56 protein-coding genes and 2 riboswitches (2 of these 58 only partly in view) are annotated in these 56,905 nt (G+C 64.3%); of the genes, 29 read left to right on the top strand and 27 right to left on the bottom strand.

Going from position 1 to position 56,905, the window contains the following annotated elements; translation table 11 throughout:
• From F7P65_RS00835 to F7P65_RS00780, 12 genes are all read right to left on the bottom strand, one after another.
• Positions 1-191 carry the start of a heavy metal translocating P-type ATPase gene (locus tag F7P65_RS00835; protein ID WP_004212886.1) on the bottom strand. The gene continues 2,311 nt to the left of window position 1, outside the view, so only the first 191 of its 2,502 coding nucleotides appear in the window; the start codon lies at positions 189-191; its stop codon lies off the left edge, out of view.
• Positions 188-796 (bottom strand): cation efflux transmembrane domain-containing protein, encoded by a 609-nt coding sequence (locus F7P65_RS00830; protein ID WP_004212885.1) that lies wholly within the window; start codon positions 794-796, stop codon positions 188-190. The genes F7P65_RS00835 and F7P65_RS00830 overlap by 4 nt, the downstream gene beginning before the upstream one ends.
• Complete coding sequence (locus F7P65_RS00825) at positions 793-1,479, bottom strand: ZIP family metal transporter (RefSeq protein WP_004212882.1); 687 nt, start codon at positions 1,477-1,479, stop codon at positions 793-795. The genes F7P65_RS00830 and F7P65_RS00825 overlap by 4 nt, the downstream gene beginning before the upstream one ends.
• A gap of 3 nt (positions 1,480-1,482) precedes the next feature.
• Positions 1,483-1,896 carry a hypothetical protein gene (locus F7P65_RS00820; RefSeq protein WP_017183574.1) on the bottom strand — a complete coding sequence of 138 codons (414 nt, stop codon included), beginning with the start codon at positions 1,894-1,896 and terminating at the stop codon, positions 1,483-1,485.
• Between the two features lie 47 nt (positions 1,897-1,943).
• Positions 1,944-2,321: a hypothetical protein gene (locus F7P65_RS00815; RefSeq protein WP_021238674.1), complete on the bottom strand. Its 378-nt coding sequence runs from the start codon at positions 2,319-2,321 to the stop codon at positions 1,944-1,946.
• Positions 2,318-2,806 carry an SRPBCC domain-containing protein gene (locus tag F7P65_RS00810; protein WP_004212879.1) on the bottom strand — a complete coding sequence of 163 codons (489 nt, stop codon included), beginning with the start codon at positions 2,804-2,806 and terminating at the stop codon, positions 2,318-2,320. The genes F7P65_RS00815 and F7P65_RS00810 overlap by 4 nt, the downstream gene beginning before the upstream one ends.
• Before the next feature lie 53 nt (positions 2,807-2,859).
• Positions 2,860-6,105, bottom strand: a complete 3,246-nt coding sequence (locus F7P65_RS00805) for an efflux RND transporter permease subunit (RefSeq protein ID WP_004212878.1) — start codon at positions 6,103-6,105, stop codon at positions 2,860-2,862.
• A gap of 3 nt (positions 6,106-6,108) precedes the next feature.
• Complete coding sequence (locus F7P65_RS00800; RefSeq protein ID WP_004212877.1) at positions 6,109-7,287, bottom strand: efflux RND transporter periplasmic adaptor subunit; 1,179 nt, start codon at positions 7,285-7,287, stop codon at positions 6,109-6,111.
• The gene (locus F7P65_RS00795) at positions 7,287-8,564 is read right to left on the bottom strand and encodes a TolC family protein (protein ID WP_013039111.1); all 1,278 of its coding nucleotides are present in this window, start codon (positions 8,562-8,564) and stop codon (positions 7,287-7,289) included. Before F7P65_RS00795 ends, F7P65_RS00800 begins: the two co-directional genes overlap by 1 nt.
• 60 nt (positions 8,565-8,624) lie before the next feature.
• Entirely contained in the window at positions 8,625-8,921 is a 297-nt protein-coding gene (locus F7P65_RS00790; protein ID WP_007406840.1) for a hypothetical protein, read from the bottom strand.
• A gap of 73 nt (positions 8,922-8,994) precedes the next feature.
• Positions 8,995-10,962 carry a cytochrome c/FTR1 family iron permease gene (locus F7P65_RS00785; protein ID WP_004212871.1) on the bottom strand — a complete coding sequence of 656 codons (1,968 nt, stop codon included), beginning with the start codon at positions 10,960-10,962 and terminating at the stop codon, positions 8,995-8,997.
• Complete coding sequence (locus tag F7P65_RS00780; RefSeq protein WP_004212870.1) at positions 10,962-11,588, bottom strand: cation efflux transmembrane domain-containing protein; 627 nt, start codon at positions 11,586-11,588, stop codon at positions 10,962-10,964. The genes F7P65_RS00785 and F7P65_RS00780 overlap by 1 nt, the downstream gene beginning before the upstream one ends.
• Before the next feature lie 78 nt (positions 11,589-11,666).
• Between F7P65_RS00780 and F7P65_RS00775 the strand changes: the two genes are divergently transcribed.
• Positions 11,667-12,083: a MerR family transcriptional regulator gene (locus F7P65_RS00775; RefSeq protein ID WP_004212867.1), complete on the top strand. Its 417-nt coding sequence runs from the start codon at positions 11,667-11,669 to the stop codon at positions 12,081-12,083.
• Here F7P65_RS00775 and F7P65_RS00770 read toward each other — a convergent pair.
• Positions 12,077-13,279 (bottom strand): aspartyl protease family protein, encoded by a 1,203-nt coding sequence (locus F7P65_RS00770; protein WP_150289979.1) that lies wholly within the window; start codon positions 13,277-13,279, stop codon positions 12,077-12,079. The two genes, F7P65_RS00775 and F7P65_RS00770, sit on opposite strands and share 7 nt — an antisense overlap.
• Positions 13,280-13,568: 289 nt before the next feature.
• Positions 13,569-14,141, bottom strand: a complete 573-nt coding sequence (locus F7P65_RS00765) for a recombinase family protein (RefSeq protein ID WP_009824027.1) — start codon at positions 14,139-14,141, stop codon at positions 13,569-13,571.
• A gap of 191 nt (positions 14,142-14,332) precedes the next feature.
• Here F7P65_RS00765 and F7P65_RS00760 point away from each other — a divergent pair, with 191 nt between their 5' ends.
• Both F7P65_RS00760 and F7P65_RS00755 read left to right on the top strand, forming a co-directional pair.
• On the top strand, positions 14,333-15,733 hold the full coding sequence (locus F7P65_RS00760) for a Mu transposase C-terminal domain-containing protein (RefSeq protein ID WP_150289955.1): 1,401 nt from the start codon (positions 14,333-14,335) through the stop codon (positions 15,731-15,733).
• Positions 15,660-16,538, top strand: a complete 879-nt coding sequence (locus F7P65_RS00755) for an AAA family ATPase (RefSeq protein ID WP_009824028.1) — start codon at positions 15,660-15,662, stop codon at positions 16,536-16,538. Before F7P65_RS00760 ends, F7P65_RS00755 begins: the two co-directional genes overlap by 74 nt.
• Before the next feature lie 314 nt (positions 16,539-16,852).
• On the opposite strand, the gene F7P65_RS00750 is transcribed toward F7P65_RS00755, so the two are convergent.
• From F7P65_RS00750 to F7P65_RS00720, 7 genes are all read right to left on the bottom strand, one after another.
• Positions 16,853-18,091 carry a site-specific integrase gene (locus F7P65_RS00750; RefSeq protein ID WP_013039113.1) on the bottom strand — a complete coding sequence of 413 codons (1,239 nt, stop codon included), beginning with the start codon at positions 18,089-18,091 and terminating at the stop codon, positions 16,853-16,855.
• A gap of 428 nt (positions 18,092-18,519) precedes the next feature.
• Entirely contained in the window at positions 18,520-19,236 is a 717-nt protein-coding gene (locus F7P65_RS00745; protein ID WP_062788366.1) for a hypothetical protein, read from the bottom strand.
• Between the two features lies 1 nt (position 19,237).
• Positions 19,238-22,111 carry an HsdM family class I SAM-dependent methyltransferase gene (locus tag F7P65_RS00740; protein WP_205451870.1) on the bottom strand — a complete coding sequence of 958 codons (2,874 nt, stop codon included), beginning with the start codon at positions 22,109-22,111 and terminating at the stop codon, positions 19,238-19,240.
• A gap of 49 nt (positions 22,112-22,160) precedes the next feature.
• On the bottom strand, positions 22,161-22,349 hold the full coding sequence (locus F7P65_RS00735; RefSeq protein ID WP_062788381.1) for a hypothetical protein: 189 nt from the start codon (positions 22,347-22,349) through the stop codon (positions 22,161-22,163).
• Between the two features lie 263 nt (positions 22,350-22,612).
• On the bottom strand, positions 22,613-22,762 hold the full coding sequence (locus tag F7P65_RS00730) for a hypothetical protein (RefSeq protein WP_162854508.1): 150 nt from the start codon (positions 22,760-22,762) through the stop codon (positions 22,613-22,615).
• A gap of 200 nt (positions 22,763-22,962) precedes the next feature.
• Positions 22,963-24,321 (bottom strand): sensor histidine kinase, encoded by a 1,359-nt coding sequence (locus F7P65_RS00725; protein ID WP_150289954.1) that lies wholly within the window; start codon positions 24,319-24,321, stop codon positions 22,963-22,965.
• On the bottom strand, positions 24,318-24,998 hold the full coding sequence (locus tag F7P65_RS00720; RefSeq protein ID WP_150289953.1) for a winged helix-turn-helix domain-containing protein: 681 nt from the start codon (positions 24,996-24,998) through the stop codon (positions 24,318-24,320). The genes F7P65_RS00725 and F7P65_RS00720 overlap by 4 nt, the downstream gene beginning before the upstream one ends.
• Positions 24,999-25,143: 145 nt before the next feature.
• Between F7P65_RS00720 and F7P65_RS00715 the strand changes: the two genes are divergently transcribed.
• The 10 genes from F7P65_RS00715 (at position 25,144) to F7P65_RS00670 (ending at position 37,850) form a co-directional block, all read left to right on the top strand.
• Positions 25,144-25,443: a PepSY domain-containing protein gene (locus F7P65_RS00715; protein ID WP_150289952.1), complete on the top strand. Its 300-nt coding sequence runs from the start codon at positions 25,144-25,146 to the stop codon at positions 25,441-25,443.
• Positions 25,444-25,688: 245 nt separating this feature from the next.
• Positions 25,689-26,888: a TolC family protein gene (locus F7P65_RS00710; RefSeq protein WP_338053869.1), complete on the top strand. Its 1,200-nt coding sequence runs from the start codon at positions 25,689-25,691 to the stop codon at positions 26,886-26,888.
• Entirely contained in the window at positions 26,885-27,916 is a 1,032-nt protein-coding gene (locus tag F7P65_RS00705; protein WP_150289950.1) for an efflux RND transporter periplasmic adaptor subunit, read from the top strand. Before F7P65_RS00710 ends, F7P65_RS00705 begins: the two co-directional genes overlap by 4 nt.
• Positions 27,913-30,990 (top strand): efflux RND transporter permease subunit, encoded by a 3,078-nt coding sequence (locus tag F7P65_RS00700; RefSeq protein WP_150289949.1) that lies wholly within the window; start codon positions 27,913-27,915, stop codon positions 30,988-30,990. Before F7P65_RS00705 ends, F7P65_RS00700 begins: the two co-directional genes overlap by 4 nt.
• 184 nt (positions 30,991-31,174) lie before the next feature.
• Positions 31,175-32,074 (top strand): YncE family protein, encoded by a 900-nt coding sequence (locus tag F7P65_RS00695; protein WP_162854507.1) that lies wholly within the window; start codon positions 31,175-31,177, stop codon positions 32,072-32,074.
• Positions 32,075-32,105: 31 nt separating this feature from the next.
• Positions 32,106-32,834 (top strand): phosphatase PAP2 family protein, encoded by a 729-nt coding sequence (locus F7P65_RS00690; RefSeq protein WP_150289947.1) that lies wholly within the window; start codon positions 32,106-32,108, stop codon positions 32,832-32,834.
• A 95-nt stretch (positions 32,835-32,929) separates the two neighbouring features.
• A riboswitch (Fluoride riboswitch) is annotated at positions 32,930-33,006 on the top strand.
• Positions 33,007-33,029: 23 nt separating this feature from the next.
• Positions 33,030-34,862, top strand: a complete 1,833-nt coding sequence (locus F7P65_RS00685; RefSeq protein WP_150289946.1) for a voltage-gated chloride channel family protein — start codon at positions 33,030-33,032, stop codon at positions 34,860-34,862.
• Between the two features lie 11 nt (positions 34,863-34,873).
• Positions 34,874-35,308: an EamA family transporter gene (locus F7P65_RS00680; protein WP_150289945.1), complete on the top strand. Its 435-nt coding sequence runs from the start codon at positions 34,874-34,876 to the stop codon at positions 35,306-35,308.
• 53 nt (positions 35,309-35,361) lie between these two features.
• Complete coding sequence (locus tag F7P65_RS00675) at positions 35,362-35,997, top strand: phosphatase PAP2 family protein (RefSeq protein WP_240334144.1); 636 nt, start codon at positions 35,362-35,364, stop codon at positions 35,995-35,997.
• Positions 35,994-37,850, top strand: coding sequence for an alkaline phosphatase family protein (locus F7P65_RS00670; RefSeq protein WP_205451867.1), 1,857 nt, complete (start codon positions 35,994-35,996; stop codon positions 37,848-37,850). Before F7P65_RS00675 ends, F7P65_RS00670 begins: the two co-directional genes overlap by 4 nt.
• Positions 37,851-38,299: 449 nt before the next feature.
• On the opposite strand, the gene F7P65_RS00665 is transcribed toward F7P65_RS00670, so the two are convergent.
• Together F7P65_RS00665 and F7P65_RS00660 are read right to left on the bottom strand one after the other, a co-directional pair.
• Entirely contained in the window at positions 38,300-38,740 is a 441-nt protein-coding gene (locus F7P65_RS00665; protein ID WP_476749600.1) for an ArsR/SmtB family transcription factor, read from the bottom strand.
• Positions 38,710-39,327 carry a peroxiredoxin gene (locus F7P65_RS00660; protein ID WP_150289944.1) on the bottom strand — a complete coding sequence of 206 codons (618 nt, stop codon included), beginning with the start codon at positions 39,325-39,327 and terminating at the stop codon, positions 38,710-38,712. The genes F7P65_RS00665 and F7P65_RS00660 overlap by 31 nt, the downstream gene beginning before the upstream one ends.
• Before the next feature lie 84 nt (positions 39,328-39,411).
• Here F7P65_RS00660 and F7P65_RS00655 point away from each other — a divergent pair, with 84 nt between their 5' ends.
• The 8 genes from F7P65_RS00655 to F7P65_RS00620 are packed head-to-tail and all read left to right on the top strand — an operon-like array spanning position 39,412 to position 45,821.
• The gene (locus F7P65_RS00655) at positions 39,412-40,332 is read left to right on the top strand and encodes an MBL fold metallo-hydrolase (protein WP_150289943.1); all 921 of its coding nucleotides are present in this window, start codon (positions 39,412-39,414) and stop codon (positions 40,330-40,332) included.
• Positions 40,329-40,769 (top strand): YeeE/YedE family protein, encoded by a 441-nt coding sequence (locus F7P65_RS00650; protein ID WP_150289942.1) that lies wholly within the window; start codon positions 40,329-40,331, stop codon positions 40,767-40,769. Before F7P65_RS00655 ends, F7P65_RS00650 begins: the two co-directional genes overlap by 4 nt.
• Complete coding sequence (locus F7P65_RS00645; protein ID WP_476749599.1) at positions 40,766-41,227, top strand: DUF6691 family protein; 462 nt, start codon at positions 40,766-40,768, stop codon at positions 41,225-41,227. Before F7P65_RS00650 ends, F7P65_RS00645 begins: the two co-directional genes overlap by 4 nt.
• The gene (locus tag F7P65_RS00640; RefSeq protein ID WP_150289941.1) at positions 41,205-42,866 is read left to right on the top strand and encodes a bifunctional protein tyrosine phosphatase family protein/NAD(P)/FAD-dependent oxidoreductase; all 1,662 of its coding nucleotides are present in this window, start codon (positions 41,205-41,207) and stop codon (positions 42,864-42,866) included. Before F7P65_RS00645 ends, F7P65_RS00640 begins: the two co-directional genes overlap by 23 nt.
• Positions 42,863-43,648, top strand: coding sequence for a sulfite exporter TauE/SafE family protein (locus F7P65_RS00635; RefSeq protein ID WP_150289940.1), 786 nt, complete (start codon positions 42,863-42,865; stop codon positions 43,646-43,648). Before F7P65_RS00640 ends, F7P65_RS00635 begins: the two co-directional genes overlap by 4 nt.
• Positions 43,648-44,457 carry a TlpA disulfide reductase family protein gene (locus F7P65_RS00630; protein ID WP_150289973.1) on the top strand — a complete coding sequence of 270 codons (810 nt, stop codon included), beginning with the start codon at positions 43,648-43,650 and terminating at the stop codon, positions 44,455-44,457. The genes F7P65_RS00635 and F7P65_RS00630 overlap by 1 nt, the downstream gene beginning before the upstream one ends.
• Positions 44,454-45,086: a DsbA family protein gene (locus F7P65_RS00625; RefSeq protein ID WP_150289939.1), complete on the top strand. Its 633-nt coding sequence runs from the start codon at positions 44,454-44,456 to the stop codon at positions 45,084-45,086. Before F7P65_RS00630 ends, F7P65_RS00625 begins: the two co-directional genes overlap by 4 nt.
• Before the next feature lie 3 nt (positions 45,087-45,089).
• Positions 45,090-45,821, top strand: a complete 732-nt coding sequence (locus F7P65_RS00620; RefSeq protein ID WP_150289938.1) for a DsbA family protein — start codon at positions 45,090-45,092, stop codon at positions 45,819-45,821.
• Here the strand turns inward: F7P65_RS00620 and F7P65_RS00615 are convergent.
• Positions 45,773-47,548, bottom strand: a complete 1,776-nt coding sequence (locus tag F7P65_RS00615) for a chloride channel protein (RefSeq protein WP_150289937.1) — start codon at positions 47,546-47,548, stop codon at positions 45,773-45,775. The genes F7P65_RS00620 and F7P65_RS00615 overlap by 49 nt on opposite strands.
• Before the next feature lie 204 nt (positions 47,549-47,752).
• On the bottom strand, positions 47,753-48,139 hold the full coding sequence (locus tag F7P65_RS00610) for a MerR family transcriptional regulator (RefSeq protein WP_205451864.1): 387 nt from the start codon (positions 48,137-48,139) through the stop codon (positions 47,753-47,755).
• A 74-nt stretch (positions 48,140-48,213) separates the two neighbouring features.
• On the opposite strand from F7P65_RS00610, the gene F7P65_RS00605 reads away from it, so the two are divergent.
• Complete coding sequence (locus F7P65_RS00605; protein WP_150289935.1) at positions 48,214-48,978, top strand: glutaredoxin family protein; 765 nt, start codon at positions 48,214-48,216, stop codon at positions 48,976-48,978.
• Positions 48,979-48,984: 6 nt separating this feature from the next.
• Here F7P65_RS00605 and copD read toward each other — a convergent pair whose 3' ends face one another.
• Together copD and copC are read right to left on the bottom strand one after the other, a co-directional pair.
• Positions 48,985-49,890: a copper homeostasis membrane protein CopD gene (copD, locus tag F7P65_RS00600; RefSeq protein WP_150289934.1), complete on the bottom strand. Its 906-nt coding sequence runs from the start codon at positions 49,888-49,890 to the stop codon at positions 48,985-48,987.
• Positions 49,890-50,273, bottom strand: coding sequence for a copper homeostasis periplasmic binding protein CopC (copC, locus tag F7P65_RS00595; protein ID WP_150289933.1), 384 nt, complete (start codon positions 50,271-50,273; stop codon positions 49,890-49,892). Before copC ends, copD begins: the two co-directional genes overlap by 1 nt.
• A 128-nt stretch (positions 50,274-50,401) precedes the next feature.
• Here copC and F7P65_RS00590 point away from each other — a divergent pair, with 128 nt between their 5' ends.
• The 7 genes from F7P65_RS00590 to F7P65_RS00560 form a co-directional block, all read left to right on the top strand.
• The gene (locus F7P65_RS00590) at positions 50,402-50,683 is read left to right on the top strand and encodes a hypothetical protein (protein ID WP_205451861.1); all 282 of its coding nucleotides are present in this window, start codon (positions 50,402-50,404) and stop codon (positions 50,681-50,683) included.
• A complete protein-coding gene (locus tag F7P65_RS00585; protein ID WP_150289931.1) occupies positions 50,680-51,120 on the top strand; it encodes a Spy/CpxP family protein refolding chaperone in 441 nt (146 codons plus the stop codon). The genes F7P65_RS00590 and F7P65_RS00585 overlap by 4 nt, the downstream gene beginning before the upstream one ends.
• Complete coding sequence (locus F7P65_RS00580) at positions 51,117-51,680, top strand: RNA polymerase sigma factor (protein WP_205451858.1); 564 nt, start codon at positions 51,117-51,119, stop codon at positions 51,678-51,680. The genes F7P65_RS00585 and F7P65_RS00580 overlap by 4 nt, the downstream gene beginning before the upstream one ends.
• Positions 51,681-51,731: 51 nt before the next feature.
• On the top strand, positions 51,732-53,615 hold the full coding sequence (locus F7P65_RS00575; protein WP_150289930.1) for a copper resistance system multicopper oxidase: 1,884 nt from the start codon (positions 51,732-51,734) through the stop codon (positions 53,613-53,615).
• Positions 53,612-54,721: a copper resistance protein B gene (locus F7P65_RS00570; protein ID WP_420853279.1), complete on the top strand. Its 1,110-nt coding sequence runs from the start codon at positions 53,612-53,614 to the stop codon at positions 54,719-54,721. Before F7P65_RS00575 ends, F7P65_RS00570 begins: the two co-directional genes overlap by 4 nt.
• 107 nt (positions 54,722-54,828) lie before the next feature.
• Positions 54,829-55,440 (top strand): DUF305 domain-containing protein, encoded by a 612-nt coding sequence (locus F7P65_RS00565; RefSeq protein WP_150289929.1) that lies wholly within the window; start codon positions 54,829-54,831, stop codon positions 55,438-55,440.
• Between the two features lie 8 nt (positions 55,441-55,448).
• Positions 55,449-55,521, top strand: a riboswitch (Fluoride riboswitch).
• A gap of 23 nt (positions 55,522-55,544) precedes the next feature.
• On the top strand, positions 55,545-56,905 hold the 5' portion of the coding sequence (locus F7P65_RS00560; protein ID WP_240334142.1) for a DUF190 domain-containing protein. It continues 469 nt past the right edge of the window; the window shows 1,361 of its 1,830 coding nt (coding positions 1-1,361); its start codon is at positions 55,545-55,547; the stop codon falls past the right edge of the window.

The raw sequence follows: 56,905 nt of genomic DNA, 5'->3' as shown, positions 1-56,905 counted from the left end.
AGCGGCAGCTTGGCGGCATCGAAATGGATGCACAGCGCCGCTGGCGTGTTGCCGTCGAGACAGATCACATGCGCCCGCTCGACACCTTCGCGCTTTGACAGGGTTGATACGAGACGGTCCAGGCAGGCATCGGCCGCGTCAGGAAGGTCCGGCAACAACACTGGAATGTCGAGTTCGAGCTTGTCGTTCATGACGACCTCCTTTCGCTTTTCTTGGTTTCGGCGCGCGCGTCGCGCAGGATTTCGACACCGCCCTTGATGGCGATGATGGCGGTGGCGAAGCCGACCAGCAGGTCCGGCCAATTGGTACCCAACCACAGCACCAGCACGCCGGCGATCAGGATGCCGCCGTTGGAAATGAAGTCGTTGAAGCTGAAGGTGGTTGCGGCCCGGAGATTGACGTCCGGATCCTTGAGGCGCTGGAGCAGCCGCAGGCAGAGGTAATTCACGACGCCGGCGATCGCGGACATGACCATCATGGTAGGTCCGATGGGCTCGCTGCCCTGCACGTAGCGCCGTCCGACATCGATCAAGATGCCGCCCGCGAAGATCAGCAGCATGACGCCCGAAGCGACCGCGGCGCGTGTCTTCCATGTCTGGCCCCGGGTGAGCGCCACAAGGCTCAGCGCATACACAGCCGTATCGGACAGGTTGTCGACGCCGTTGGCGATCAGCGCGCTCGAGTCCGCGAAGAAGCCGGAAACGAAGAAGCCCGCAGCGATCGCCGCGTTCAGCAGCAGGACGATCCACAGTGTGCGGCGCTCCTGCCCGCCATTGTTGTCGTTGCCCGGGATCATCCCATCATCTCCTCAAGTGTCAGCAGGGCCAGGAAGCCGACGAAAAACATCGAGCTGATGAGCGGGGTGTCGGGTTTCTCGTGCGCCTCGACCAGCAACTCCTCCGTGACGAGGTAGAGCAGCGCCATCAGCCCGAAGCTGAGGAAGCCGGCGATCATCACCGGCGACAGCGCGGCGACCGGCACGGCAGCGAGCGCGCCGATCGGCAGCAGCAGGGCCAATGCCGAGACGATCACGATGATGCGCAAGCGCGAGCGATAGGTTTCCGCCAGCTCGTCGGTCAGCGTCAGTCCCAGAAATAACACTTCCAGAGTGAGCGCGATCGTCAGCAGGAGACCTGCCTTCTCGCCCGCCACGAAAGCGAGGCCGAGCACCAGGCCGTCCACCAGAATGTCGATGCCGATCGCGGCGAGTAGCGCCATCGGCCCCTTGAAGCGGGCCTCAAGAGCCTTGAGCCCCAGCATGGTCGCGACGCCCGCCGCCCCGCCGATCAACGTCGCGCTGGGCGATGCCTCATGCTTGACCTGCGGCAGGATTTCGGTCGCTGCCGCCGCGAACACGACGCCGGCAGCGAGATGCTGTAGGCCCGCCACGAGGCCAGGTTTCAACTTGGTGCGGCTCGCGACAATCGCGCCGAGCACGACCGCCAGCACAGGCGCAAGCGTATAGAGCAGTGCCTGCATTTCCTAGGACTCCTCCGGGGTTCGGTGGCAGACGCGGATCTTCCCGCGTCGCGTGAACGCGATCGATCCGCCCGCCACGACAGCCCGCGAATGGTCGCCGCGAAACTCGTCACCGGTTCGCTGCGCGCGCAGGATCTCGGTCCTGCCCTTCGGCAGCCAGGTGACGGCCATTTTCAAGCCTTCATCGATGAAGTCGACATCGGCGCGTGTGCCGTCGTCGCAGTACATGATGCGCTGCGCGATTAGTTTCGACGTCAGATGCTTTTCATGCGCCGGCTCGGTAGGCTGGGTCGGCGCTGGATTACACGCCCCTATAACCGCCCCGGAGACGAGAACGACGCCGAGGCGCGCGATCGCCAGACCGGCCCGATTCAGGCCGCACAAGGTTGTCACATTTGAAATCGACGTGTCAGACATCGGTCTCTTCCGACGAAGCGCCCTGTGGCGTTCGAAGGCAGGGCAGTTCATCGCGTGCCTTCCTGCTCGCAGATCCGGGTACGGCCATCGCCTTCCACGATGGTGAGCTGCGACCCCTTGAAGGTCGCGGTGGCTGTTTCGCCGACATATTGCAGGCCCTGCGCTGGCGCGGTCAGCATCATCGGCGGTCCCCCGTTGGAGCGCCGCAAATCGATCTGCAGGCCGTTGTCCTTGTAATCGACGAACAGCGGTTCCCCGTCGGAACAGCGATATCTATGCCGCCCCATTTCCCCGGTCGTCACGGCGCTGTCGGACGAATGGATCTGCTGCTCCGTTGGCGGGGCTGGCGGCTTTCTTTCCGAGCACGCCGCGAGCCCGACAACGAGGATGACGGCGGGCAGCACCCGCTTACAGTGCATCATCATCGCGCCTTCCTCCTGTAGCGGAAGGGGACGCGCTGACGATTGATAGCCCGGGCAGGCTGACCTACCCGCCAGCGGAGATAGGTTGCGAGGCGATCGTCAGATTCGACCATCAGGGATCGCAGGCGGCGCAACATCATCGCCGCGAACGGCAGGGAGAGCGCCCCGCGCAGCGTGCAGCTATGCGTTAGCCTGGTGCCGCCATCGTCCCCCGCCAGCTCGTACCGCTCTTCGAGCGTGAACAGATAGGGGATGCCGCAGGACCAAGCGAAGGCGTGCGGTTTATCGAATCGATCAATCCGTGCTGGCGTCCGAATTGGCCGGGTGATGCCCTGGATCGCAAAGGTGCATTCTGTGTCGCCGAGCCGGGACGGATCATCGAGAAATACGAGCGGACTCCACGCCCGGCGATGATCCGGATCGGTGAGTGCCGACCAGATGCGCAGTGGCCCGCCGTGAAGCATCGAGCTGGTTATGGTGCGAGGCATATCCCCATCTCCCAGAGATGGGCGGGGCGATCGCGGATCGCCCCGCCCATCCATCAGGCCAAGTTGTTCACGAAGGTCTGACCGTGGTCGTCCCCTTCATGCTCCTCATTGTAGTGCTCGGGTTTCTCGATCACTTTCTGCCCGAACCGGGCATAGAGTGTCGGCAGCACGAACAGCGTAAGAAGCGTCGCCGAGATCAGACCGCCGATGACGACCGTCGCCAAAGGCTTTTGAACCTCTGCGCCGGCGCCTTCGCCCAGCGCCATCGGCACGAAGCCGAGGCTGGCGACTAGCGCGGTCATGATGACGGGTCGCAGACGCTGCATCGCGCCAACATGCGCGGCTTCCTCGCGGCTCATCCCTGATCGGATCAGATCTTGGATCGAGCTGACCATGACGAGGCCGTTGAGGACCGCGATGCCCGAGAGGGCGATGAAGCCCACTGCCGCCGAGATCGAGAAGTCCATGCCCCGCAGGAACAGCAACAGGACGCCGCCCACCAGCGCGAAAGGCACGCCGGTGAACACGATCGCGGCGTCGCGGACCGATCCCAACGCCCCGTAGAGGAGCAGCAGGATCAAGATGAAGCAAGCCGGAATGACCAGCTTCAGCCGTTCGCTTGCCGATTGGAGGTTCTCGAACTGGCCGCCCCATTCGAGATAGGTGCCGGCAGGCAGCCGGAGTTGGCTGCCGATCGCCGCCTGCGCATCCGCCACGACGGATCCGACGTCGCGGCCACGCACGTTGGCTTGCACCACCACGCGCCGCTTGCCGTTCTCGCGGCTGATCTGGTTCGGACCATCGACCACCTTGATCTCGGCGACGCTGGACAGCGGTACATAGCCGCCGCCTGCCACCGGCACCTGCACCTGTTGGAGCAGGCCGATGTCGGCACGCTGCGCCTCCGACAGGCGGATCACCACGGGGAAGCGACGGTCGCCCTCGAAGATCTGGCCCGATGTTCGCCCGCCGATCGTCGCAGTCACGGTGTCCTGCACATCCTGAGCCGTAACGCCCAACCGCGCCATCGCGTCGCGGTTGACGCGAATGTCGAGCATGGGAAGACCGGTCGTCTGCTCCACCTTCACGTCCGCTGCGCCTTGCGTTCTGCGCAGCACCGCCGCGATTTGCTCGGCCGTCCGGTTCATCTGGTTGAAGTCGTCCCCGAACACCTTCACCGCGATGTCGCCGCGCACGCCGGCGATCAGCTCGTTGAAGCGCATCTGGATGGGCTGGGTGATCTCGTAGGCATTTCCCGGAATCTTCGCGAGATTACCCTCGATCCGGCTGACCAGCTCCTCCTTGGGAAGCTCAGGATCCGGCCAATCCTTGCGCGGCTTCAGGATGACGAACATGTCGGTCGCGTTCGGCGGCATCGGGTCGGCCGCCAGCTCGGCGGTGCCCGTCTTGGAATAGACGAATTGCACCTCCGGCTGCTTCGACATCATCCGCTCGATCGGCACCTGCATCGCCTGGCTCTGCTGGACCGACGTTGCCGGAATGCGGAGCGACTGGATCAGCAAATCGCCTTCGTCGAGCTGCGGCAGGAACACCGAGCCGAGCGTAGTGAAAGCAAGCGCCGCCACCACAAGGCTTCCCACACCCGCACCGATCGTCAGCGTCGGGCGCTTCATGGCCCGGTCGAGACCGGGTTCGTAGCGCTTCTTCAGCCACGTGATGATGCGGCCGTCCTTCTCCTCGACCTTCTTCGACAGCCAGATCGCAATCATCGCCGGCACGAAGGTGAGAGAGAGGATGAAGGCGAAGGCGAGCGCGATGATGACGGTCAGCGCCATCGGTCCGAACGTTTTACCCTCCACGCCGGTCAGCGTGAGCAGCGGTACGTAGACGAGGATGATGATTGCCTGCCCGTACACAGAGGGACGGATCATCTCACGCGCAGCGGCTGCCACGGTCGCGAGCCGTTCCTTGACGCTGAGCAATCGGCCTTCATGATGCTGTTGCTCGGCAAGCCGGCGCAGCGCGTTTTCGACAATGATGACGGCGCCGTCGACGATCAGACCGAAGTCCAAAGCCCCAAGGCTCATCAGATTGGCCGAGACCCCAGCGCGCAGCATACCAAAGCCTGTCAGCATCATGGTGATCGGGATGACCAACGCCGCGATCAGGGCCGCACGGAAGTTGCCGAGCAGCAGGAAGAGCACGACGATGACCAGCACCGCGCCTTCGGACAGGTTTTTCGCGACCGTCTTGATCGTCGAATTGACCAGCTCGGTGCGGTTCAGCACCGGCTGAATTACGACGTCAGGAGGCAGCGAAGCGTTGATCGTCTTCAGTTTCTCAGCGACCGCGGTCGACACGATGCGGCTGTTCTCGCCGATCCGCATGATCGCCGTGCCGACGACGACTTCGGTACCGTTCTCCGATGCCGAACCCATGCGGATCGCCTGACCCGTCTTCACAGTCGCAACTTGTTCGACCGTGATCGGCACGCCGTTACGTGTCGCGATCACGGTCCTGGCCAACTCGCTGGCATTGCGAACGAGCGCATCCGAGCGAACAGCCAGACCTTCGCCATTGCGATTGACGAAGCCACCGCCGACGCTGGTGTTATTGCGCTCCAGCGCATTTCCCAGGTCCGTCAGCGTGATGCCGAGCGAGGCCAGCTTCTGCACGTCGGGCACGACGAGGAACTGCTTGGCGTAACCGCCAATCGAGTCGACACCGGCGAGGCCCGGTGTGGTCTTCAGAAGCGGCGTCACGATCCAGTCCTGCGCGGTGCGCAGGTAGGTCGCCTTGTCCTCTTCGGTCGTCAGTCGCTCGCCCTCTGGCGTGATGTAGCTGCCATCGGGCTGTTGGCCCGGTTCACCGGGCTTGTGCTTGTCGTCCTCGCGATGATCGAGACGAACGGTGTACATGTACACCTCGCCCAGGCCTGTCGCGATCGGACCCATTTCAGGGTTCACGCCGTCGGGCAGATTCTCTTGCACGCCCCGCAGACGCTCGCCCACCTGCTGGCGGGCGAAATAGATGTCCGTCGCGTCCGAAAAGACCGCCGTGATCTGCGCGAAGCCGTTGCGGCTCAACGAGCGCGTATATTCCAGGCCGGGGGTGCCGGCGAGCGCGGTTTCGATTGGAAACGACACCTGCTTCTCGACCAGCTCGGGCGAGAGGGCAGGCGCGCGGACGTTGATCTGGACCTGATTGTTGGTGATGTCCGGCACCGCGTCGATCGGTAGCCGGTAGAGGGAAAAGGCGCCGATGGCGGCGACGATGACGGTGAGGAGCAGGACTAGCCAGCGCTTCTCGACCGCCCAGGTTACGATACGGGCGATCATGGCTTAATCCTCGTGGCTCGCTTCGCCCTTGCCGATCTCGGCCTTGAGCGTGAAACTTCCGGTGGTGGCGATCTGTTCGTTGCCGGTCAGGCCCGACCGGACGATCACCGTGTCGCCCGACGCATCGCCGAGCTGGACCGGGGTCGCCTTGAAGCCGGTGGGCGTGCGCACGAACACGACCGACTTGCCCTCGAAACTCTGGACCGCCGTCGTCGGCACGCGGACCGCCCCGCTCCCGCCGCTGCCCGTGAGCTGCACGGCTGCCGTCACAGGCTCGCCGACCCGCCATTCGCCACCGCGATTGTCGAGGGTGGCGAGCGCAGGCACGAGCCGCGTCTGCGGATCAAGCGCCGGCGACACGAAGGTCACGCGGGCGGTCGCCTGACGGCCTGCCGCCTTCACCAGCACCGTATTGCCGGGACGCACCCGGCCCGCATCCTCGGGCTTGAGATTAAGCGCGATCGACACCTGGCTCAGGTTGGCGATGCGATAGAGTTCGGCATCCGCCGCGACCGTTTGTCCCAGCGTCACGGGGCGCGCAATGATCTGGCCCGAGATCGGCGCGGCAATGCCGAGCCGGTTGAGCCCGCCGCCGCCGACACCCGCCGCCGAAACCATGCTCTGCGCCTGCGTCAGGGCGATCCGCGCCTCCGTCGCCGCTGTGCGGGCGGCGATCAGATCCTGTTCAGGGGAGACTCTCTGCGCGAACAGCCGCTGTTCGCGCGCGAGGTTCGAATTAGCGAGCTGAAGCCGCGCCCGCGCCGCCTCGACCTCGCCCTTGATCTGCGCCGCCTCGCGGCTTTCGATGACCGCAATGGTCTGGCCGCGTCCGACCGATTGGCCGAGGTTACGGGTGAGCGCGACCACGCGTCCCGCAATTGCGGCCGAGACGACCTGCGTTCCCTGTGGGTCGCCCTCGATGATCGCGGGCAGCTCGATCGTCCCGGCCCCGCCGATGATCGGCCGTCCGACCTGGACGCCCGCTGTGGCGATCTGGTCGGCACCCAATGTGACGACGCCTTCACCGGCATGACCGCCTTCAGCACCGCCCTTTTCCGTGCCCGCTGCCGTCTCATTGGCAGCTGCGCCTTCGGCAGTTGCCTCGTTTCCGCCATCCTTGCCGCCGCAGGCAGCCAAGAGCAGGGCGAGCGACGCCGCGCCCGCGAGATAAAAGCTCTTCATCACTGATTCCCCCCATTGGGCGCACGAGCGGTCAGTCGCTCCACTTGCGCGCGGGCATTCTGGTAATTGGCAAGCGCGTCGATCGCGGCGACCCGCGTTTCGGCGAGCGTGCGTTCAGCATCGAGCAATTCGAGCTGGCCGAACTTGCCCTCGCGATAGCCGATCCGCGCGATGCGGGCGGCCTCCTGTGCAGCCGCCAGCGCCGGCCCCGACGCCGCACGAGCCGTCGTTGCGGCATTGGCCGCCTGCGCCTGCGCGTCCGTGATCGCCTGTTCGATGTCGAGCGCGGTCACGCGGCGCTGCGCATCCGCCTGGGTCCGCTGCGCGGTCGCCTGCGCAATCGCGGCGCGACCATTGTTGAACACCGGGATCGGGATCGACACGCTGAACACCGCCGCCATGTCGTTGGTCGCTTCCAGGCGGCGGATCGACGGCCCGACGTTCAGGTCAGGCACGCGATTGGCGCGCGCGAGCCGCACGCCGGCTTCGGCAATGGAGAAATCCGCGTTGGCTGCCGCCAGCGCGAGTGTGCCGGTCGTGTTGACCGGTGCCAACGGCCCATAGACGTTCACATCGGGAAGGCGATCGAGCAGCGTGTCATCGAGCAGGCCGTCGATCGGCCGTCCGATCCGACGCGCCAGATTGGCGCGGGCCGCCTCGGCCAAGCGAAGCTGCCGCTCCACATTGGCGTCGGCATTGATACGCGCGACATCCGCGCGCTGTTGCTCGAGTGGCGATGCCCGCCCTGCCTGCACGCGAACGCTCGCGGCCCGCAGCGCATCGCTGGCGATCCGGGCCTGATCGCGGGCTGTCATTACCCGGCGATCGGCCGCGACCGCTTCGACATAGAGCTGCGTTACCTGAAGCCGGACATCCGCCGCGATGATCGCGGCCTGGATCTCGGCCCGGGACAATTGCGCATTGGCGACCGCGACGCGGGCGCCGCGCTTGCCGCCTAGCTCGATCGGGATCGCAAAGCCGACCGTGGTTTCCGCGCTGCGGACCCCCCGATACGGCCCGGAGCCGATGACATTCTCGACTTGGCCTTGAACCACCGGATTGGGCCGCAAGCCGGCGACTGTGCGACCTGCACGGGCCGCGTCGATTCCAGCTGTCGCCGCTTCCGCAGCAGGGGCCGAACCGCCCGCTGCACTGACCGCTTGGTCAAGCGTGTAGACCGGCGCATCCTGCGCAACAGGCGCGGACGGTCCGACCTGCGCCTGCGCCATCGTGGCGCAAGACGCTGCGGCCAGCATGGCCGCGAGGATACGATTCATGAAAATAGGACTCCTGACGATGATCGACAGGGGCGCGCCAACGCACGCCCAAATCGGACGTCAGGCTTGGGGGGGCCTCAAATGGACCATGCCGGTGCGGCCGTCGAGCGACGCAGAGGCGGAGATTGTCGGCTTGGGCACTGTGAGGACGGGGGTATATTCCATCGTCGTGCGCGCAGGCGCGCCGACGTCGTGTCCGTGACAATAATTGTGATGATGCGGGACATTCTTGTCCGAGTCCGATGGCACCTGATCGATGTCACCGGCGGTATGGACCGTGAACTCAACGCCCGCGATGCTTCCCCCCGCCAGATCGGCGGCATGGGCCATGCCGGAGAAGCTGGTCAGGACCAGCATCAGGCATGTCAGGAAAGGCAAAAAGGCTCGCACTAGCTTGCCTCTATCACGGAAGGGTTTTCATGTCATTGCACTAATTCGAACCAAGGGTCACTGAGCCGGAACCCGAGCGGGATCGGTCGCGCCCGTTCCAGGCGAACCCGACCGCAATGGCGACCGCCATCAGGAGTTGCGCCAGCACCGATTGCCAAGTGGGAAACACGCCGAGCATCGACAGCCGTGGCACGTCCGCGAGCGGTGCGATGTTGATAAGGCCGGCTTCCTGGAGCGCGGCGACGCCTTTACCCGCCAGCACGACGGTCAGGACCGCCATGAGCCAGGAGCTATAGCGGAAGAACTGCGCGATCGGCAGCTTGCGACTGTAGCGAAGCATGGCCCAAGCGATCAGGCTGAGCAGTCCAATCGCCGACCCGGCCCCCGCGAGAAGCATCCCGTTGTCACCTTGCGCCGAAAGCGCGGCATAGAACAGGATCGTCTCGAAGACCTCGCGATAAACTACGACGAACGCCAGCCCGAACAGGAACCAGCCCGACCCGCCCGAGAGCGCCCGCGACATCTTCTCGCGAATATAGCGCTGCCACTGATCGGCCTGCGCCTTGCCGTGCATCCAAATCCCGACCGAGAGCAGCACGACCGCGGCGAACAGCGAGCCAAACCCTTCCGTCAGCTCCCGGCTCGCACCGCTGATCCCGATCGCATAGGTGGCGACCGCCCAGGTGATCCCGCCCGCGATGATCGCGCTGACCCAGCCGCCATGCACGTACCGCAGCGCCTCGCCGCGCTCGGCTTTACGCAGGAACGCGATCATGGCGACAACGATGAGCAGGGCTTCGAGCCCTTCACGCAGCAGGATCGTGAACGCGCCCAGGAACGTGGACGCTTCGGTGGCGGCATCAGGCGCGAGCGCCGCTTCCGCATCGTCGAAAAGGCCGCCCAGTACTGCGACCTTCTCCGCGAGATCATCGGGCGACGCGCCCCGGTCGATCGAGGCGCGGAACTCCCCCATCGCGCCCTCGATTCGACCCATCAGCGTCGCGTCGCGCGCGGTGAGTGTTGGCTCGATCGGCTCGAACCCATCGAGATAGGCCGACAGCGCCAGCTCTTTCGCCATGCGCGCATCGCCGCGCCGCGCAGCCGCCACGCTTTCGGCGAGTTTGGCGCGGGCGACCGCGAGCGAGCCGGGAGCCTGTTGTATCACCTGTTCGGGATGACGACGCAGGAACGCGAGCACTGGGTCAGCCTTGGCGTCGCCGATCGCCGCGCCGAGCGCGGCCGGGGTGAGCGCGACCAGGGTTTTCAGGTCCGGAATGCGCCGGCGAAGGGTCGGGTCGGATTTCCAAAGCCGCTCGCCTTCGCGCGCCTGCGCATCCGTGAAGGCGAAGCTCCCGGCTCGGAATGCTAACGCCCAGCGCTGATCGTTGGGCAGATCGGCGAAGCTCTGCATCGCGGTCCCGTCGATGCCTTGCGTCACCACCTGATAGAGCGCGAACACGCTGCGCTGGCGCGCGCGCTCGGCATCGGTGAAAGCAATCGGGGGCGTAGCGAGCTTGGCGGCGTCAGGGCCACGGCCGTTGCCCGTCATCCCGTGGCAGGACGCGCAGGATTGTCGGAACAGTGCATCGCTGGAGACGAGGTTCGGAGCCTTATCGGGCGCGAGCGGCACCGGGTAGGCGCGCAACAGATCGGCCGCGAGCCCGTGCGCCAATGTTGCCACCTGTTCAGTCGGTCCCTTTTCCGCGATCACCGCCTGGAGGTTGGCAGCCCGCTGGATGAGGGCTTGACGCTCCGGCTTCGCCGGCAGGCCCTGAAGCCGTGTCGAGACCGACGCGGCGAACTCCGTCATCTCGGCATATTCCGACGTGCTCTTGATCCGACCGTTGGCGACCGCGCCGCCATAATCGACGGCCATATAGTCGAGCAGCCGCCATGCGGTTTGCACGTCGCCGGGTTCGGCGATTGCCGCAGCAGGGATCAGCAGCGCCGCGAGCGCGGAGAGCAGCCGCAACGAGAGCATTGCCCGGATCAACGCGAGCAGACGCACTACCGCTCTCCCAATTCGCGCCGAGCGCCAGTGACGATTTCATAAGCGGAGTGGAGGAACAGGAGGGCGATGAGGCCGGCGACGGCGAGGTCCGGCCAGGCGCTTCCTGTCCACGCCACCAGACCGGCCGCGGCGATCACCGCCACGTTGGCGAGCGCGTCGTTGCGGCTGAACAGCCAGATCGCGCGAACATTGGCGTCCCCTTCCCGGAAACGCGCAAGCACCAAGGCGGACACGACATTGATCGCGAGCGCGACAACGCCGATTGTGCCCATCAGTTCGGCATCGGGCGCGGTTGCGTTCAGGGCGCGCCAAATCGCGAAACCGATTACGCCCACGCCAAGCGCACCGAGAAACAACCCCTGCGTCAGCGCGACCTTTGCCCTCGCCCGTGCGGACCAGGCAAGCGCGAGAAGACCGATAAGGCTGATCGACCCGTCCCCGAGAAAATCGAGGGAATCCGCTTTCAGCGCTTGGCTATCGGCGATGAACCCGCCGAACAGCTCGGCGACTCCGAAGCCGAGGTTGAGCACCACGACGGTCAGCAGCGCACGGCGATAGGCCGGATCGGTTTGCGCGCGCGCGGGCTCCCCGTGGCACCCGCAGCTTTCGGTAGAAGCATTCATGCGGCCTTCCTTACCACCTCCAGTCGCTGTAGAAGCAAGCGAAATGTGCGACACGTTCGCATAAGCAAGGATGGCATGATGAAGCCGGTGATGATTGGGCAGCTCGCCAGCGAGACCTCGACGAAGGTGACGACGATCCGCTTTTATGAGTCGATCGGGTTGCTCCGATCCGCCCCTCGCACGGCGTCGGGTCGCAGAACCTACGATGCCAGTGACATTGAGCGTTTGCACTTCATCCGCAACGGTCGCCGGCTTGGCTTCTCCGTCGACGAGATCCGTTCGTTGATGGGGCTGGCGCAGAACCCGGACCAGGATTGTGGTGCCGCCTCAGCTATCGCTGCTCAGCACCTCAAGGATGTGGAGGAGAGACTGGCGCAACTCGCGGTGTTGCGGGATGAGTTGGCAATGCTCAGCCAGAGCTGCACCAAGGCGCGCATGGCCGATTGTCGGATCATGAAGGCGATCGGCAAAGGCCACCCTCAAGCCGATCAATAATAATCGGCCAGCCTGAGCTCGCGCACATCACCCGAGGCCATCGTCAGCTTTACGAGGGTGCCAGCAGGCCGGGAGCGCACTTGCCAGAGCTCCCCACGCGTATAGTTCGCATCGATCGAATGGCCGTTCACCGCCACGATCCGGTCGCCGACCGCCCAGCCAGCCTTTTCCGCGGGACTGTTCGCCGCCACATGAACAACGGTGAGCGCCGTTGGTGAGGCTGCGAGGCCAAGGCCGCTACGGTCCTTCAGCATCGGCAGGCGACGACGAGGACCGAGTGGCCGGAGCCACACGAATCCGGCGGTCACGTCGAACACCACGTCGAATTGAGCGATCAGCGGTAGGCCGACATTGCCAACCGTGCTGGTGGAGAGCCAAGCTCTCATCCCGAGTGTGGGGACGTTCGAGACGCCAAGCCCTTCGATGTTGATGTTCTGGATCGTGAAAGCATCGTTGATACGCACACCATCGACGCCGCCGATCGCCGCGGTCGAGACGAGCTTCCCGTTCAACAGCCCTTGATCGCGGGCATAGGCCGACGAGAGCATCAGCGCGGCCGAGCTGCCAAGATCGATCATCAAGGGCACGGGAGGCAAACCCGAGACGGAAGCTCGAATGAACAGCTCCTGCTTGGCACCGCGCCCGAGCGCGACAGCGCGCCAGTCGGGACCGGCGAGAAACGTGCCTGACTTGACGACCGCCATACGCCTTTTCGCGAAATCGAGCGCGATGCAGCTACCCGCGAACATATCGGCACCGAGGAGGATATCGATCGGTCGTCCGAAGGCCGCCGACACTGAACTCAGATCACCAACGACGGCAAAGGGTAAGCGACGGGTTTCGCGGGCGAGCTGTACGTCGATGTCGCGGACCAGCAGCACCGGGGCCTTGGCGCTCAGCCCGCTAATCATGCGCCGCTCACCATCGTTCAAGCCGAGCTTCGCCGCGAGCGCCGTGCTCATGATCGACGCGCCGCTGCCACTGTCGAGCACCGCCCGCACCGGCACTCCGCGCACTTGTGCCGAAACAAGGAGGGTATCACCCGTGCCGACTTCCAGCGGCTCCCATTCGAGGTGAGCCGCACCGAAGTTCCACGAGCCCGCAGACCGGGAAGTCTGTCGCGCGAGCGTTGGAGAACCGAGCACCAAGCCGGTTCCACAGGCCACCAGCCGCGCCACTAATGAGCGTCGAGACATACCGATTGCTTCAACACGGGCCGTCAAAAAGCCACCTCCAGCCCCCCGTCCGCAGGAGAGCAAATTGCGGTTACATGCTCCAGCCACTGGAGGAGCAAGTGCTTTTGGTGCGCCCGAAAATCCTCAGAAGCGCTTGGAGAACTTTAGATGAAGGATGGTGCAGACCGCTTAGATGCCTTCCCGATAACGAACGGTTCCGGGGGACGCTGGGCCGATCGGGACCGCGAACGGTGTAAACGCTCGCGCTAAGTGGCGGCATTCTGATCGCGCTATTTGTCGGCGAGCGTCGCTACGCGGCTACCGGCTTGGTCTCGGCCGATCGCACATAGGCGTAGAGTTTTGGCTTGGAGATGCCGAGCATCGAGCAAATCTTGGCGATCGGCATCGTGTTCTCGTGGTAGAGCCTGACGGGCAGGTCGCGCTTGTCCTTGCCGAGTGCGGCCGGCCGGCCACCCTTCTTGCCGCGAGCGCGGGCTGCGGTGAGACCGGCCTGGGTCCGCTCGCGGATCAGGTTGCGCTCGAACTCCGCCAATGCCCCGAACAGGTGGAAGGTAAGCTTGCCCGACGTGGTGGTCGTGTCGATCGCCTCGTGCAGGCTCAGCAGCCCGACCTTTTCCTCGTCGAGGTAGGTCATCCATCCGATCAGATCACGGAGCGAGCGGCCGAGCCTGTCGAGGCGCCAGACCACCAGTGTGTCGCCGGCGCGAAGCAGCTCCTTCACCTTTTCCAATCCAGGGCGAGCGGCAGTCGCCCCGGAGGCCTTGTCGGTGATGACCTTCTCGCAGCCGGCAGCCTTCAGCGCATCACGCTGGAGGTCCAGGTTCTGCTCGGCGGTCGATACGCGGGCGTAACCGATTTTCATGCGTAGGGCCGGTGGCGCCCCGATCGGGCGCGGTTTGGGAAGAAAGTCGTCATCGGCAGGTCTATGTTGCCCTAGTTTTCTTTACCGGGTAGATTTACGTCGAACAGGCCGGTTTGGCAACGCGAGCGGACTCGCATGGCGATGGGCAGGCAAATCTCCGTTTTCCTTACCTGCGACACGGACCGTCGGCGGTGACGCATCCGGCGCTTGTCCCGCCGCTGGCGATCGAGCGCTACCGCGTCCTTGAACCGCACCTCGCCGATGGCATCCCGCTCGCGGACCTCGCCCGCACCGGCACGCTGAGCGAGCGGACGTTGCAGCGCTGGCTCGGGCGCTACCGTGCCGAAGGACTTGCCGGTCTCGCGCGTCTGCCGCGCAACGATCGGGACAGGCTGCACCTGCCGGAACATCTGGTCGAACTGACCCGCACTCTCGCCACCAAGCGCCCGCGACCCCCGGTCGCCGCCATTCACCGAAAGGTGCAGGAACTCGCCATCGCGCATGGACACCGAACCCCCAGCTATGCGGCCGTCGCGCGTGTCGTCAGGGCGATACCGGCAAGCCAGATCGCCGCAGCCTCCGATCCGGCCGTCTACCGCGACCAGCACGAGCTAGTGCATCGGCGCGAAGCCGCGACCTCGAACGAGATGTGGCAGGCCGATCATACCGTTCTCGACATTCTCGTGCTCGATGATGCCGGAACCCCGGTGCGTCCTTGGCTGACCGTCATCGTTGACGATCACAGCCGAGCCATCGCCGGTTACTTCCTCAGCCTCGATGCCCCCAGTGCCCTCAACACGGCGCTCGCCTTGCGGCAGGCGATCTGGCGCAAGCCCAATCCCGAATGGATCGTCAGCGGCATTCCCGAACAGCTTTACGTCGACAACGGCTCGGATTTCATCTCCGAGCATATCGAGCAGGCGTGCATCGCCCTCAAAATCCGCCTCATCCATTCGCTGCCGGGGCGTCCTCGCGGGCGCGGCAAGATCGAGCGGCTGTTCCGCACCATCAACGACATGTTCCTGCCCGACCTGCCCGGCCACCTGATCGCGGGCAAGCCGCTGTCGGCGCCAGTGCTCACGCTCGACGAGCTGCGCGCCCGCTTCGAGGCGTTCGTGTGCGGCGTCTATCATCGTCGCCCGCATGGCAGCACCGGCGAACCGCCGATCACGCGCTGGCAGAAGGGCGGGTTCCTGCCCGCAATGCCCGACAGCCTTGAACAGCTCGACATGCTGCTCGTGCACGTGCCCAAGCCCCGTAAAGTGCTGCGCGACGGCATCCGTCTGATGGGCAGGCGCTATGTCGAACCCACGCTCGCGGCCTTCGTCGGCGAGCAGGTCGAGGCGGTCTATGACCCCCGCGACCTGACCGAGATCCACGTCTACCACCAGGGCCGGTTCGTCTGCCGTGCGCTCAGCTCCGAGCACGCTGGGCACCCGTCGTTGCGCGCGATCCAGCGCGCCCGGCGCGGCGCGAAGGAGCGCGACAAGCAGGTGCCTGCCCCCACGGAGACCTTCGATGGCGACCAAGAGGATACGGCTTCCCGGCCCACCACCTACCGAGGGCTCCGGCTCTACGCCGCTGACGATTGAGTTCCTGGTCGAGCAGCCGTTCCTGGCGACCCGCGAACATGCCCGGTTCGTCGAGTTTGCCGAAGCCTGCGCGCACTACCGCTATATCGGCGTGTGTCATGGCCGGCCGGGCGTCGGAAAGACGCGATCGGCGCGCGAGTTTTCCAGCTTCCCCGACCTGGGGGAATATGCCGCGCTCCGTCCCATTGCCGCGCTCCTTGGCGAAAAGGTCGCTCGCTGCCGCGCCGTCTTCTACACCGTGTCGGTCAGCAACACGCCCAAGACGATCGACGCGGTGTTGGGCCTCAACCTCATTAAGCTGGGCTATGCCCGGCTGACGGTCGCGGGCGGCTCGCAGGACGAAATCACCCATGACGCCGCCCGCATCGCCTGCCCCCTCGTCATCGTCGACGAGGCCGACCGCCTGACCATAAAGTCGCTCGAACATCTCCGCGACATGGCCGATCGCCACGGCTTCGGGCTGATCCTGATGGGTATGCCGGGCTTGGAGAAGCGCCTCGCCCGCTATGCCCAGCTCTACTCGCGGATCGGCTTCGTCCACGAGTTCAAACCGCTTACCGAGACCGAAATGCGGCTGCTGCTCGCGACCCACGCCGGCGATTTCGGGATCAGCTTCGACCCGGCCCAACTCGACGCGATCGAAGCGCAGGCAGCCGTGATCCGCATCACGCGCGGCAACTTCCGGCTCATGGAGCGCCTGTTCGCGCAGATGCGGCGGATCATGACCCTCAACCGCGTCGAGGAGGTCACCGCTGACATCGTTCAGGCCGCGCGCGATTGCCTCGTCATCGGACCCGGCAACTGACAAATAGCGCGATCAGAACGCCGCCATTTAGCGCGAGCGTTTACACAGGATAAGATCCATACCGTTTCCGGAACCACTTTCTTGTTTCCTCTTCGAAATTGGACTGTGCTGATGAGTTTGAGCGATGGTGGCTTCGCTCATACACTACGCGCTACCAGGCCCCTGCCCGTTTCTTAGGCTTAACGTTGTAGCTCAAGACCCCGGGGGCTCAGCCTCCCTTCTCCGGTTCTTGCCGCTGCGCAAATCCCTCGATCTACCTGCCGCCGTCGTGTGGTCGCACGGCATCATCCAAAGACCTATTTAGGCCGTCATGACTAGCCAATCTTCGCCATAAGGCGCCCCGCCGCCCCCTGCTCTGCCGCGAGATTGCGATTATAAGCGAGCGGCATCCGCGGCGACTTCCACCGCAGCGCGTCCATGATGCCGGCCAAATCCTCCCCGCTGGCGAACAGGTCCTGATTGAGCCCGATCCGCGTCGAGTGCGCACTGATCCCCTTCAGCAACCGCGCCAGATCGTCCGCCGTCAAATCGGGCAGCGCGCCACGGTCGAACGCGCGGCCGATGATCGACCGAAAGATTGGTCCGATCGAGCCCGGGTGCAGCGCCACGGTGCCGATGTCATATTCGACGCGCGCCTTCACCGCCGGCTTGGACAGCGTCTTGCGCAGATCCCACGTCTCCCGGCCCGAGATGCTGTCGATCGGCCGACCGCGCACGGCTGCCCGCGCCTTGTAGCGCCGCACCTGCACCCGCCGGAACAGCGGCCCTGTCGTGATCCCCGCCGCTTCGGTCCACGCCGCGATCGCCGCGACGGTGCGCGGGCTGAGGTAGGCGGTCGCCCCCTCCCCGTCTTGATCGCCCTTATGACGCAGAATCTGCAGCAGCCGCGCTTCGGGATCGATCGCCTCCTCAATATGCTCAATGGCGACCGCCACCAGTTCGGAGGCGCGCAGCCCGGTGTCATAAGCGGCCGATAGCAGCGCCCGATCACGCAGCCCCGGCAGATCCTCGCCACAACTCTCGAGCAGCGCGCGGATGTTGAGCCCCCGCGCCTTGTCGCGCTCGACGTCGCGCACCGGGCCCTTGAACCGCAGCGGCCGCGCCTGCTTCTGCGCAGCCCCCTTCTCGCGGCGCACCGTCTGGAGCCGCAGCTTCACCAGCGGCGCCGGCGTCGGATCCTTGAGCTCGAGCAGCTGGTGGATCTTGGCGATCGACGCCTTGTAGCGGGATAGCGAGGCCGGCCGGCTCCCCTTCCCGGCCCGCGCGTCGAGATAATCGGCCACGGTCTCGGGCGTGGCCGGCAGCGCGATCCGGTTGTTGCGCCTACACCACGCATCGAACGCCTCGACGTCGGACTTGAGCGCACGGATGCTATGGGGCGATGAAGCGGCCTGATAGGCGGCGATCAGGCCCTCGTTGACGGTGATGCGCTCGCCGGCGCGCATCTGCACGATCGTCCACGCAAGGTCGGCCGGCGCCCTGACGGCCGGCAGGACAGCCTCAGGCGGCGCTACGGGGATTTCTGGCCCTTCCCGGGCGGTTTCGGTGCTCACGACGCGCCTCGCTCCTCAGCCGCGCTTGTAGCCCACCTTATAAAGAACGGTCAAATCTGCTTATGTGATAACTGTATTATCGCAATAAGCGTTTTCTCGATCTAGCACCATGGAGTGCCGTCAGCAGTCGACCAATCATTGTCATTCAAAGCCGGTTTCCGACTTCCCAAATGCGGACATGTTTTCCCGCTTGCTTCCGGGTCGCCCAATGTCAGAAAAGTCGGACGTTTGGGACTGTCCGGATTTACTCGCCAAGATGGAGAAGCGGTCTTTGATCTTGGCCCTGATCCGCTCATGCCAGTGCTACGTCCCAGCAAGGGAATGGGCGATCATTCGCGAAGGCGTTTGCCGAACCCGATCTTCGAGGACTTTCGGTTCCCTGGCCGACGCCACGTCACGACTTCGCCGGCCCGGTCGGGAATCGCGTTCTACATCTCGATCCAGAGATGATCGATCTGGATCGGAGACAGGCCGGCGAGTCGTTGATGATGGGATCGCAGGAACGCCAGGCGCTGCGCTGCATCGTGGCCTAGCAGCGCCAACTTATCCGTGACCGACCAGTTTTCCACTGTGTCGCCTACGATCGCATCAACCCAGCTATCGAGCTGCTGTTTCCAATGCGGGATGTCGTTGACCTGGACATAGCCGATCATCGCGGCACGGCTATGGCTGCCACCGTGGTGCCCAGCCTTAAAGCGCTGAATCCCACCCGTCGAACTGAACCGGCTGATCAGGTACTCGCGTTCGTCGCGATCCGCCGCTGCGGGCGTGGGCAGGCGCTTGCATTCGATCGGGAGCAAGGTGCGATACTCGGTGTATTCGCGCCCTTCGATCCAGATGATGGCTCCGCTCGGGGCGACGGCAAGGTCGATCGCGCGGCGGCCATCAGCTTCATCAGGCTCCTCGCGCTTGAACTGGATGAAATCCCAGCCTGGCGCGTGGCGAGAGAGACTATTCAGCCGCGAGCAGAGCTGCGCCGTCAGCTTGGTCTCGCCGGTCGCCGCTTCGCGCGCCGGATCATCGCGCCAGCCCGCCAGCGCACCGCCGATGAAACCGACCAGCGCCGACAGCCATTCTCCGGGCTGATGGATACCGACACTCAGCGCTCCCGCCGGTCTACCGCGTTCGCCTTCGTCCGCCAGCACCTCAGAAGCCCTGCGCTCTGAGGTCGGCGAGCACGTCGTCGGCGTCCCGAAGCGCGATGGCGGGCGTCCAAAAACGATGGCGATCGGGCTTCAACAAGAACACGAAGTCGTCGTCGTACAACCGGGTAATCCGCGTGATCGTCAGGCTGGTGCCCCGGCGCTCTTGGAGCAGCGCATCGAGCTTCTGGCGCAGTCCATCCGCGCCGGTCCAATCCACCTCGCCATCACCGAAGACATAGGCCTTGCAGATCGCCCCAGGCCAGCGCTGACCCGGCAGCGCCTTCAGGGCGGTACGCGGATAAACCGCATTGATCTGCCGGGCGAAAACGTCGTCGAATTCGGCAAGGGCTTCGCCCGGCGCGGGCCGCATGACGGCGGCGCCGGTGCCGAGGCGGATGAATTCGCGCTGGTGTTCGACCACATCCGCCGCAACGATCCGCTCGTTCTCGCTGAGGTCGAGGTCATGATCCTCGGGATAGGGCACGGCCAGAACGTCGGCGCTCAGAATGGCGGTGGCGCGCTGCGTGAAGAGCCGAGCGCTGATCCCCGCCACGTAGGCACGCAGAACCGTCGCTTCTCGGAAGAGCCAATCGTTGATCGCGCTCAGCGCACCGAGTTGCTCCGCCGGGGCCGCCAAGCCGACGATCTCGTGCTTGTAGGCGAGGTAGTGGCCGTTCCACACGCCATGGTGCAGATCCTCGTGCTCCTTGATGAGCAGCAAAGGCGGCGTGAAACGCCGCGCGGTCTTGGTGTCCTTGATCGGCTTGTCGGGCACGACGTCGAGAAAGCGCGTATCGAGCCCATCACGCGACAGGTTGCTGGTCGGAAGCAGCGGCTTGCCGACGAGGTGCTCCGCTGGGCGCGAGATGCCCTTCCGGCCGGCGATATAGCCTTCGCCGAAATCCCACTGATGCTTCTGCGCGAAATCCCGCAGAGTCGGATAATCGCGCAAGCGCTGGATCAGGTCGTGGACGCGGCTTCCGCCGAGCAGGTTCGCCCGCCAGATGTCGCGAGACTTCTCCGCGATCGCGTTGCCGAACCAGTGCAGGTCATAATAGTCGATGTCGAAGCCCTGCTCGGCCGTCGCCCGGCCGTTGCGGCGAAACACGGCATGAAGGAGGCGGCTGTCGGCGGTCGGCTGCACCGCCTCGGCAATGACCACGACGACCTTCGGGTCGGCCTCGCCCTTCTTGAAGAGGCCCCGAACCGAGACGAAGTCCAGAACCTCACGGACCGACCAGCGGCTGAAGAAGGACTGACGGAACGTGAGAGCGTGCTGGTTGTAGAGAAAGCCCGCGGGCTCGACCATCGCGAGCACGCCGCCCGGCGAAAGCAGCTCCATCGCCTCGCTGAGAAAGAGATAGGCGAGCTGGTTGTCGGCGAGCGCCCCATGCGCCTTGGTATAGGCGGCATAGCTTCGCCTCGCGCCGTCCGTCGTGAGAGCGGATTCGAACGGCGGATTGCCTACGACGACCGCGACCGGCGCCTGGACCAGGCCGCGCTCTTTGGCCTCGAAGAAGCAGCTCCAGTGGAGCGTGTTGTCGGCGAGCCGCGGAAACAGCTTGACGCTGGAGCGGATCTCTTCGGGCTGGAGAGCGTCGCACAGGCTCAGGCACAGGCTGAACGCGGCCAGTTCGACCGCCCCCTCTTCGAGATCGACACCATGCACGCGCTGGAGCAGCGGACGCAGATCGTCGACATCCGGACGCGCCCAGCCGTTGCGCCAGCGCCAGTGCAGCACCAGCCGCTTGTATGCCTCGACCAGGAAGACGCCCGATCCGCAGGCCGGATCGAGGATGACCCCGTCCCCGGCCATGAGCCGGTCGATACGGTCCCAGCTCAGCGTCTCTTCCAGCATTAGCCGAACCAACGCCGGCGGCGTGTAGATCGAGCTGGCCGCGTCTTTCACGAAGAGCTGGTAGATGTTGCTGATAAGCTCCACCGGCAGGTCGCGGAAGGAGTAGAGGCGCCAGAGGCTGAACTGCCCCGTCGAATCCTCGAAGCCCTCGACCAACCGCGCGTAGCTGGCGAGTTCGGTGCTGTCGGCCAGCGCTGCGCGCTCTGCATCCTTCAGGCGGAACACATGTCCGTTGAACCGCTCTTCGAGCGCTTCGAGCAATGTTATCAACGCCGGACCATTGCCCAGAACCTCGAAAAAGTGGGTGGCGCCAGGCAAGGCGCGAGCGAAGTCGTCCGGCAGAAGGACCGACCGTTCCTCGAGATAGGCGATGAGCAGTGAGAGGATCAGTAATCGCCGCTGCAGCCCGCCATCGAGCAACCTACGCTCGCCCATCTGCCTAGCGAGCTCGCGGACTTCTTCGACCAGTTTACGATGGGCCGATTTCTGAGCCGAAAGCATCAGGCGGCAGGCATCGGGGTCGTCCCAGATGGCGCCATTGCGGATGCGAGCGGCATCCCACCATACGTCCTGCACCGCGATCTCCGCGCCGATCGCCAGCGTGCGGATCGGCCGGCAGATTGGCGTGTCGTCGGGACCGACGAAATCGGGCGCATGCGCGCAGCGGAAGAGCTGAATCTGCCCCGGACCGGCGCGGTAGACGATCGGGACGCCGCTCCAGCTCCACAGCCGCTTGTGCAGCTCAGCGAAAGCCCGATCGTCGGCATGCGCGGCAGCATCGAAAACGAAGGCCTGCGCGACCGATGCGCGACCATGCCGGCCAGCTTCGAAAAATACCGCGCGCGCGCCGTAGCTCGCGGCCTTCTCGATGAAGGCGACTTCCTCGGGGGGCCGCCCCGCCGGAACATAGCCATCGACAGCGACCAGGCCATCGACGGCGGGCAGATCGCCCCCGCGCCCGATCGCGAAAAGCCATTCAGCGCCTTCGAATGCAGCGCCGGGTGTGTGGAGCGTCACATCCGCCTCCTCGGACCGAGGGCGGATGGAAGGGCGAACGGCACCACGATCATTTCTGCCGCTTCTTCTTCGAGAGCGCGAAGCCCTCCTTCAGCAGATCGGTCATCGTGATCCCTTGGGAGACCGCGAAGCCCTTGAACTCTTTCTTGAAGTCGGGACTCACCTTGAAATTGAGCGACTTGTTCTCGCCGTCGCCCCCATGATCCTCGTCGGCCGGATCGGTTCGACTGCTGGCCAAGATACGCCCTCCCACTGCGGCCATGTTCCCTCTCGGCTGCTTCGGTTTGGGCAGAAATACAGATTTCCGCCTTTCTGGCAATCCGGAAAGACGGAATTCCTGAAATCTGGAAAGACAGAAATAAAGAAATCTGGATCGACTCCTCGACTCACGCTGGCTCAGGCGGATTGATGGAAACGGCTAAAAACCGTTGTCATAACGAGAACACAATAGGAACATTTGGTCAACCTGCGGCTTTGTGGCGCCGAATAGAAAACCGACCCCTATTCGTCCAGACTGGCTCCGGTCGACCAACGCTCGTCGCTCGGTTTCAGGAAATACCCTTCCTCGCAACAGGCCGGCGCCAGGGCGTGGAGCGGCGCCTGTTCGTCAAGCCATTCGCCGATCGCGAACGGATCAATCAGGAGAGGCATGTCCCTGCTCGCGCGGCCGACGATCGCGTTCGCGGCGGTGCGAATGCCAGCGCAGTACATGCCGTCAGGCCCATCAGCGATACGGGCGTTGATCCGTGAGGCGATTTGGCGGCTGCTTACGACCAAAGTTCGCCACTCACCTTAATCCGCTCGATCGTCAGCTTGTGAAATAAGCCGTCGTTCGAGCGTCAAAAAATAATCTAGGATATCGTGACGGTAACGCGCAGTCCGGGGTCGTTTGCTGCAACGGCGATGGAGCCCCCGTGGAGGCGGGCGACGGCTTGGACCATCGCTAGTCCGAGTCCCGATCCGGGCGCGTGGCGACTGGCATCCAGCCTGTAAAAACGGCGCAGGATTTTGTCATTTTCGGAGTCTGGAACGCCGGGTCCATCGTCGGCGACGGTGATGGTCGCACCGCTGCTGCCCGCCTCGACAGTGACGGTGATCGTGGTCCCCGGAGGTGTGTATTTCATCGCGTTATCGATCAGATTGGCAAAAACCTGAGCGAGCAGCTCTCCGTCCCCAATGATCTCCGCAGGCTGCAGGTATGCAACCAAGCAGCGATGGCCGTCCTCCGCCGCCGGGCGGTAGATCTGAATGACCTTATCCGCGATCTCGGCGAGATCGACCCGCCCGAACAGTTCGCGCGCCTCTCCGGCTTCGATAACGCCGATCCGGAGCAAGGCGCGAAACATGGTCCGCATGTCGTCGGTCTGCGCCAGCGCGATCTCGGCGCGTTCCCGCATCACGTCCATGGACTCCCCGTCTTGGATCGTTTCGAGGGTCTGCCGAAGGCGCGTCAACGGCGTGCTCAGATCATGCGCGATGTCGTTCGAAACCTGGCGCAGGCCCTCCATGAGTTCGCCGATACGGTCGAGCATAAGGTTCAGGTTGACCGACAGATTATCGAATTCGGGCGCCATGCCGATCGGTGGCAGCCGTTCCGAAAGTCGTCCAGCCATGATCCGCGCAACCGAACCGTTCACTCGCTCGAGACGACGCAGGAACACGGCGCCGGTGGCATAGCCACCGCCAAGCGCAAGAAGCGTGACGATGACCGCAGCAATTACCTCCACATTGTGCAGACGCTCGCGCAGCTTGTAGATGTCGTAGGTGTCGGTTCCCACGACCAGCAACAGCCCGCCGGGCAGTTTCGACCCGAGCGTTTGCAAGGTCTCGGGAACGCCCTCCTCACCCGGCGGCGGATGATCCTCGACGAACCGGACGCTTCCCCATCCCATCCTGATAGCTGGAAGCGGCATGTCGCCGGCAAGTCGCTCCCCGGCAGGACTGACCAGCGCATAGCGAAATTGTTGCTCGATTCCCTGGACCTGACGATGGTCGATCGTATCGATCAATTCGGAGACCCCGCCGTCCGGGAGTTCGCGCGTCAGAATGATCGTCTCTGCTTGCAGACTGGAACGCGTGGCCTCCAACTCGTAGGTGGAAATCGACCGCTCCACGACGAACAACACGACGGTCGAGCCTGCCGCGAACAGCGACGCCACGACGACCGCGAACCTGAATGCGCCGCTGTTGAACGAGCGCAACGCCTTCACGAGACCTGCTCTTCCATCCGATAGCCGGATCCGCGAACCGTCTGGATCAGTGGCACTTCGCCGGCTTGGTGGATCTTCGACCTCAGCCGGCTCATATGCCCCTCGATCACATTGGTGCCGGGGTCGAAATGTAGCGACCAGACATTTTCGAGCAGCATCGTGCGAGTCACGACTTCGCCCTTGTGACGCATCAGATATTCGAGGATTTTTGCCTCCTGGGCCTGGAGATCGATGCGCCGTCCATTGCGAGAGATCGTGCGTCGAAGCAGGTCGAATTCGAGATCGCCGACGCGCAGGACTGTTATCGACTCGATCGTCGGTGGGCGCCGCGCCAGCACCTGGACCCGGGCCAGCAGTTCCGACGTCGCAAAGGGCTTCACGAGATAGTCGTCAGCCCCGCCGAGCAGGCCCTCGACACGATCGCTGATCCCATCCATTGCGGTGAGCAAGAGCGCCGGCGTCACGACGCCGGCGTTCCGCACCTGTCGCAGCGCCGTCAACCCATCGAGCACCGGCACCATTCGGTCGAGGATCAGCACGGCATATTCGCCCGTGGTCGCGAGATGCACCGCATCCTCTCCAGACCCGCATTCGTCGACAACATGTCCAGCCGCGGCCAGCGCCTTGGCGATATGGGAGCGCGTCGTTCCATCATCCTCCAGGAGCAGGATCTTCATCTCATCCTCGTCGAATCAATCGTGAAGTGAACCTCCGGACCGGTCCAGTCGCAAGTTCGCAATTCCGAACGAGGAGCGGAGGCTGGGCGCATGTACGGTCCCCTAGAAGACCCGCAGAGGCATCCAGCCTCCGGAGTAGGATAGCATGCGTAAAATCATAATCACGCTCGCCGGCATGGGCCTGATCGCATCTGGCGCGAACGCCGCGATGAAGGGCGCCAATCTCGCCGGCCAGGCGAAGGTCGGTCTCGCTGCGGCGCGCGCCGCAGCGCTGAAAGCGCACCCCGGCAAAATCACCGACGAAGAGCTTGAGAAGGAGAAGGGCGGCTCGGGTCTGCGCTACTCGTTCGACATCTCGAGCGGCGGCAAGACCTTCGAGGTCGGCGTCGACGCCAAGACCGGCAAGGTGCTTGAGAATGCGCCTGAAGGCAAGAACCCGGATTGATCACCCGGCCCGAACGACGCGCCACCCCAGTGGCCGAATAGCTGATGCGGCCGCTGGGGACGCGATGGACGGGAGCTTGAATGCCGAAGACGATCTTTTCAGGCACGGTCCGATCGAGCTGGAAACCCTTGCTGGTTCTCTCGCTCCTTTCGGGCTGCGCGCATTACACATCCCTTCCGCTGGCCACGTCATCTCCCCTGTCGTCAGCGGAAACTGCGCTCCCGGATGCCCCCCCGGGAGCGCAGTTGTCCGTCGATGACGTGGTCAGGCTGGCACTCGCCAACAATTCCGATTTGCGCGCTGTGCGTGCCAAGAGAGGTCTGGCCGACGCACAGCTGCTCCAGTCGGGCATCCTGCCCAATCCTTCGCTCACCGGGGCCTTCTTGCCGCTCATCTCAGGCGTCGGGACCGTCCCCGCATGGACCGTTGGTCTCTCACAAAATATCAAGGCGCTTGTTACCTACAGCGCCAGTCGGCGTGCCACGCGCTATGCTGGTCAGCAGGTCTACGCAGATATTCTCTGGCAGGAGTGGCAGGTCGCCGGTCAGGCGCGGCAACTCGCCGCCGATCTGATCGCCGGCGAACGAAGCCGACCGCTGCTCGTCGAGGCATTCCAACTTCTCGATCATCGCAGGCAGGTGGTTCAGCAGGCGGTCGCCGCCGGCAATGCGACGCTCGTAACGGCGTCTCCGACGATCGTTGCCGTGCAGGCGGCGCGTACCAGCCTCTACCAGCTGGATCAGACGCAATTGTCGCGCCGGCACCAGCTCAACGCCTTGCTCGGCCTGGTGCCGGAAGCCGAAATCCGGCTCGCACCCACAGCCGATCTGCCACCATTCGATCCGGCCGGGATTCGCGCCAATCTGGCGATGCTCGTCGACCGCCGTCCGGACTTGCTGGCCCTGCGGTTAGGCTATGCGTCGGAGGATGCGAAGCTGCGCGTCGCCATCCTGTCTCAATTCCCCGACCTCGTCCTCGGCGGCCAGTCGAGCAGCGACAATGCCAAAGTCATCAACGGCGGCCCCACCGCAACCGTGGGGCTACCGATTTTCGACCGCAATCAGGGGAATATCGCGATCGAGCGCGCGACGCGGCTTAAGCTTCACGAGGATTATTCCGCGCGTCTTGCTGCCGCGACCGGACAAGTCGGCGCGACGCTCAGCGAGATGGAGCAGTTGCAGGCGCAACTCGATGTCGTCCGCCGCGACCTGCCGGCCGCGCGCCTCGCGGCGCAGCGCGCCGCCAACGCCTTCGGCTCCTCGCTGCTCGACGAGCGCAGCTACGTCGAGCTGGTGACTAACCGATACACAAAGGAACAGGAAGTCATGACCTTGGAGCTGGCACTGCTTGACCGGCAGGTGGCGCTGCAAACGCTGCTCGGAGCGGGGCTTCCGAGCATCGACACGCTTCCGGCGATCCCGAGCACCGCGGCAGTCGCGAAATGAGGAAGGTCGCGGCATTTTCGGGCCTGCTGCTGTTGGCGGGATGCGGATCGAGCGCGCAGCAGGACCCGACGCCCACGCCCAAGACGCTCGTTACGACCGCTTTGCTGCGGCGCGGTTCGCAGCCGGAATGGGTGACCGCTTATGGCAGCGCGATGCCGGCGGTGAACGGCGCCCAGACGCTCAGCATCAATCAACCCGGGCAGGTGACGAGCCTGCTCGTGGTCGCCGGAACGGCGGTGCGGGCCGGACAGACACTCGCCGTCTTCACCACCGCGCCGACCGCGGTCAGCGCCTATGAGCAGGCCGTCACGGCGCTGACCACGGCGCAGAAGCAGCGGTCGACCACCGCGCAACTTCTCTCGCAGCAGCTTGCCACCAAGGATCAACTCGCCCAGTCGGAGAAGGCCGTGCTGGATGCGCAAGCCGCCCTCGCCGCATTGAAGCGCGAGGGGGCGGGCGTTGCCGTGCGCTCGATCGTTGCGCCGTTTGACGGTGTCATCACGAACATCGCGGTCGCGCAGGGTGATCGCCCGCAGCCGGGCGCGCCGCTCATCACGGTCGCGCATGCCGGCGACATCATCGCCACCGTCGGAATCGACGCGGCGATCGCGGGGCAGGTGCATGTCGGACAGCGGGCCCGCGTGGCTCGTCTCAACGGCTCGCCACCAATCGTCGGCAAGGTCATCATGACCAACGCCATCCTCAATCCGCGCACGCGCCAGATCGACATCGGCGTGGCCTTTCCGGCAGGCGCGTTCATGCCCAACGAGGCGCTCAAGGCCGACATTGCGGTGCGAGAGGTCCAAGGCTGGTTGGTCCCCCACAAGGCGATTGTCACGGCCGGCGGTCCCCCGCGTCTTTTTCAACTCGTGGGGGGCAAGGCAAAGGCGGTTGCGGTCAAGCTGTTGCTGACCGGTGACGAGACCGACGTAGTCGATGGCCCAATCGATCCCAATCGCCTGCTGATCCTGGACGGCGCTTATCAGGTGAATGACGGCGACGCCGTCCGGACGGGGCGCCCTTCGTGATCGAACGGCTGCTACAGCGCCAGTCGCGCGCTTTCGTGATCATCGCCATCGCTCTAGCCTTGGCGGGGATCGTCGCGGCATTGGCGCTGCCGATCGGATTGTTCCCGCAGACATCCTTCCCGCGCGTGGTGGTTGATCTCGATGCGGGGAGCAGACCGGCCGATCAGACGGCGCTCCTCGTCACGCGTCCGGTCGAGGAGGCCGTCCGCGCCATCCCCGGCGTGCAGGATGTCCGGTCGGAGACGACGCGCGGTTCCTCGCAGGTTTCAGTCGATTTCGGGTGGGGCCGCGACATGATCGCCAGCACATTGCTGGTCGATACAGCGATCTCGCGCACGCTGACCAAGCTGCCGGCCGGCACGCAATACAACGTCCGCCGGATGGACCCGACGGTCTTCCCGATCATCTCCTACGCGCTCGAATCCGACACGGTCAGCCAAGTCGAGTTGCAGGATATCGCGCGCTACCAGATCACGCCGCTGCTTTCGGGCATTACCGGCCTTGCGCGTGTCAACGTCCAGAGCATGGAGACCGCCGAAATAGAGGTGCTGGCCGATCCGGCGCGCCTCGCCAGCTATAATATGGCAATGACCGATCTCGCGACCGCGATCCGCGGCGGCAATGTGCTAAGCGCGGTCGGCCAGGTTCAGGACCGCGGGCGTCTCTCGCTCGTCATCGCCGATCGCAGCGTCGTCACGCCGCAGCAGATCGGCGACATCGTCATAAAGTCCGATCCCGCTGGCGTGGTGCGGGTGCGCGACGTGGCGACCGTCCAGAACGGCATCGTCCCGCAGTTCCAGCGCATCGTCGAGGACGGCAAGCCGGCCGTCCTGTTCATGATCTACGAACAGCCAGACGGCAACGCGGTCCAGATCGAGAAGGAGGTCACCAAGGCGCTTGCCGGGTTCAAGCTCCCGCCGGGCGTGAAGATCGTCAACTGGTACGATCAGAGCATTCTGGTCAAACAATCGGTGGCGAGCGTCCGTGACGCCGTCCTGATCGGCCTCGTCCTCGCAGCGGCAGTGCTGCTCTTCTTCCTGCGCAGCTGGCGTGTGACGCTGGTCGCGATCATCGTCGTGCCCGCAACCCTGGCCACGACCGTGCTGGTGCTCAGCGTCCTCGGCATGAGCTTCAACATCATGACGCTGGGCGGCATCGCCGCCGCTGTCGGCCTGCTCATCGACGACGTCATCGTCATGATCGAGCATATCGCGAGGCGTGCGGGCGCCACGAACGAAAAAGGTGAAGTCGCAGGTGACGCCGCCGTTCTGCCGGCCGCGCACGAATTCATGAAGCCGCTGACAGGCTCAAGTCTGGCCACATTGATCGTCTTCCTGCCACTCTCGTTCCTCACCGGAGTGACAGGAGCCTTCTCGAAGGCGCTGTCGATCACCATGGCCGCAGCGCTTGCCATTTCCTGGGCGATGACGGCCTTCATCGTGCCCGTTCTGGCGCGCCAGTTGATCGACTTCAAGAAATGGAAGGATCCGGGTGCCGCCGGCGAAGGCTGGCTCGCCAAGCGGCACGACAAGGCGCTCGACGGGCTCAACCGGCGCCCTTGGATCCTTGCGGTTATTCTCGTGCCTCTGCTGGCCGTTGGTTATCTTGGCTATTCGAAGGTGCCGAGCGGCTTCATGCCGAAGGTCGATGAGGGCGGCTTCATTCTCGACTACTACACCGCGGCCGGCACCTCGCTCGCGGAGAGCGACCGGGAGATCGGCCAGATCGACGCGCTGCTGCGCGCCAACCCCGATGTCGAAACCTTCTCGCGGCGGCTGGGCACAAGCTTGGGTGGCAATCTCGGGCAAAGCTATCGCGGCGACTATTTCGTCAAGCTGAAGACCGACCACAGCAAGCCGACCGAGCAGATCATGTCGGAGACGCGCGCCAAGGTGCTCGAAACCGTCCCCGGCGTGGATGTCGAGGTCGCGCAGTTGATGGAGGATCTAATCGGCGACCTCACGGCCGTGCCGCAGCCGATCGAGATAAAGCTCTATTCCTCGGACATCGCTGCGCTGCGTCCTCAAGCGGAAAAAGTCGCCGAAGCGATCAAGAAGATCGGCGGTGTCGTCGAAGTGAAGAGCGGCGTAAAACTCGCCGGCGATGCCCTTAATGTGAAGGTGGACCCGATACGCGCTGGCGTCGAAGGCGTGGCTCCCGCCGATGTCGAGGCCGCACTCAACACCGCGCTCACCGGCACGGTCGCCACCTCGGTTCCGCAATCGACCAAGGTGGTCGATGTCCGCGTGCGCCTGCCGAACGCCATGACGATTAGCCAGGCCCAGCTCGCCAGGCTGCCGATTCGCGCCACCGACGGTCACATCTTCCCGCTGGAACGCGTCGCCGACATCACGGCGGAGGCAGGGCAACCGCAGATAACCCGTGAGAACCTCGAGCCGATGATCGCGGTAACCGGCCGCATCGACGGCCGGGGTCTTGGCGCTGCGGTCGGAGACGTGAAGACTTTGCTCGACAAGCCCGGGACGCTCGCTCCCGGCATTCGGTACGAGCTGGGTGGCCTCTATGCCCAACAGCAGATCGCGTTCGCCGGCCTGACCAAAGTGTTCGCGGCGGCGCTCATCGCCGAGTTCGTGCTTCTCCTGATCCTCTATCGCCAGTTCTGGCGCCCGACGATCATCATCGCCTGCTCGTTGCTCTCGACCACCGCCGTGTTCACCGCGCTGTGGCTGACCGGCGTCGAGCTCAACATCACCGCGCTGATGGGCATGACGATGATCATCGGCATCGGCACCGAGATGGCGATCTTCTACATGTCGGAACTCGAAGAGCTGTCTCATGACATGCCGCTGCGCGATGCCATCCGCGAGGCAAGCCGGAACCGATTGCGGCCGATCACCATGACGACCGCCGCCGCGATCCTCACCCTCCTGCCGTTGGCGCTCGCTATCGGCCAGGGCTCGGGCATCCAGCAGCCGCTTGCGATCGCCATCATCGCGGGTCTGCTACTGCAATATCCTCTCGTGCTGATCGCTATGCCAGTGATGGTTCGGCTGACCCTCGGCCGTGGCGATCCGAAACCGCAACCGCCGGAAGCCGCCGTGCAAGCGCAGTGATACGCATCGTTAAAATTCCAAATTGCGGAAAGCATTCGAGATGAAAGAACGATTTGGGCTACGCCCGCTCATGGCGGGTCGCCTTGGAGCCGCACTCGCGCTGTCAGCAGTACCTATCACCCTTGGGGCCAATGCGCCTGCATCAAAGGCTGACGAGCCAGCCAGGACAATCAGCCTTCCAGGAGTGAGCGGCGGCTTTGATCACCTCGCGTTCGACGAACGTCGTGGTCGCCTGTTCGCCACGGCTTCGGATCAAGGCACCGTCGAGGTTGTCGATCTCGGCAAGGGCGCGAAGGTCCTGAGCCTCACCGGGTTCGTTAGTCCCCACAATATCGTGATCCGATCGGGCCGACCTACGATCCTGATCGTCGACAGCGAAGCCTCGAAATCGCGCCTCATCGACGCCGCAACGTTGCGCACGATCCGGGATCTACCGCTCGAACTCGGCGCGAACTGCACGCTTTACGATGCGCGGACCAATCGCCTCTACGTGACCACGGGCGGCGACCGCGTGAAGATGGCGAAGTCGACTATCATCGCGATCGACCCGGACACCGGCAAGGTGCTGCAATCGGCCGAGCTGCCCTCGATCCACCTCCAGCCCATTGCCCTCGACCCAGCCAACAACCGCCTGTTCGTCGATATGGCCGACACCAACATGGTGGCGGTCGTCGACGCCAAAACCTTGCGGCTCAGAGCTCAATGGCCGGTCGGAAAGGCCGAGCGCAACTCCGCTATCGCCTTCGATGCCCTCCACCACAGGCTCTTTGTCATTGGTCGGCGTGGTTTTATGACGGTGCTGAACGCGGATACCGGCGCGATCACGCAAACGGTCGATGTGCCGACGGACTCGGATGACATCGCCTTCGACGCAGCGCGCCACCGGGTCTATGTCCCGGGAGGTGACGGCTTGCTTGGCGTCTACGACGTGTCACGCCCGGATCAGACGGTCGAGATCAAGCGATTGGTCACGCCCAAGGGGGCGAGAACGGGGCTGCTGATCTCGAGCCGTCGGCAATATATCGTCGCTGCACCCACCGATGGATCAAATGGTGCGAGCCTTGTCGTGTTCAATACGCTGTGATCATCGTGTTGCAGTTCGGCGGGTATCTTCGATGATCCGCGTGTCTCAAGGCAGCACCGGCGCGCGTCGACCAGCGACGTTTTTGTGGCCCGCTATCGGGCTACTCATGATTTCGCTCATCCTGCTCGGCGTCTATCTCGGACATGAACTGATGGAAGGGGAGCGCTTCGCTCTCGATTGCCGAATTCTGCTGGCTTTGCGCATTCCCGGAGACCTGGGAACGCCGATCGGACCGCGCTGGTTGTTGCAGTCGGTCATCGATGTGAATGCACTCGGCGGTGTCACGTTGCTTTGCCTGTGCGGATCGGCGGGTGTGATCTGGCTGGCTTACGCTCGCAAGCGTGCGGAGGCGCTTTGGCTAGCCTGCTCGATGATCGGCAGTTCGTTGATCAGCGACACCATCAAGGTCTGGATCGCGCGGCCGCGTCCCGACCTGGTCCCTCACCTCGCCCAAGCCACCAGCGCCAGCTTCCCGAGCGGGCACGCGATGAATTCGGCGGCAACCTATCTGACGCTGGCGCTGATGCTTGCGGACAGCATCACGCCTGCGGATCGACGCGCTCGTGTCGGCCGTATCGCGATCGTCGCCTTCTTCTGCCTCATCGTCATCCTGATCGGCATGTGCCGTATCTATCTCGGGGTGCATTATCCGAGCGATGTAATCGCGGGGTGGTCTTTCGGCACCGCTTGGGCGCTCATCGTCTGGGCCCTCAACCGGCGTATTGTCGGCAAGCGGATAGCGACCACCAACGGCCAATGAGCGGACGTGGTTCGAGATCTTCGGACAGCCATACGTCGCATTGCAGCATTTTCTAGTTTCGGTCCGTTGACCCGCTTTGGCTCGGACGTCATAGTCAGCGTAACGGCAATGGATTTCTGCCGGGCTTTCGAGCCGAACCGCCCTCGCAAGGGCCGATGATTCCTACCAGGCGCCGCAAGGCAGCAGGGAGGAATCGTGCGCGCAACGTTTCGTAATCTGTTCGACACACTCGATGTGATCGGGTTCCTGCGCAACCGGCACGATCATGCAGTTTCCGTCGCGCGCTGGGCGCTGCTGCTGATGCCGATGGCGACGGCCGTGGGCACGCTGTGCGCGGCATTCCTCTGGAGCCTCGACGTCGCGACAAAGGCGCGCTTCGATCATCCGTGGTTGCTGTTCCTGCTGCCGATCGGCGGTGGCGCGGTCGGATTGCTCTATCACGCACTCGGCAAGTCGGTGGAGGGCGGTAACAATCTCATCGTCGAGCAGATTCACGAACCCGGCGGCGGAGTGCCGCTGCGCATGGCGCCGCTGATCTTCCTTGGCACGATTGTCACACACCTATTCGGCGGCTCCGCCGGTCGCGAGGGCACTGCCGTACAACTTGGCGGCAGCCTGGCGAGCGCGGTCGCACGCCTGTTCAAGCTCGATGCGCCGAGCGTGCGGGTGGTTCTCATGGCGGGCATCGCTGCTGGTTTCGGTGCGGTGTTCGGGACACCGCTGGCGGGCGCGGTCTTCGCGCTCGAGGTGCTGGCGGTCGGACAGGTGGAGTATCGTGCGCTGCTGCCCTGCCTCGTCGCCGGGGTCGTCGGCGACTGGACCTGCCACGCCTGGGGTATCCATCATACGGCCTACCATATCGATTTCCTGATCGATCCGAGGGCGGCGCTCGGCGTAGCACCCGCGCTGCTGGCCAAGGCGGCGATCGCCGGCGTCCTGTTCGGCCTGACCGGGCTCGCCTTCGCCGAGGCGAACCACGCGCTCGGCGGCTGGGTCAAGCGCCTGATCCCCTATGGCCCGCTCCGCCCGGTGCTCGGCGGGGTCGCCGTGATCGGCATGGTCTATCTGTTCGGAACGCGCGCCTATCTTGGTCTCGGCGTCTGGACCGCGATCCCCGGCGACGCGACGATTGCCGGCTTCTTTTCCGGTCCGGTTGATCATTGGAGCTGGCTGCTCAAGATTGTCTTCACCGTCGTCACCCTCTCGTTCGGCTTCAAGGGTGGCGAGGTCACGCCGCTATTCTTCATCGGCGCGGCGCTGGGCAACGCGCTCGCCGGGCCGCTCGGCGCGCCGGTCGATCTTTTCGCCGGGCTCGGCTTCGTCGCCGTGTTTGCGGGCGCGGCCAACACGCCGCTCGCCTGCACGATCATGGGCATCGAGCTGTTCGGCGCGGGCAATGCCGTGCCGATCGCGGTCACCTGCTTCACCGCCTATCTCTGCTCGGGCCATAGCGGCATCTATCTTTCGCAGCGCATTGCGGTGCCGAAGCACAGCACCGGGCTGCTGGCACCAGACATAATGCTCCGCGACGTCCGCGCGACCCGTCCGGCCCGCTCGATCGCCCCACCGTTTCCGATCACCTTAGTCGAAGAAAGCCCCGCCATGTGCTTTGCCCATGACGTCTCGCCGAGCGAAATCGGCATGATCCGCATCTATGTGAAACCCGGCGACAAGATCGGCCGGTCGGGCGCGCGCGGCCTCTGGTCGGCCAAGCCGCTTTACCGGGAACTCGTAGTCCAGGCCAAGGCTGACGGGATCATGAACGCCGTCGCGCATCACACCCACTTTGGCTTCAGCAATCACGGGCCGGTTCGCCAGAACGGATCGGAGCTGTCCGACCCGCATCTGACGATGTGCGTCGAACTGATCGGCCATCGCGAGGAGCTCAAGCGGTTCTGCCGCCGCCACGGCGATCTGCTCGCCGACAAGGTCATCGTCTACAAGCATCTCGAACATTGGCGCGTCGGGCCGGCCGGAGTCGACCGCGACGATGCCACACCCGCAGAGCTCGCGGGCGAAGCGGAATGAGCGGGCGTCCCATGGAAATCGCGTCCGCCTCCTGGCTGATCTGGGCGCTGCTCTCAGCGAGCTTCGCAGCAATGACCGCCATCTTCGCCAAAGTCGGGGTAGAGGGCATCAACTCCGATCTCGCCACCTTCTTCCGCACCATCGTGATCATCACCGTACTCGGCGCTTTGCTCGCGATTACCGGGAAGTTTCAGCCGCTCGGTGACATCTCTCCCCGATCTTGGCTGTTTTTGACGCTGTCGGGTCTCGCCACGGGCGCGTCGTGGCTCTGTTACTTCCGCGCGCTCAAGATCGGTGATGCCGCTCGGGTCGCGCCGATCGACAAACTCAGCGTCGTCATCGTCGCGATCATCGGCGTGACGGTGCTGGGCGAACATCTCTCGCTGCGTGGCTGGCTGGGCATCGTCCTGATCGGCGGCGGCGCGGTGCTCGTAGCCACCGCCTGAGCGCCTTTTCTCACCTCCTTGAATCTCAGTCGCTTTGAAGTGGACACCGGACCATGCGTCTTTCGAATTCTCTCGTCTTGCTGTTGCCCGCTCTTGTCCTGCCCAACCCGCCAGCCGAAGGCTCACCCGAGCAGACACTCGAACTCAAGCAGCTGCACGACATAGAGGCGTCGCGAACCGCAGCGGAGTTCGCGCATGCCGATGCCGACTTCAAACTCAAGAACGTGACCGTCTTCGCCGAGGCGATGGGGCCGGGTTTCGATCTCGCCCGCCTGCCTGAAACCAAGGCGCTTTTCGACACTCTGCAGGCGGAGGAAAAGGCCTCCGCTAATCGGGCAAAGGACCATTTCAAGCGCAACCGGCCATGGATCGTTGATCAGAGCCTCCATGGCTGTTCGACGGATGATCCGCCGCAGAGCAGCTACCCGAGCGGTCATGTCACGATGGGATTCGCGATGGCGACGGTGCTGGCCCGGCTCGCGCCGCGGAGGGCACCGGCTATCATGGCGCGCGCGGCCGATTATGCGCGTAGCCGCTTGGTCTGCGCGATGCACTTCCAGACGGACGTCACCGCAGGCGAGATTTGGGGCACCATGATCGGGGAGCGTCTGATGCAGCAGCCTGGTTTTCTGGCACAGTTCGGTCGCGCAAAGGCCGAGCTGATTAGCGCAGGAGTGGCAGCACAATGAGCGGCGTGGTCCGAATTCTGGCGATGCTCGCAGGTACGACGGCCTTGGTCGCAGCCTTGCCCGCATGCGCGAAAAACGCGGCCCCGCGTCGTCAGGCCCAACACAATGTCATTCTTGTCGTGATCGATGGTCTGCGAGGGAGGATCGTGACCCCGCAGACGGCGCCTGAACTCGCCCGGCTGCGCGATGACGGGGTCTATTTCCCCAATAGCCACTCGGTCTTTCCGACCTTCACCACGGCCAATGCCTCGGCGCTCGCAACCGGACATCAGCTGGGCGATACCGGTGATTTCAGTAACACGATCTACACGGTGAAGCCTGTTGCGAGCGCCGGTGGCAGTGTGACGCCTTTCCTTGAGAACGATGCGGTGCTCGGTGAAGTCGATGCCCAGTTCGGTGGTAATTATCTCGATGAGATGACGGTGCTGGAGGCCGCGCGTCGCGCGGGGTTTGGCACGGCCGCAATCGGGAAGCTCGGGCCCGCCCTGATCCAGGATCACCTTGCCCGCGATGGTCAGAAGACGGTGATTCTCGACGACAGCACCGGGCATGAAGGCGGCATCCCGCTCTCGGCAGACGTTGCCGCCAAGTTCACCGCCGCCGACCTGCCGCTGGTTACGCCCAGCCGCGGCGAGAATGGCAAATCGGGAGATTTCAAGACACCCGGCACGACATCCGCGAACATCACGCAGCAGGACTATTTCATCGACGCGGCCACCAAGGTCGTGTTGCCGGCCTTGAAGGCGCGAGGCCGTCCGTTTGCGATGGTGTTCTGGTCGCGCGATCCGGACGGCACGCAGCATAACCAGGGCGACAGCCTCAACGCGCTGACACCCGGTATCAACGGGCCCTCGACCTTTGCGGCGATCCGCAATGCCGATGGTGATCTTGGCAAACTGCGAGCAGCTCTAGATGCGCTGGGCCTGACCGACACGACGGATATCATCGTGACGTCCGATCACGGTTTCTCGACGATCTCGAAGCAGAGCGCGAGCAGCCCGGCCGCCAAGGCAAGCTACGGCGACGTGCCCGCCGGATTCCTGCCGCCCGGGTTTCTCGCGCTCGATATCGCTAAGGCGCTCGCGCTGCCGGTCTTCGATCCGGAGGCAAGGAATGCCCGTCTCGCAGATGACGCACATCCGAGCCGTGGCAACGCCCTGCTCGGTCCCGATCCGGCCCGGCCGCAGATCGTCGTGGCGGCCAATGGCGGATCGGACCTTCTCTACCTGCCGGCGAAGGATCGCGCGCTTGCCGTGAAGACTATCGAGGCGCTGCTTGCCCAGGATTATGTCAGCGGCATCTTCGTCGACGATGTGTTCGGCGTGATACCCGGCACCTTGCCGCTCTCCGCGATCAATCTCAAAGGCCACGCGGCCACGCCGACGCCCTCGATCGTCGTCAACTTCCGGTCGGAAGCGGGGAGTTGCGCGATCGCGACGAACTGCCAGATCGAGGTCGCCGATGGCACGCTCCAGCAGGGTCAGGGGATGCACGGCAGCTTTGGGCGCGGCGACACGCTGAACTTCACCGCCGCAATCGGCCCAGACTTCCGCGTGCGTTTCGTCGACCCGGTACCGGTCAGCAACGCAGATGTCGGGCAGACCATGTTGCATCTGCTGGGATTGAGGCCGCCGGCTCACGGCTATCTCATCGGTCGGGTCTTCCGGGAGGCGATGCCTGGATTTGGTCTTCCGAAGGTGCGCTCCGTCACCGCGCGATCGACACCGGCAGCGAGTGGCTTGCGCACGACCCTGCGCTACCAGCAGGTCGGGACAGCGCGCTATCTCGATGCGGGTGGCTTTGCCGGACGCACCTTGGGACTTGATGCTGAAACGTCGGCAGGCCGCAAATGACCGGCGCGCAGCCTCGCTATGAGGTCGAGCTTCGGGTTACCGGTTGTGCCCGTCTTCCGAGCGTAGGCGTCTGCCTTGGTCACGATCGCGTTGCGGGGCCGTGAGTGATCACAACGACATTGCCGGGGTGATGCGGACACCGTTCCCCCTCAGCAAGTTGAGGAATCGAGGCACCTTGTCGAGCGATGGACCGACCTTGTCAGCCGTCGGCGCCGCCTTGGTAACGCTGAATACGCCACGATAGATCAGCTTAGGGTCGGGATGTGCCTGTGCATCGGGCGTAGGATAATTCTGCCATAGTCGGAGGTGACCAATCCAGACAGTGGATCTTCCTGCACCGCCGCATCCATCGTTAGCATCAAGGCCGCCAATGCGAGCGCAACGAACCCCGCATGTCAGCTTCCTCCTCGCTTGATGACCTGATCGCGCTCGGGTTCATCGATTGTATGTCACCCGATGCGCGCAAAAGCGGCCGCGCCAAACGACGGGTCTGATCTGCCCCTAGCGATCGCGATGGGTCTGCGGATAGAGGGAGGGGTGGCCTGCGAAATCGGTGCGGGACCATCCGCGCCAGCAAGCATATGCTCCATCGTCGCGACACAGGTCCGGACGTCACCGTCAGCAAGGCTGTAGAAGACCAGCTTTGCATCGCGCCGGGTCATCACGAGACTAGCGCGGCGAAGCTCGGCGAGCTGCTGGCTGAGCGCGGGTTGCGACACGCCGGTGAGGCGCTCAATCTCGGCCACCTGCCGCTCACCGCCAAGAAGGCAGGAGAGGATCATCAGGCGCTGCGGCTGAGCGAAGACGCGTAACTTCTCGGCGGCAGCTTCCGCGAGCTCGCGCGACTGATGCAGTGAGGTCATGTGTCCGGTGCCGATCGGTGGAACCATGAATTGTCCTTGGACGGTGGCAATTCGGGCGGGAGCAGGATGTCGTCACCGGGATGCCAGTCAGCGGGCGTCAAGACCCCCTTTTCGGTCGAACGCTTGAGCGCCGCGAGCGTGCGCAACATCTCGGTGATCGAACGCCCAATGGTCATCGGATACCAGTTCATGGCGCGGATCACACCATCAGGATCGATGAAATAGGTTGCGCGAACCGTCGATGCGTCAGACGCATCGGGGTCGATCATCCCGTATGCCCGACCAACGGCCATCGAGGGATCCTCAACGACCGGGAATGGCACCGTGACACCGAACGCCTCCTCGATCGCGCGTAGCCAGGCGAGGTGTGCATAGAGGCTGTCCACCGACAGGCCCAAGAGCGCGCAGTCCAGCTCCTCGAACTGGTCGAAAGCCTTGGCGAGCGCGATGAATTCGCTGGTGCAGACCGGTGTGAAATCCGCCGGATGCGAGAAGAAGAGCAGCCAGCGTCCGCGATAGCTTTCGAGGCTTTTCTCTCCCTGCGTCGTGCGCGCCGTGAAGTTGGGCGCGTGATCGCCGGTCCGCAGCGGTGGTGGGGAAAGCTCATCGTGCATCGGGATCCAATGCCAGCGCCGGCGCGTTGACGCAACATAATTTATAAATTACATAAACAATGTAATCATTAAAGGATTTGCGCGATGGACCCAGCGCTTGACCATGCGACGAAGCTGGTCCGCGCTTCGCTGCGGACCAACATAAAGGCCGAAATCCGCTCGTTCTTCGACGAACCGACCAACACGGCGAGCTATGTGGCGTGGGATCCAGTGACCAAGCGCGCGGCGATCATCGATAGTGTCCTCGACTTCGACTCGGCGGCCGGCCGCACAGACACCGCGTCGGCTGATGCGATTATTGCGTTCGTGAAAGCCGAGGGTCTGACGATCGATTGGCTGCTCGAGACGCACGCCCATGCCGATCACTTGTCGGCGGCCCCGTATCTGCAGAAGGCTCTCGGCGGGAAGATTGCCATCGGGCGCGAGATCATCCGGGTGCAGAATGTGTTCGGCAAGATCTTCAACGCCGGCACCGAGTTCGAGCGCGACGGATCCGAGTTCGATCGCTTGTTCGATGACGGCGACCGTTTCACGATCGGGGAGATCGACGCGGTAGCACTGCATGTGCCGGGCCACACTCCGGCAGACCTTGCCTATGTCGTCGGTGACGCCGTGTTCACTGGCGACACGTTGTTCATGCCGGACTATGGCACAGCCCGCGCCGATTTCCCCGGCGGCGACGCTCGCGAGCTGTTCCGGTCGATCCGTCGTTTGCTTAAACTGCCGCCCGAAACCCGCCTGTTCCTTTGCCACGATTATAAGGCGGCCGGGCGCGACAAATATGTCTGGGAAACAACCGTTGGGGCGCAGCGCACCGGCAATGTGCATGTTCATGAAGGCGTTGACGAAGATGACTTCGTGTCGATGCGCACGAAGCGCGACGCGACGCTTTCGATGCCGAAGCTCATCTTCCCATCGATCCAGGTCAATATGCGCGGCGGTCATCTGCCCGAGGCAGAGCCAAACGGTACCCGCTACCTGAAAATCCCGCTGGACGTGTTGTGATACCGGGCTTTCCGCAGGCGGTTCCGCTCCACGGGCTGATCGGTGGCCTGATGATCGGTTGTGCTGCGGCGCTGATGTTGCTTGCCAATGGTCGTGTCGCGGGTTGCAGCGGCTTGTTCGCCCGCGCCGCGGGCCTTGCCGCATCCGGTGCTCCGCGCGCGATCGCGATCGCATTCACCCTCGGTCTGCCGCTTGGTGCCGCACTTATCGGCGCGATGACGGAGATCGAGGCACATTTCCCCGCATCGCTCGCGATGTTGGCGATAGCCGGCCTCATCGTGGGGTTCGGAACCCGGCTGGGCTCAGGCTGTACCAGCGGTCACGGTGTGGTTGGCATCGCTCGGCTTTCACCCCGTTCATTGGCGGCGACGGCTACGTTCATGGCGTCCGGCATCGCCACCGTGACGATCCTCCGGACCTTTGGGGCTGGCCTATGATCCGGCAAGTGATTGTCTCGCTTGGATGCGGCATGCTGTTTGGCGCCGGTCTCGCAGTTTCGGGCATGATTGATCCTGCCCGCGTCCGAGCCTTCCTCGATATCGGTGGCGCCTGGGATCCGACCCTTGCCTTCGTGATGGGCGGAGCGCTCGTCCCTATGGCGATCGCTTGGGCAGTCGTTCGTCGTCGTCAGCGACCGGTCGTCGCAACCGACTTTGACCTGCCCCCAACAAGACCGATCGACACACGGCTGATCGCCGGCGCTGCATTGTTCGGCATTGGCTGGGGCCTGGCCGGCCTATGTCCCGGACCCGCAGTCGCCGCGCTGGCGGTCGCGCCGGTCCCGGCGCTCATTTTCTGCATCGGCATGGCGGCGGGCTTCGGCCTGTTCCGCTTGCTGCCGACAGCCCGGCCCATCAATAAAGGAGAGCGACATGGCGTTCAAACGGCTGGATGACAGCCTTTCAGTGTCGCCGCAGCTTAGCCTCGGCGATGTCGCCCGCGCGGCGCGCGAGGGTTTCCGCGCGATCATTTCCAACCGTCCTGACGGGGAGGAGACCGGCCAGCCCGAAGCGGCCGCCGTTCAGGCCGAAGCAGAGCGGCGTGGGATGGCATTTGCCCATATTCCGATCGAGTCCGGAAAAGCCGGCGACGCGGACGCCGACGCGATGGCACAGGCGCTCACGACGCTGCCCAAGCCGATTGTCGCTTACTGCCGCAGTGGCGCGCGATCGACGACGCTGTGGGCGCTGGCGAATGCCAAGGCCTCGGACCCGGCTAGTCTCGTGCGGCAAGCGGCCGGGGCTGATTACGACATCGCTTCGCTCGAACCGCAACTTCAGCGCCGCAGAAAGGGCCAGTCCATGACCTATGACGTCGTTATCGTCGGTGGTGGTGCGGCCGGCATCGCCACCGCGTCCAGCATGCTCAAGCGCAACGCCAAGGTGACGATCGCGATCGTCGATCCTGCCACTGACCATTTCTACCAGCCCGGGTGGACGATGGTCGGCGCGGGCGTGTTCACGCCAGAGCAAACGCGCAAGGCGGAGGCCGATGTCATGCCCGCAGGCGTCGAGTGGTTGAAGGTCGCGGCCAGCGGCTTCGAGCCCGATCGCAACGCGGTCGAACTGGCTGACGGTCGCACGCTGACCTACCGCGTCCTTGTCGCCGCACCAGGGCTCCGCCTGGCCTGGGAGAAGATAGACGGGCTGGAAGCGGCGCTGGGCAAGAACGGCGTCACCTCCAACTATCGCTTCGATCTTGCGCCCTACACGCACCAGCTGGTCAAGCAGGTGAAGTCGGGTCGCGCGCTGTTTTCCCAGCCCGCGATGCCGATCAAATGCGCGGGCGCTCCGCAGAAGGCCATGTATCTGTCCTGCGATATCTGGCGTGAAGCCGGTGTTCTGCCTCAGATCGATGTCGAGTTTCACAATGCCGGCGCCGTCCTATTCGGGGTGGCGACCTACGTTCCGGCACTGATGGACTATATCGCGAAGTACGGGATCGACCTGCAGCTCGAATCCAACCTGATCGCTGTTGACGGGGATCGGCGCATCGCGACTTTCGAACGCAAGAGAGACGGCGAGATCACTCGGATCGAGCGCGAGTTCGACATGCTCCACGCTGTACCGCCACAGGTGTCGCTCGACGTGGTGGCGAAGAGTCCGCTTGCAGCCACCAGCGGCTTCATCGAGGTCGATGAAGCAACGCTGCGCCACAAGCGATATGAGAATGTCTTCGGGTTGGGCGACGGTGCTGGCACCAGCAATGCGAAGACTGCTGCGGCAGCACGCAAGCAGGCTCCGGTGGTCGCAGTCAATGTGCTGGCGGCCCTCGATGGCAAACCACCGGTCGCCGACTATGACGGCTATGGGTCGTGCCCGCTGACCGTCGAGCGGGGCAAGATCGTGCTCGCCGAATTCGGTTATGGTGGCAAGCTGCTGCCAAGCTTCCCAAGCTGGCTGATCGACGGAACCAGGCCCACGAGGGCAGCCTGGTTCCTCAAGGAGCGGCTGCTGCCGCCCCTCTACTGGAACGCGATGCTCAAGGGCCATGAGCTGATGGCCAAGCCGCACCGGATCGGCGCTTCCGCATGATGCTCGAGCCGATCCAGTATCTGCTCGGCGCGGTGTCGGGCGCACTGGTCGGCTTCACGCTCGGTCTGGTCGGCGGCGGAGGTTCGATCCTCGCCGTGCCGCTCATGGTCTATCTGGTCGGCGTGCCGAGCGCGCATATGGCGATCGGCACCAGCGCGTTCGCTGTTGCTGCCAATGCCGCGACCGGGCTGATCGGGCATGCGCGGGCCGGCACGGTAAAATGGAGATGTGGCGGGATGTATGCCGCCGCTGGTGTCGTGGGAGCACTCGCCGGCTCGACCGCGGGCAAGGCGTTCGACGGCGGTCGCCTCCTGTTCCTGTTCGCGCTCGTCATGGTGGTGGTCGGCATCGCGATGATCCGCGGCCGGAAGGCGCAGGGTATTCCCGGCGCTCAGTGCAACCGTGAGAATGCACCCAAGGTGCTGGGGTTCGGCCTTGCAACCGGCCTTTTTTCGGGCTTCTTCGGGATCGGCGGCGGGTTCCTGATCGTCCCCGGCCTGATCGGCTCGACGCGCATGCCGATGCTGAACGCCGTTGGCACCTCGCTGGTCGCAGTGGCGGCGTTCGGGCTCACCACGGCGCTCAACTATGCCTTTTCCGGACTGGTGGACTGGCCGCTTGCGGGCGTGTTCATCATCGGCGGCATCGTTGGCGGCCTGTTGGGCATTGTCGCCGCGCGGCGGCTGTCGGAAAGCCGAGGCGCGCTCACCACCGTGTTCGCCGTGCTGATCTTCGCGGTCGCCGCTTACATGCTGTGGAAAAGCGCGGGCGCATTTGCGTGATGGGACGTGCCATTACCGTCGGGCCGCTGCTGATCGCAGTCGATCGCGGACTTGCCGTTCTCTGCACCGTGGCATTTCTTGCGCTGGCGGCTTTCGCCGAGCGGCGCGGCGCAGCGCGTGTTTCGGCCGTGGCAACAAGTGCGGTCGTGGCCGGATTGGTCGCCGCCCGCATAGGCTATGTTGCGCTGCGCTGGTCGAGCTACCGCGACGATCCCTGGTCAGCCCTGGCGATCTGGCAGGGTGGATTTTCGCCCGTCGCTGGGATCGTCGGCGCGGCCATTCTGCTGGCCGTCAGGCTCGGACTTACACGCGCCCTCGTTCCGGCATTTGGCGCGCTGGCGGTTCCTTCGCTCCTGTGGATTGCGCTCCAGGCATGGATCCCGCCGGTGAACTATGGCCCGTTCCCTTACCACACAAAGCTCGCGGCGATCGACGGCACTTCTCTCGATCTGCAAAAACTCCGGGGTCGCCCGTTTGTCGTCAACCTCTGGGCAACCTGGTGCGGTCCGTGCCGGCGTGAACTGCCGATGCTTGTCGGAGCGACCAATCGCAAAGACTCGGTGCCGATCCTCCTCGCCAATCAGGGCGAGGATGCCGCAGTGGTCGCTGCATTCATGGCGCGGGAGAAGCTTGGCGAGAGCAGCGTGGCGCTAGACCATGATCGTTCGCTCAGTCGAGCCCTTGCGATCGCCGGATATCCCGCAACCGCGTTCGTCGCGGCCGACGGCACCATCGTCCAGTTCCAGCTTGGCGAGATATCGCGCGCCGCACTTGCAGACGGTATCGACATCGCAAGGAACCATCGATGACCCTGCACAGGCATTTGCCACGCGTGATGGCCGCGCTTTTCTTGGTCGCAGTGCCGCTATCATCGTCATGCGCGCAGCAGCCTGCTGACGTATCGCGCGCTGCGATCTTTGAAGATGCCGTCGCGCCAAAGGTCGCGCCACGCGGCTATGACATAACGATCGTCGAGTTCGCCGACTATAACTGCCCTTACTGCAAGCGCATGCACCCCGTCCTCAAGGCGCTTCTCACCTCGGACCCCAAGATCCGTCTAGTCTATCGCGACTGGCCCATCTTTGGCGGAGCCTCGGTCGAGGCTGCCCGCGCGGCAATCGCCAGCCAGTGGCAGGGTAAGCATGCCGTATTCAACGACGCGCTGCATTCGGCCAGCGGGAAGCTGGACAGCGCCGGCATTCGCACCGCCGCCGATCGCGCCGGTGTCAATTGGCCTCGCCTGCAAGCCGACCTCAAGACCCACAAGAGTGAGATTGATGCACTGCTGGCGCGGACCAACCGGCAGGCAATGGCGATCGGTTTGAGTGGGACGCCGGGCCTCATCATCGGCAACTACCTCGTGCCTGGCGCGCTCGATCTCCCGGCAATGCGTACGGCTGTCGCGCAGGCCCGTGCCGACGCGAGAAAGGCCAAGTGAGTGATGGCAAAATCGCTCTCCCGGCGCGAGCTGATATGGTTGGGGGTGGTGGTGACCATCGGCCTCGTGATCAGCTTCGTCCTGCAATACACGGCGCCACTCGGACAGGATGTCAGCGACAATAGTGGAGCGCGCGAGATTCTGGTCAGCAAGAAGGGCCCGGAGCGACCGGCCAAGAATGCGGACCTCACCCTTGTCGTTTTCACCGACTATCAGTGTCCCGCCTGCAAGCTCGCGCATCCCGCTATGGAACGGGCGGTCGAAGCAGACGGCCGCGTCCGCGTGCTCTACCGAGATCTGCCGATCTTCGGGCCAGTTTCCAAGAAGGCGGCCCGCGTCGCCATCGCTTCGAATTTTCAGGGCATTTACCCTGCGGTTCACCGTGTGTTGATGGATGAGCGTCGAGCGCTGACGCCTGCTGTATTGCGTCAGGCCGTTGAGGCGGCGGGCGGCGACTGGAACAGGATCGAGCGAGATCTCATCGAAAAGTCTACCGCGATCGATCTGACGCTCGCTCGGAACCAAGGTGACGCGTTTCGCCTGAACATCGTCGGCACGCCTGCGTATCTCGCCGGGCCGTATCTCGTTTCCGGAGCAATGAACGAGAGTGAATTTCGGCGAGCATTTGCTCTCGGTCGAGACATTGCACGAAAAAGCGCCCGCGCAGCTCGATCAGTGTGTTGCGCTCACTCTCCGAACATCTCGCGCTGCGCCTTTTCCAACTCTTCGGCATAGCGCCGGCGCACATAGGCTTCGGTCAAGATGCCCAGAACCTGTGACCGATCGTCAATGATAGCGAGTTCATCCGTCTGCGCCTCATCGAACGCCTGCATCACCTCGACGATGTCCATGTCGGGGCGAAGGATGAAATCCCTCGACACATCCAATGAGCCTACCGGCGCGCTTCCTTCGTGCACCTCGGCAAATGCCAGCGCTGGATCGATGATACCGGCGTAGCATTGCGCGTCGTCGACGAGCACCACCCGACTCGTCGATCCCAGGGGGAAGCGACGACGAAACTCGCCGATCGAGATGTTGGTCGCCGCCAGATTGGGTTCGCGTCGCATCATCCGACCAGCCGTCAGCGTCTTCACCCATCCGACATCGCGGGCGCTGCGGATCGTCTCGCCGCGAAGGTGCAGGCGCCAGGTCGAGAAGGAATAGCCGAAGAACTGGCGGACGATGATGGATGCAACCAGGCTTGCCGCAAGGACCGCGCCCGTCAGGCTGAAATTGCCGGTCGCTTCGAGAACCAGCATCGCCATGGTGAACGGTGCACCAATGATCGCCACAGCCATCGCAGCCATGCCGACCATCGCGGCATTTCCGGGATCGACGACCGGCTGCCCGGCGACCCAGGCAAGACCGCCCGCATAGAGCTGGCCAACCAGTGTTCCCAGAAAGAGCGACGCGAAGAACAGGCCTCCTCGAAATCCGAACCCAAGCGATACGACCGACGCCAGCGCCTTGGCGCCAAGAATGATCGCGAGCACGATCAATGGCGCCGACGATATCAAATCGATGTGCAGTGCACTGTGCCCCGCTGAGAGAACCTGGGGAGACGCCAGAGCGATCAGGGCGAGAATGGCACCGCCGACGACAGGGCGTGCCCAGGAAGGAAAGACAGCGCGCGACGAGCTTTCGACCAGCGCGACCGCGCGCATGATCGCAATACCGATCAGCGCGCAGCCGACGCCCAACCCGGCATAGATGAGATAGCCGAGCGTATGAATCTCCGGGCCTGGTCTTACATCGACAATGTACGGAACCACGCCCAGCCGCTGCGCCGTTTGTGCGCCGGCCAGGGCGGCCGCCACAACCGGTGCGATCGCCGCAGGGCTGTATGCGCCGATCACGACTTCGAACGCATAGAACGCGCCTGCAAGCGGAGCACCGAAAGCCGCCGCGATGGCTGCGCCCGCTCCCGAGCCGACCAAAGTTCGCACGTCCGTGCGCCGAAGGCTAAGCCAACGCGCCGAGAGCGAACCTGCGAGTGCGCCGAGCTGCGCATAGGCAGCCTCAAGCCCGACCGATGCGCCAAAGCCATTGGATATGATCGTTTGCCCGGACACGATCGCGCTGTCGGTCGACGACATGCGGCCACCGTGCAGTGCGTTGGCCTCGACGGCATCGACCAGTGATCGCCGCCGCGCCTTCACCGCGTAGTTGAACCCGACAAGGATCGCACCGCCGGCCGGTAGCAGGAACAGCTGCCACCAACTTAACGACGGGCTTCCGCTCAACCGCACACCGTCAGGTAGGCCGAAGAGATAATGCTGGAGGGTTCGTGCGATCGCGCCCTGCAGGACGGCGAAGAGTCCCGCAGCCATTCCAATCAGAATTGCAAGAAGGACGAACAGAATCTCGAAGGACCGGATTTGACCACCGATCCAGCGAAGCCATGCCGGACCGCGCCGAAGCGCTCTTGGAAGGCGCGGCACGCGCGATCTTGACTGGACCATCTACCACATTCTCACGATCCCCATGATTCTGCCACGGGTCCGGCTTTCAATCCGCGATTTTACGCCACGCTTTGAGCATCGACACTCTCGCACATTGCAGATTGCGCCGTGCTCGGCACCTCTAATCGACTCTTGTCTTCTACACGCGCCTTCTACAGGAGGGCGCTAAGCCCCTCACCCACCGCCGACGGATGCTCGATCACGCTAGGCCTCGAATGCCGAGATGATCGGGCATGCAACAGAGGTGTTTCCAGCGCATTCAGTGGCGAGACGCGCAAGTGAAGCCCGCGCTGACTGTAATTCGACGATCTTGGCGTCGATCGCCACGATTCGAGCTTCGGCGAGTGCATGCGCCCGGGTGCGGTCCTGCAATGCGTCCAGGCTAAGCAATTCTCCGATTTCCTCAAGCGTGAACCCTGCGGCCTGCGCCGAGCGGATGAAACGCAAGCGATGGACATCGTCGTCGCCGTACCGCCGGATGCCGTTGTCGCGCGTCGGCTCGGCCAACAACCCTCGCCGCTGATAATAGCGCACGGTCTCGACGCCAACGCCACCCTTCGCAGCGAGCTTGCCGATCGTCAGCGTTCCCATGCCTTGACTCCGTACCATGGTACAGCACCTATATGGATGGGAACCGATCAACCGCAAGGCGATAAGGACCCGGAATGACTGACCAATCCCCCAAGCGCGCGACGCTCTACCGCATGGTAATGCCCGAGCATATCTGTCCTTACGGCCTGAAGGCGAAGCACCTGCTCAAGACCCAAGCCTATGCGGTCGAGGATCGCTGGCTGACAACCCGTGCTGAGACTGACGCGTTCAAGGCCGAGCATGATGTGAAGACCACGCCGCAGACCTTCATCAATGGCCAGCGGATCGGCGGTTATGACGATCTGCGCCGCTTCTTCGGCAAGTCGGTGCCCGATCCCGACGCGACCAGCTATACGCCGGTGATCGCGGTCTTCGCGATGACCACGCTCATGGCGCTGGCGTTGAGCCAGTCGGTCTATGGCACGCCGCTTACGATGCACGCCGCCGAATGGTTCATCTCGCTCAGCATGTGCGTGCTGGCGCTGCTCAAGCTGCAGGATGTCGAGCGGTTCTCGTCGATGTTCCTCAACTACGACCTGCTGGCGCGGCGCTGGGTTCCCTATTCCTATGTCTATCCGTTCGCCGAAGGTGCGGCTGGCGTGCTGATGACCGCCGGTGTCCTGACCTGGCTGTCGGCGCCGGTGGCGCTGGTGATCGGGGGGATCGGTGCGGTATCGGTGTTCAAGGCGGTCTATATCGACAAGCGCGAGATCAAATGCGCCTGTGTCGGCGGATCGAGCAAGGTGCCGCTCGGCTTCGTCTCGCTGACCGAGAATGTGATGATGGTTGCGATGGCCATCTGGATGGGATCAGCGGTGCTCGGCATGATGCATGGCTGACGGGCGTTAGAGCGCGGAGGGCGGCGCCAGCGTGCCCAGCCACGCCACCGCCGCCAAGATCGCGAGCGCTGCGGAATATTCCAGCCAGAGGCTGGTTCGCAGTCGGGCGATAGCGGCAGGCCCGGGGTCATTGCCCAGAGCCGGTGCGAGTCGCCAGCGATGGCCGGCCGCAAGCACCAGCATCAGCCCGAACAAGGCGAGCTTGGCGAGCAGCAGACGTCCATAGTCGCTCGCGCCAAGCGCCAGCAGGCGGTCTGGCCCGACGAGGATGTAGAGATTGAGCAGGCCGGTCCCGATGAGCAGGCCGACGATGATCGTTCCCGCGCGCGAGAAGCCCGTCAGGGCCGCATGCGCGACTGCAAGCGCCTCGGGCTCGCGGGCCGCGCTCATTAGCATCAGGAATGCGACCAGCGCACCGACCCAGGCTGACGCTGCTAGCAGATGGATGATGTCGCCGACGAGCTGGACGGTGCCGAGGGCGCCTTCGCCGGCCGCGCCATGCCCGGTCCAGGCAAGGCTGGCGACAGCTATCGCGGCCAGCACAGTCGAGCACCAGCTATGAATGCGGGTCCAGCGCCCTGCCGGGAAGGCGAGCAGCAGGATACCGAACAGGCCGACGACGCGCGCGATCCACGCCCAGCCGATGCTGGTCTGGGTCAAGATCATGGTCAGCGTTGCGCGATCGATCGCCATGACGCCGACCCCCGACATCGCAGCCGTCATTAGCAGGATGGCGGCCGCGCTCAAGGCGACGCCGATCCCCGACAGTGCGATCACAGGCAATCGCAGCGTCAAAGCCGTAGCGCGCGCCACCCGCGGCAATCCGTAGATCGAGAATGCAGGAAGGCCGAACAAAGCGCCAAGGGCGAGATACAGCCCCCAGCGCACCGCCACCAGCGACCAGTCGGGCATCACCGGACGGTGAAGGTTACGCTGCCGGTCACGCGGTGGGTATCACCAGAAACCGCGTGCCAGTTGACGGCATAGCTGCCTACGCCAAGCGGCCGGCCGAATGTGATCTGCAAGGTCTTGCCGTCGGCGCCCACGCTGGTCCTCGCGCCGTTGATCTTCATCGGCGGATGATCCTTCATGCCGGGCATTCCGCTCATCACGATCTCGGCGCCGGACAGCGCGGGCATCAACGTCTCGCTGAACGTGAAGGTGACCTGACGCGGCGCGCTCACCGTCGCGGCGGCGGCAGGCGTGCTGCTCACCAGTTTGGGATGCGCAAAGGCAGGAGCGGCCACACCCAACGACAGCGCAGTCAGCGCAGAGAGCATCATCGTCTTGTTCATCGAACCACTCCAACTGTTTACAAGCATTCAATACGCAGCCCGATCTGCTATCCCTCGACGACAAAATATCTGCATGGGGCCGAGGGGCGAGACGCCCGGCTGCGTATGCTGGCGAGACGCATGGAGTGATGATGATGGACGTCGATACAGCCTTGCGGCGCCTGCATGACATGCCGGTCGATCCGCGGCTTGCTGGAATAGAGGCCGCCGTGTTCGACGGTATCGCCGCACGGGACGCACATGGCCAACCGCTGTCGGGCTCGCTGGTTGGGATCGCCGCCAGCTTCGCGCTCGTGGTTGGGCTGCTCGGCGCGGCATTCCCCGGCTATACCGAACCCGCGCCCTCGATCGCCCCGTTCGGTGCCCCCACCGCGCTCGCGCCATCGACGCTGCTGGGAACGGCGGAATGACCGACCGGCGTCGGTTGCTCCTGATCGCCGTCATCGCTTTTTTGGCGGCGGTCGCCGGCGCGTTTATCGGCCGCGCTTTCATCGCACGGCCCGCTCCGGTCGAGAATGAACTCCATGCGCTGCTGCACCATGACCTTGATCTCGACAGCGGCCAGAGGGCACGCATGGAGGAGATCGAACGCCGCTTCGCGCTGCGCAAACAGGCGTTGGAGCTTGAGCTGCGCGCCGACAATGCGACGCTCGCCGATGCCATCCAGTCCGAACATGGCTATGGCCCCGCCGTCGGCGCGGCGGTCGATCGCTCGCACCAAGCAATGGGCCAGCTCCAGAAGGAGACGCTCGAACACATCTTCGCCATGCGTGCCGTGCTCAAACCCGATCAGGCGGCCAAGTTCGATGCCGCAGTCGTCAAGGCGCTGACGGCCAAGGACCGGTGAGCCTCGATCTCGCCGGCTGCTCGGACGGCGAGCTGGCGGCGCTCGCGCTGGCCAAGCGGCAGGCGGCCTATTCGGAACTTATGCGGCGGCATCGCGAAAGTGTATTCCGGTTGTTGCGCGGCCTCGTCGGCGATGGCGACGCAGCGGTGGATCTGACCCAGCAGACCTTCATCGCCGCCTTTGCCGCGCTGGCGCGCTATGACGCCGAGCGCCCCTTCCGCGCATGGATCGGTCGGATCGCGATCAACAAGGCGCGCGACTGGTCGCGGCGCCGGGCGGTCCGCCGCTTTTTCACCTTCGCCCGGCCGATCGAGGAGGCGCATGCCGTCGCCGACACCACTGCCGCAAGCGATGTGCAGATCGCCGACCGGCGGGAGCTGGAACGGACGATGGCGGCCATCGCCGAACTGCCGGCGAACCTCCGGCAGGTACTCGTCCTGCGCGCCATCGAGGGCATGAGCCAGGCCGAGACCGCCGAGACCCTTGGGATCGGCGACAAGGCTGTCGAGACCAGGCTCTACCGCGCCCGCAAAAAGCTGGAGGAGATGCTGAGGGGTTGAAGCCATCGCTGCGTAAACCACCCATACGCACGCGACAGGGACTGCAATTTCATGGATTTCTCGACCGTCGATCGGCGCGCGCTGCTGCGCGGACTTGGATTGGCCGGCGGCACCGCAGCGCTCGCGGCATGGATGCCCGCCTGGGCGCAGCCGGTATCGCAAGGCCTGATCGCGCCGCTGCCGACCGTCTCGGGCGACGACATAACGCTGCGCATCGCCCGGCAGATGATGACGATTGACGGCCACCGCTCGCCCGCGATCGGGATCAACGGCACGGTGCCCGCGCCACTGATCCGGCTGCGCGAAGGCCAGAAGATACGGCTGAACGTCATCAACGATCTCGACGAGGACAGTTCTGTCCATTGGCATGGCCTGCTGGTCCCGCCGGAGCATGACGGCGTGCCCGGCATTTCTTTTCCGGGGATCAAGCCGCGCTCGAGCTATCTCTACGAGTTCCCGGTGCGGCAGAGCGGCACCTATTGGTATCACAGCCATTCGGGCTTCCAGGAGCAGCTTGGCCTCTACGGCCCGATCGTGATCGATCCCGCCAGCACCGATCCGGTCCAGTTTGACCGCGAGCATGTGATCGTGCTGTCGGACCACAGCCAGCTGTCGCCCGAGGCGATCTTCCGCCGGATGAAGGTCAATCCGGGCCATTTCAACTTCCAGCGCCAGACGCTGTCAGGACTCCTTTCGGGTCGCGACCAGAAGCTCAAGGACCGGATCGACTGGGGCAAGATGCGGATGGATCCAGCCGACATCTCCGACGTCACCGGAGCGGCCTACACCTATCTCGTCAATGGACATGGGCCGGCCGATAACTGGACGGCGCTGTTCACCCCGGGCGAGCGTGTTCGGCTCCGCGTGATCAACGCCTCGTCGATGACGACATTCAACGTCCGCATTCCCGGGCTCAAGCTCATGATCGTGCAGGCCGACGGACAGAATGTGATGCCGGTCGCGGTCGACGAGTTCCAGATCGGCGTCGCCGAGACCTATGACCTGATCGTCACGCCGACCGAGGACAAGGCGTTCACGCTGGTAGGCGAGGCGGTCGATCGGTCGGGCATGGCTCGCGCAACGCTCGCGCCGCGCGCTGGCATGATCGCGCCGGTCCCGCCCCTGCGCCAGCGCCCGCTCGCCACCATGAAGGACATGGGCATGGATATGGGCGGCGACATGCCGCCGCGCGGCGTCGATCCCAGCGCCGAGCAGAATGTCTCGCGAACGCTCGCGACGCCGGGAACCCCTGCCGTTGTGCCGATGGCCGGGATGGATCACGGCCCGATGAATCATGGTGCAATGGACCATTCGGCGATGCCGGGGATGGATCATGGCGAAATGTCGGGCGGCGCAATGGCCGGCCACGACATGGGCTCGATGAGCATGCGCGATTTCGGCAATGCGCCGCAGGTGAAGCGCGGACCGGGCGTGCAGACGATCTCGCCAATGCCGGTCGATCGCACTGGCGAACCAGGCCAGGGCCTCGCCGATGTCGGGCACAAGGTGCTGGTCTATCGCGACCTGATGGCGCTGACACGCAATCCCGACGTCCGCGCGCCCTCGCGCAGCATCGACATTCACCTCACCGGCAACATGGAGCGGTTCATGTGGTCGCTCGACGGCGAGAAGATGTCGGACGTCCATGAGCCGATCCCGTTCATCGAGGGCGAGCGGGTGCGGGTGAACCTCATCAACGACAGCATGATGGCCCACCCGATCCACATCCACGGCCATTTCTTCGAGCTGGTGACGGGGCATGGCGATCATCGCCCCCGCAAGCATACGGTGATCGTCCAGCCCGGCGGCATCGTCACCTGGGACTTCACCGCCGACGCGGTCGGCGACTGGGCGTTTCACTGCCACCTGCTCTACCACATGGCCGCGGGCATGATGCGCGTCGTCAGCGTGCGCCCGAAGGGAGACGCGGCTTGATGCGTCTCGCCATGCTGCTGTCGGCGAGCGCCGTCTTTGCGCTCGCGACGCCGGCCGCCGCACAGGAGCACTCGATGCATGACATGCCGGGCATGGTCATGCCGACGGCCAAACCCAAACCTAAGCCGAAGCCAAAACCCAAGGCCACCACACCCGCGCCGCGCCGACCGCAACCCGCAGCGAAGCCTGCTGCCCCAGCGCCCACTGGTCACGAAGGCCACGACATGAGCGGCATGGCCAGTCCGGCTCAGTCGGCGCCGGCCAAGGATCAGGATACGATGCCGGGCATGGACATGCCGGCCGACCATCGCGGACATGACATGGCGGCGATGTCCTCCGGAGAACCAGTCGGCACCGATCTGCCTGCCGGAAGCGCGCCCGCGCCAACACCGCCGATGGACCACTATGCCGATCGCCAGTTCCCGCCGGCCGACATGGCGCATGCCCGCGACATGATGATGCGCGAGAGCGGCGGGCAGACGATGGCAACGGTGATGTTCAACCTCGCCGAATATCAGGCGCGCAAAGGCCGCGACGGCTATCGCTGGGACGGCGAGGCGTGGCTGGGGGGCGACATCAACCGGCTGACCATCAAGTCCGAGGGCGAAGGCGTGCTGCGCAAGGGCGTCGAAGCCGCCGAGGTGCAGGCGCTCTACAGCCGCGCCATCGGCCCCTACTTCAACCTCCAGGCCGGCGTCCGGCACGACTTCAAGCCTGGCCCGTCGCGCACCTATGCCGTGATCGGGTTCGAGGGCCTCGCGCCCTACTGGTTCGAGGTCGAAGGCGCGGCATTTCTGTCTGACAAGGGAGACGTGCTCGGCCGCCTTGAAGGCTATTATGATCAGCGCCTGACGCAGCGCCTGGTCCTGCAGCCGCGCGTCGAGCTTAACCTCGCTGCGCAGGACGTGCCGGAAAATCGCATCGGCGCCGGGCTTAGCAGCGCCGAGCTGGGCCTACGCCTGCGCTACGAGATCACGCGCCAGTTCGCGCCGTATGTCGGCATCTCCTACGAAGCGAAAACCGGTCAAAGCGCCCGCTATGCGCGCACCGACGGTGACGATTCGACGACGACAAGTTTCGTCGCTGGTGTGCGGGTCTGGTTCTGATGAGAAGCTTCGTCGCCATCCACTGACTTGGATAACGAAACCAGGATCGAGAGGACAGTCGACTGGAAAAGCCTGGCAAAAAGGAAGCCCGTAGCATCGGCGACGGCATGGGATACGGCCGATTCGCCGCGATGATCGCGACATCGACGATCGTGATGTTCGGTCTTATGTACCTTAACACCTATGCGCTCGACCATGTCGAGTTCAGCCAGACCCGGATGTGGATGGCACTCCTGATGGGCGCGGTCATGGCGATCATCATGATCGGGTTCATGTGGGGGATGTACGCGAACCGGCGCGTGAACATTAGCATCGTTGCCGGCGCCGCCGTCGTGTTCGCCGGCGCCCTGTGGCTCGTGCGCAGCCAGGAAACTGTCGACGACGTCGCTTACATGAAGGCGATGATCCCGCACCACTCGATTGCGATCATGACGAGCGAGCGGGCGCATATCCGTGACCCGGAGGTCCGCAGACTGGCCGACGGCATCATCGACGCCCAGGTTCGAGAGATCGCCCAGATGAAGCGGATGACTGCCCGCTTGCAAGCCAATCCGGTGCCTGCCGGCGCGCCAGACCTCAAGTCTTGTCGCGATCTCGGTACGCGCCCCCCGCCCCTCAAACCGACGAAAGAACCGGCATCGGCACGCGAAAAACGGTGGAATAAGGGCCGCTTCTCGTCTCCCCGCGCGAGGCAGTCGTTGACAGGCCGCCGTCGATAGGTCAGGCACGCTTTCGAGGCGATGGATTTCCGCCGGGCTTCGGCCGAACCGCTCCTCGGAGCTGATGATTCCTACCTGCTGCGGTCACGCAACAAGGAGGAATCGTGCGCGCGTCTTTTGCTAATCTTGTCCAATTGCTGAACCTGACGTCGCGTGCGATGGCCCAGCGCGGCCATGCCGCTTCGGTGCTGCGCTGGACACTGCTGCTCGTACCGATGGCAACCGCGGTCGGCACGCTGTGCGCAGCCTTCCTTTGGAGCCTCGACGCCGCGACGCGCGCGCGCTTCGAATATCCGTGGCTGCTGTTCCTGCTGCCCGTCGGCGGTGCCGGGGTCGGCTGGCTCTATCACCGGCTCGGCCGTTCGGTGGAGGGCGGCAACAACCTCATCGTCGAGCAGATACATGAACCCGGCGGCGGCGTCCCGCTCCGCATGGCGCCTTTGGTCTTCCTCGGCACGATCGTCACACACCTGCTCGGCGGCTCGGCGGGCCGCGAAGGAACGGCGGTGCAGCTTGGCGGCAGCCTGGCCAGCGCGGTGGCCGGCTGGTTCCGGCTCGATCCATCGAGCGTAAAGATCATCCTGATGGCCGGGGTCGCCGCGGGCTTCGGCGCGGTGTTCGGCACGCCGCTCGCGGGCGCGGTATTCGCGCTTGAGGTGCTGGCGGTCGGCCGGGTCGAGTATGCCGCGCTGGTGCCCTGTTTGGTCGCGGCTCTGGTCGGCGACTGGACCTGCCATGCTTGGGGGATCCACCACTCCGCCTACACCGTCGCTGCGTTCGCACCCGCCGAGCACGGCTTGCTGTTCGAGCCTGTCCTGCTATTCAAGGCGGCTCTTGCCGGTATCGCCTTCGGCTTTGCGAGCCTTGTCTTCGCCGAGGCCAATCATGCGCTGAGCGGCTGGCTCAAGAAGCTGATGCCTTATGGTCCGGCACGCCCGGCGATCGGCGGCGTGGCCGTCATCGCGCTCACCTATCTTGTCGGCACGCGAGCCTATCTCGGACTCGGCGTCTGGAGCCTGATCCCCGGAGACCCGACCATCGCTGGCTTTTTCCAGCCCGGCCCGGACGGCTGGAGCTGGGCGGTCAAGATGCTGTTCACGGTCGTGACGTTGAGCGCTGGTTTCAAGGGCGGCGAGGTCACGCCGCTCTTCTTCATCGGCGCCGCGCTAGGTCATGCGCTCGCCGCACCGCTCGGTGTGCCAGTAGATCTGTTCGCGGCGCTCGGCTTCGTCGCGGTGTTCGCGGGCGCCGCCAACACGCCGCTCGCCTGCACGATCATGGGTATCGAGCTGTTCGGCGCGGACACGGCGGTTCCCCTCGCGGTGGCATGCTTCGTCGCCTATGTCTGCTCGGGGCATAACGGCATTTATCTGTCGCAGCGTGTCGCTGTGCCCAAGCGGTCGCGTGCCATCCTGCCGCCCGACATGACGCTGCGTGATGCCCGCGCACTGCGGGCCGCACCCGA

Source organism: Sphingobium estronivorans (genome assembly GCF_008692605.1).
Taxonomy (GTDB): domain Bacteria; phylum Pseudomonadota; class Alphaproteobacteria; order Sphingomonadales; family Sphingomonadaceae; genus Sphingobium; species Sphingobium estronivorans.
This window is presented reverse-complemented; position numbering and strand designations above follow the sequence as displayed.

Excerpts from the sequence above, each read along its gene's own strand:
- F7P65_RS00585 (WP_150289931.1), top strand. The coding sequence starts at position 50,680 with ATGACCGACCGGCGTCGGTTGCTCCTGATCGCCGTCATCGCTTTTTTG.
- F7P65_RS00620 (WP_150289938.1), top strand. The coding sequence starts at position 45,090 with ATGGCAAAATCGCTCTCCCGGCGCGAGCTGATATGGTTGGGGGTGGTG.
- F7P65_RS00820 (WP_017183574.1), bottom strand. The coding sequence starts at position 1,896 with ATGTCTGACACGTCGATTTCAAATGTGACAACCTTGTGCGGCCTGAAT.
- F7P65_RS00790 (WP_007406840.1), bottom strand. The coding sequence starts at position 8,921 with ATGCTGGTCCTGACCAGCTTCTCCGGCATGGCCCATGCCGCCGATCTG.
- F7P65_RS00590 (WP_205451861.1), top strand. The coding sequence starts at position 50,402 with ATGATGATGGACGTCGATACAGCCTTGCGGCGCCTGCATGACATGCCG.
- F7P65_RS00635 (WP_150289940.1), top strand. The coding sequence starts at position 42,863 with ATGATGCTCGAGCCGATCCAGTATCTGCTCGGCGCGGTGTCGGGCGCA.
- F7P65_RS00705 (WP_150289950.1), top strand. The coding sequence starts at position 26,885 with ATGAGGAAGGTCGCGGCATTTTCGGGCCTGCTGCTGTTGGCGGGATGC.
- F7P65_RS00780 (WP_004212870.1), bottom strand. The coding sequence starts at position 11,588 with ATGAATGCTTCTACCGAAAGCTGCGGGTGCCACGGGGAGCCCGCGCGC.
- F7P65_RS00800 (WP_004212877.1), bottom strand. The coding sequence starts at position 7,287 with ATGAAGAGCTTTTATCTCGCGGGCGCGGCGTCGCTCGCCCTGCTCTTG.
- F7P65_RS00755 (WP_009824028.1), top strand. The coding sequence starts at position 15,660 with ATGGCGACCAAGAGGATACGGCTTCCCGGCCCACCACCTACCGAGGGC.
- F7P65_RS00715 (WP_150289952.1), top strand. The coding sequence starts at position 25,144 with ATGCGTAAAATCATAATCACGCTCGCCGGCATGGGCCTGATCGCATCT.
- F7P65_RS00645 (WP_476749599.1), top strand. The coding sequence starts at position 40,766 with ATGATCCGGCAAGTGATTGTCTCGCTTGGATGCGGCATGCTGTTTGGC.
- F7P65_RS00690 (WP_150289947.1), top strand. The coding sequence starts at position 32,106 with ATGATCCGCGTGTCTCAAGGCAGCACCGGCGCGCGTCGACCAGCGACG.
- F7P65_RS00660 (WP_150289944.1), bottom strand. The coding sequence starts at position 39,327 with ATGCACGATGAGCTTTCCCCACCACCGCTGCGGACCGGCGATCACGCG.
- F7P65_RS00625 (WP_150289939.1), top strand. The coding sequence starts at position 44,454 with ATGACCCTGCACAGGCATTTGCCACGCGTGATGGCCGCGCTTTTCTTG.
- F7P65_RS00630 (WP_150289973.1), top strand. The coding sequence starts at position 43,648 with ATGGGACGTGCCATTACCGTCGGGCCGCTGCTGATCGCAGTCGATCGC.
- F7P65_RS00720 (WP_150289953.1), bottom strand. The coding sequence starts at position 24,998 with ATGAAGATCCTGCTCCTGGAGGATGATGGAACGACGCGCTCCCATATC.
- F7P65_RS00775 (WP_004212867.1), top strand. The coding sequence starts at position 11,667 with ATGAAGCCGGTGATGATTGGGCAGCTCGCCAGCGAGACCTCGACGAAG.
- F7P65_RS00670 (WP_205451867.1), top strand. The coding sequence starts at position 35,994 with ATGAGCGGCGTGGTCCGAATTCTGGCGATGCTCGCAGGTACGACGGCC.
- F7P65_RS00730 (WP_162854508.1), bottom strand. The coding sequence starts at position 22,762 with ATGCCTCTCCTGATTGATCCGTTCGCGATCGGCGAATGGCTTGACGAA.
- F7P65_RS00615 (WP_150289937.1), bottom strand. The coding sequence starts at position 47,548 with ATGGTCCAGTCAAGATCGCGCGTGCCGCGCCTTCCAAGAGCGCTTCGG.
- F7P65_RS00675 (WP_240334144.1), top strand. The coding sequence starts at position 35,362 with ATGCGTCTTTCGAATTCTCTCGTCTTGCTGTTGCCCGCTCTTGTCCTG.
- F7P65_RS00605 (WP_150289935.1), top strand. The coding sequence starts at position 48,214 with ATGACTGACCAATCCCCCAAGCGCGCGACGCTCTACCGCATGGTAATG.
- F7P65_RS00810 (WP_004212879.1), bottom strand. The coding sequence starts at position 2,806 with ATGCCTCGCACCATAACCAGCTCGATGCTTCACGGCGGGCCACTGCGC.
- F7P65_RS00655 (WP_150289943.1), top strand. The coding sequence starts at position 39,412 with ATGGACCCAGCGCTTGACCATGCGACGAAGCTGGTCCGCGCTTCGCTG.
- F7P65_RS00805 (WP_004212878.1), bottom strand. The coding sequence starts at position 6,105 with ATGATCGCCCGTATCGTAACCTGGGCGGTCGAGAAGCGCTGGCTAGTC.
- F7P65_RS00565 (WP_150289929.1), top strand. The coding sequence starts at position 54,829 with ATGGGATACGGCCGATTCGCCGCGATGATCGCGACATCGACGATCGTG.
- F7P65_RS00680 (WP_150289945.1), top strand. The coding sequence starts at position 34,874 with ATGGAAATCGCGTCCGCCTCCTGGCTGATCTGGGCGCTGCTCTCAGCG.
- F7P65_RS00610 (WP_205451864.1), bottom strand. The coding sequence starts at position 48,139 with ATGGGAACGCTGACGATCGGCAAGCTCGCTGCGAAGGGTGGCGTTGGC.
- F7P65_RS00765 (WP_009824027.1), bottom strand. The coding sequence starts at position 14,141 with ATGAAAATCGGTTACGCCCGCGTATCGACCGCCGAGCAGAACCTGGAC.
- F7P65_RS00830 (WP_004212885.1), bottom strand. The coding sequence starts at position 796 with ATGATCCCGGGCAACGACAACAATGGCGGGCAGGAGCGCCGCACACTG.
- copD (WP_150289934.1), bottom strand. The coding sequence starts at position 49,890 with ATGCCCGACTGGTCGCTGGTGGCGGTGCGCTGGGGGCTGTATCTCGCC.
- F7P65_RS00640 (WP_150289941.1), top strand. The coding sequence starts at position 41,205 with ATGGCGTTCAAACGGCTGGATGACAGCCTTTCAGTGTCGCCGCAGCTT.
- F7P65_RS00575 (WP_150289930.1), top strand. The coding sequence starts at position 51,732 with ATGGATTTCTCGACCGTCGATCGGCGCGCGCTGCTGCGCGGACTTGGA.
- F7P65_RS00665 (WP_476749600.1), bottom strand. The coding sequence starts at position 38,740 with ATGGTTCCACCGATCGGCACCGGACACATGACCTCACTGCATCAGTCG.
- F7P65_RS00815 (WP_021238674.1), bottom strand. The coding sequence starts at position 2,321 with ATGATGATGCACTGTAAGCGGGTGCTGCCCGCCGTCATCCTCGTTGTC.
- F7P65_RS00795 (WP_013039111.1), bottom strand. The coding sequence starts at position 8,564 with ATGAATCGTATCCTCGCGGCCATGCTGGCCGCAGCGTCTTGCGCCACG.
- copC (WP_150289933.1), bottom strand. The coding sequence starts at position 50,273 with ATGAACAAGACGATGATGCTCTCTGCGCTGACTGCGCTGTCGTTGGGT.
- F7P65_RS00825 (WP_004212882.1), bottom strand. The coding sequence starts at position 1,479 with ATGCAGGCACTGCTCTATACGCTTGCGCCTGTGCTGGCGGTCGTGCTC.
- F7P65_RS00770 (WP_150289979.1), bottom strand. The coding sequence starts at position 13,279 with ATGTCTCGACGCTCATTAGTGGCGCGGCTGGTGGCCTGTGGAACCGGC.